The organism is Kribbella sp. NPDC004536, from assembly GCF_042873835.1.
Taxonomy (GTDB): Bacteria; Actinomycetota; Actinomycetes; order Propionibacteriales; family Kribbellaceae; genus Kribbella.
Genome location: NZ_JBIALY010000003.1, coordinates 1,121,204 through 1,177,910, shown reverse-complemented (window position 1 = coordinate 1,177,910; position 56,707 = coordinate 1,121,204). Strand labels below are relative to the sequence as shown.

The 56,707-nt window shown below is 67.4% G+C and carries 54 protein-coding genes and 1 tRNA gene (1 of these 55 only partly in view); 35 read left to right on the top strand and 20 right to left on the bottom strand.

Features of this window, described 5'->3' with window-relative positions; genetic code table 11:
* Positions 1-56: 56 nt before the first annotated feature.
* Together ACFYRU_RS30950 and ACFYRU_RS30945 are read left to right on the top strand one after the other, a co-directional pair.
* Positions 57-545 (top strand): SigE family RNA polymerase sigma factor, encoded by a 489-nt coding sequence (locus ACFYRU_RS30950; RefSeq protein ID WP_387664967.1) that lies wholly within the window; start codon positions 57-59, stop codon positions 543-545.
* Positions 546-560: 15 nt separating this feature from the next.
* A complete protein-coding gene (locus tag ACFYRU_RS30945; protein ID WP_387664964.1) occupies positions 561-1,352 on the top strand; it encodes a hypothetical protein in 792 nt (263 codons plus the stop codon).
* Between the two features lie 35 nt (positions 1,353-1,387).
* Here ACFYRU_RS30945 and ACFYRU_RS30940 read toward each other — a convergent pair whose 3' ends face one another.
* Positions 1,388-2,002 carry a MarC family protein gene (locus ACFYRU_RS30940; protein WP_387664962.1) on the bottom strand — a complete coding sequence of 205 codons (615 nt, stop codon included), beginning with the start codon at positions 2,000-2,002 and terminating at the stop codon, positions 1,388-1,390.
* Between the two features lie 38 nt (positions 2,003-2,040).
* On the opposite strand from ACFYRU_RS30940, the gene ACFYRU_RS30935 reads away from it, so the two are divergent.
* A complete protein-coding gene (locus tag ACFYRU_RS30935) occupies positions 2,041-2,391 on the top strand; it encodes a thioesterase family protein (RefSeq protein ID WP_387664960.1) in 351 nt (116 codons plus the stop codon).
* Between the two features lie 28 nt (positions 2,392-2,419).
* Here ACFYRU_RS30935 and ACFYRU_RS30930 read toward each other — a convergent pair whose 3' ends face one another.
* Genes ACFYRU_RS30930 through ACFYRU_RS30920 form a run of 3 tightly spaced genes read right to left on the bottom strand, consistent with a single transcriptional unit; the run spans position 2,420 to position 5,215 of the window.
* Complete coding sequence (locus ACFYRU_RS30930) at positions 2,420-3,412, bottom strand: cation diffusion facilitator family transporter (protein WP_387664957.1); 993 nt, start codon at positions 3,410-3,412, stop codon at positions 2,420-2,422.
* 13 nt (positions 3,413-3,425) lie between these two features.
* Entirely contained in the window at positions 3,426-4,046 is a 621-nt protein-coding gene (locus ACFYRU_RS30925) for a response regulator (RefSeq protein WP_387664954.1), read from the bottom strand.
* Positions 4,043-5,215, bottom strand: coding sequence for a sensor histidine kinase (locus tag ACFYRU_RS30920; protein WP_387664952.1), 1,173 nt, complete (start codon positions 5,213-5,215; stop codon positions 4,043-4,045). Before ACFYRU_RS30920 ends, ACFYRU_RS30925 begins: the two co-directional genes overlap by 4 nt.
* Positions 5,216-5,359: 144 nt before the next feature.
* On the opposite strand from ACFYRU_RS30920, the gene ACFYRU_RS30915 reads away from it, so the two are divergent.
* A complete protein-coding gene (locus ACFYRU_RS30915; protein ID WP_387664950.1) occupies positions 5,360-6,328 on the top strand; it encodes an SMP-30/gluconolactonase/LRE family protein in 969 nt (322 codons plus the stop codon).
* A gap of 122 nt (positions 6,329-6,450) precedes the next feature.
* Positions 6,451-7,539: an ankyrin repeat domain-containing protein gene (locus ACFYRU_RS30910; RefSeq protein WP_387664947.1), complete on the top strand. Its 1,089-nt coding sequence runs from the start codon at positions 6,451-6,453 to the stop codon at positions 7,537-7,539.
* Here ACFYRU_RS30910 and ACFYRU_RS30905 read toward each other — a convergent pair.
* Positions 7,536-9,248: an aminotransferase class V-fold PLP-dependent enzyme gene (locus ACFYRU_RS30905; RefSeq protein ID WP_387664945.1), complete on the bottom strand. Its 1,713-nt coding sequence runs from the start codon at positions 9,246-9,248 to the stop codon at positions 7,536-7,538. The genes ACFYRU_RS30910 and ACFYRU_RS30905 overlap by 4 nt on opposite strands.
* A 92-nt stretch (positions 9,249-9,340) precedes the next feature.
* Between ACFYRU_RS30905 and tenA the strand changes: the two genes are divergently transcribed.
* The 5 genes from tenA to ACFYRU_RS30880 all read left to right on the top strand — a co-directional run bounded on the left by tenA (position 9,341) and on the right by ACFYRU_RS30880 (position 13,351).
* A complete protein-coding gene (tenA, locus tag ACFYRU_RS30900; RefSeq protein WP_387664942.1) occupies positions 9,341-10,003 on the top strand; it encodes a thiaminase II in 663 nt (220 codons plus the stop codon).
* Positions 10,000-11,547 (top strand): phytoene desaturase family protein, encoded by a 1,548-nt coding sequence (locus tag ACFYRU_RS30895; RefSeq protein ID WP_387664940.1) that lies wholly within the window; start codon positions 10,000-10,002, stop codon positions 11,545-11,547. The genes tenA and ACFYRU_RS30895 overlap by 4 nt, the downstream gene beginning before the upstream one ends.
* Before the next feature lie 59 nt (positions 11,548-11,606).
* A tRNA-Lys gene (locus ACFYRU_RS30890) sits at positions 11,607-11,679 on the top strand.
* Positions 11,680-11,923: 244 nt separating this feature from the next.
* Positions 11,924-12,595, top strand: a complete 672-nt coding sequence (locus ACFYRU_RS30885) for a hypothetical protein (RefSeq protein WP_387664938.1) — start codon at positions 11,924-11,926, stop codon at positions 12,593-12,595.
* A 630-nt stretch (positions 12,596-13,225) separates the two neighbouring features.
* Entirely contained in the window at positions 13,226-13,351 is a 126-nt protein-coding gene (locus ACFYRU_RS30880) for a hypothetical protein (RefSeq protein ID WP_387664935.1), read from the top strand.
* Positions 13,352-13,381: 30 nt separating this feature from the next.
* On the opposite strand, the gene ACFYRU_RS30875 is transcribed toward ACFYRU_RS30880, so the two are convergent.
* Positions 13,382-14,320 carry a hypothetical protein gene (locus ACFYRU_RS30875; protein WP_387664933.1) on the bottom strand — a complete coding sequence of 313 codons (939 nt, stop codon included), beginning with the start codon at positions 14,318-14,320 and terminating at the stop codon, positions 13,382-13,384.
* 304 nt (positions 14,321-14,624) lie between these two features.
* Between ACFYRU_RS30875 and ACFYRU_RS30870 the strand changes: the two genes are divergently transcribed.
* The 3 genes from ACFYRU_RS30870 (at position 14,625) to ACFYRU_RS30860 (ending at position 16,637) form a co-directional block, all read left to right on the top strand.
* On the top strand, positions 14,625-14,876 hold the full coding sequence (locus ACFYRU_RS30870; RefSeq protein ID WP_387664931.1) for a hypothetical protein: 252 nt from the start codon (positions 14,625-14,627) through the stop codon (positions 14,874-14,876).
* A 221-nt stretch (positions 14,877-15,097) separates the two neighbouring features.
* Entirely contained in the window at positions 15,098-15,712 is a 615-nt protein-coding gene (locus ACFYRU_RS30865; RefSeq protein ID WP_387664929.1) for a hypothetical protein, read from the top strand.
* Between the two features lie 538 nt (positions 15,713-16,250).
* Positions 16,251-16,637 carry a hypothetical protein gene (locus ACFYRU_RS30860; RefSeq protein ID WP_387664928.1) on the top strand — a complete coding sequence of 129 codons (387 nt, stop codon included), beginning with the start codon at positions 16,251-16,253 and terminating at the stop codon, positions 16,635-16,637.
* Between the two features lie 342 nt (positions 16,638-16,979).
* Here ACFYRU_RS30860 and ACFYRU_RS30855 read toward each other — a convergent pair whose 3' ends face one another.
* Positions 16,980-17,285, bottom strand: coding sequence for a hypothetical protein (locus ACFYRU_RS30855; protein ID WP_387664925.1), 306 nt, complete (start codon positions 17,283-17,285; stop codon positions 16,980-16,982).
* Between the two features lie 30 nt (positions 17,286-17,315).
* Positions 17,316-17,600 carry a hypothetical protein gene (locus ACFYRU_RS30850; RefSeq protein ID WP_387664923.1) on the bottom strand — a complete coding sequence of 95 codons (285 nt, stop codon included), beginning with the start codon at positions 17,598-17,600 and terminating at the stop codon, positions 17,316-17,318.
* Positions 17,601-17,986: 386 nt separating this feature from the next.
* Between ACFYRU_RS30850 and ACFYRU_RS30845 the strand changes: the two genes are divergently transcribed.
* The gene (locus ACFYRU_RS30845) at positions 17,987-18,112 is read left to right on the top strand and encodes a hypothetical protein (protein WP_387664920.1); all 126 of its coding nucleotides are present in this window, start codon (positions 17,987-17,989) and stop codon (positions 18,110-18,112) included.
* Between the two features lie 534 nt (positions 18,113-18,646).
* Complete coding sequence (locus ACFYRU_RS30840; protein ID WP_387664918.1) at positions 18,647-19,699, top strand: hypothetical protein; 1,053 nt, start codon at positions 18,647-18,649, stop codon at positions 19,697-19,699.
* Between the two features lie 17 nt (positions 19,700-19,716).
* Here the strand turns inward: ACFYRU_RS30840 and ACFYRU_RS30835 are convergent, their stop codons facing one another.
* Together ACFYRU_RS30835 and ACFYRU_RS30830 are read right to left on the bottom strand one after the other, a co-directional pair.
* On the bottom strand, positions 19,717-20,220 hold the full coding sequence (locus ACFYRU_RS30835; RefSeq protein ID WP_387664915.1) for a tyrosine-type recombinase/integrase: 504 nt from the start codon (positions 20,218-20,220) through the stop codon (positions 19,717-19,719).
* The gene (locus ACFYRU_RS30830) at positions 20,217-20,468 is read right to left on the bottom strand and encodes a hypothetical protein (RefSeq protein ID WP_387666057.1); all 252 of its coding nucleotides are present in this window, start codon (positions 20,466-20,468) and stop codon (positions 20,217-20,219) included. Before ACFYRU_RS30830 ends, ACFYRU_RS30835 begins: the two co-directional genes overlap by 4 nt.
* Between ACFYRU_RS30830 and ACFYRU_RS30825 the strand changes: the two genes are divergently transcribed.
* Positions 20,457-20,675, top strand: coding sequence for a hypothetical protein (locus ACFYRU_RS30825; RefSeq protein WP_387664912.1), 219 nt, complete (start codon positions 20,457-20,459; stop codon positions 20,673-20,675). The genes ACFYRU_RS30830 and ACFYRU_RS30825 overlap by 12 nt on opposite strands.
* A gap of 202 nt (positions 20,676-20,877) precedes the next feature.
* Here the strand turns inward: ACFYRU_RS30825 and ACFYRU_RS30820 are convergent, their stop codons facing one another.
* A complete protein-coding gene (locus tag ACFYRU_RS30820) occupies positions 20,878-21,069 on the bottom strand; it encodes a hypothetical protein (RefSeq protein WP_387664910.1) in 192 nt (63 codons plus the stop codon).
* 154 nt (positions 21,070-21,223) lie between these two features.
* On the bottom strand, positions 21,224-21,616 hold the full coding sequence (locus tag ACFYRU_RS30815) for a hypothetical protein (RefSeq protein ID WP_387664907.1): 393 nt from the start codon (positions 21,614-21,616) through the stop codon (positions 21,224-21,226).
* 739 nt (positions 21,617-22,355) lie between these two features.
* Between ACFYRU_RS30815 and ACFYRU_RS30810 the strand changes: the two genes are divergently transcribed.
* From ACFYRU_RS30810 to ACFYRU_RS30795, 4 genes are read left to right on the top strand one after another with little or no spacing between them, the layout of a single operon-like run.
* Positions 22,356-23,864 (top strand): DUF3375 family protein, encoded by a 1,509-nt coding sequence (locus ACFYRU_RS30810; protein ID WP_387664905.1) that lies wholly within the window; start codon positions 22,356-22,358, stop codon positions 23,862-23,864.
* Positions 23,857-24,594: a DUF4194 domain-containing protein gene (locus ACFYRU_RS30805; RefSeq protein WP_387664903.1), complete on the top strand. Its 738-nt coding sequence runs from the start codon at positions 23,857-23,859 to the stop codon at positions 24,592-24,594. Before ACFYRU_RS30810 ends, ACFYRU_RS30805 begins: the two co-directional genes overlap by 8 nt.
* Positions 24,591-27,977, top strand: coding sequence for an ATP-binding protein (locus ACFYRU_RS30800; protein ID WP_387664897.1), 3,387 nt, complete (start codon positions 24,591-24,593; stop codon positions 27,975-27,977). The genes ACFYRU_RS30805 and ACFYRU_RS30800 overlap by 4 nt, the downstream gene beginning before the upstream one ends.
* Complete coding sequence (locus tag ACFYRU_RS30795) at positions 27,974-29,185, top strand: Wadjet anti-phage system protein JetD domain-containing protein (protein WP_387664894.1); 1,212 nt, start codon at positions 27,974-27,976, stop codon at positions 29,183-29,185. The genes ACFYRU_RS30800 and ACFYRU_RS30795 overlap by 4 nt, the downstream gene beginning before the upstream one ends.
* Before the next feature lie 55 nt (positions 29,186-29,240).
* Here the strand turns inward: ACFYRU_RS30795 and ACFYRU_RS30790 are convergent, their stop codons facing one another.
* Positions 29,241-29,777 carry a hypothetical protein gene (locus tag ACFYRU_RS30790; RefSeq protein WP_387664892.1) on the bottom strand — a complete coding sequence of 179 codons (537 nt, stop codon included), beginning with the start codon at positions 29,775-29,777 and terminating at the stop codon, positions 29,241-29,243.
* Between the two features lie 193 nt (positions 29,778-29,970).
* Here ACFYRU_RS30790 and ACFYRU_RS30785 point away from each other — a divergent pair, with 193 nt between their 5' ends.
* Complete coding sequence (locus ACFYRU_RS30785) at positions 29,971-30,627, top strand: type IV toxin-antitoxin system AbiEi family antitoxin domain-containing protein (RefSeq protein ID WP_387664889.1); 657 nt, start codon at positions 29,971-29,973, stop codon at positions 30,625-30,627.
* Between the two features lie 89 nt (positions 30,628-30,716).
* Positions 30,717-31,532 carry a nucleotidyl transferase AbiEii/AbiGii toxin family protein gene (locus ACFYRU_RS30780; protein WP_387664886.1) on the top strand — a complete coding sequence of 272 codons (816 nt, stop codon included), beginning with the start codon at positions 30,717-30,719 and terminating at the stop codon, positions 31,530-31,532.
* 355 nt (positions 31,533-31,887) lie between these two features.
* Here the strand turns inward: ACFYRU_RS30780 and ACFYRU_RS30775 are convergent, their stop codons facing one another.
* Complete coding sequence (locus ACFYRU_RS30775; RefSeq protein ID WP_387664884.1) at positions 31,888-34,389, bottom strand: ATP-binding protein; 2,502 nt, start codon at positions 34,387-34,389, stop codon at positions 31,888-31,890.
* 214 nt (positions 34,390-34,603) lie between these two features.
* Here ACFYRU_RS30775 and ACFYRU_RS30770 point away from each other — a divergent pair, with 214 nt between their 5' ends.
* The 6 genes from ACFYRU_RS30770 (at position 34,604) to ACFYRU_RS30745 (ending at position 45,816) form a co-directional block, all read left to right on the top strand.
* Complete coding sequence (locus tag ACFYRU_RS30770; RefSeq protein ID WP_387664882.1) at positions 34,604-35,014, top strand: hypothetical protein; 411 nt, start codon at positions 34,604-34,606, stop codon at positions 35,012-35,014.
* Between the two features lie 9 nt (positions 35,015-35,023).
* Entirely contained in the window at positions 35,024-38,080 is a 3,057-nt protein-coding gene (locus ACFYRU_RS30765; protein WP_387664879.1) for a hypothetical protein, read from the top strand.
* A gap of 14 nt (positions 38,081-38,094) precedes the next feature.
* Positions 38,095-43,281 (top strand): RHS repeat-associated core domain-containing protein, encoded by a 5,187-nt coding sequence (locus ACFYRU_RS30760; RefSeq protein WP_387664878.1) that lies wholly within the window; start codon positions 38,095-38,097, stop codon positions 43,279-43,281.
* 113 nt (positions 43,282-43,394) lie between these two features.
* Positions 43,395-44,444 (top strand): expansin EXLX1 family cellulose-binding protein, encoded by a 1,050-nt coding sequence (locus ACFYRU_RS30755; RefSeq protein WP_387664876.1) that lies wholly within the window; start codon positions 43,395-43,397, stop codon positions 44,442-44,444.
* Positions 44,445-44,503: 59 nt separating this feature from the next.
* On the top strand, positions 44,504-45,034 hold the full coding sequence (locus ACFYRU_RS30750; protein WP_387664873.1) for a SigE family RNA polymerase sigma factor: 531 nt from the start codon (positions 44,504-44,506) through the stop codon (positions 45,032-45,034).
* Positions 45,031-45,816, top strand: a complete 786-nt coding sequence (locus ACFYRU_RS30745; protein ID WP_387664871.1) for a hypothetical protein — start codon at positions 45,031-45,033, stop codon at positions 45,814-45,816. Before ACFYRU_RS30750 ends, ACFYRU_RS30745 begins: the two co-directional genes overlap by 4 nt.
* Positions 45,817-45,852: 36 nt before the next feature.
* On the opposite strand, the gene ACFYRU_RS30740 is transcribed toward ACFYRU_RS30745, so the two are convergent.
* Positions 45,853-46,437: a TetR/AcrR family transcriptional regulator gene (locus ACFYRU_RS30740; protein ID WP_387664868.1), complete on the bottom strand. Its 585-nt coding sequence runs from the start codon at positions 46,435-46,437 to the stop codon at positions 45,853-45,855.
* A 101-nt stretch (positions 46,438-46,538) separates the two neighbouring features.
* Between ACFYRU_RS30740 and ACFYRU_RS30735 the strand changes: the two genes are divergently transcribed.
* Positions 46,539-47,588 carry an aldo/keto reductase gene (locus tag ACFYRU_RS30735; protein ID WP_387664865.1) on the top strand — a complete coding sequence of 350 codons (1,050 nt, stop codon included), beginning with the start codon at positions 46,539-46,541 and terminating at the stop codon, positions 47,586-47,588.
* A gap of 238 nt (positions 47,589-47,826) precedes the next feature.
* Positions 47,827-48,468 carry a nitroreductase family protein gene (locus tag ACFYRU_RS30730; RefSeq protein ID WP_387664863.1) on the top strand — a complete coding sequence of 214 codons (642 nt, stop codon included), beginning with the start codon at positions 47,827-47,829 and terminating at the stop codon, positions 48,466-48,468.
* A gap of 90 nt (positions 48,469-48,558) precedes the next feature.
* Here ACFYRU_RS30730 and ACFYRU_RS30725 read toward each other — a convergent pair whose 3' ends face one another.
* Entirely contained in the window at positions 48,559-49,863 is a 1,305-nt protein-coding gene (locus ACFYRU_RS30725) for a sensor histidine kinase (RefSeq protein WP_387664860.1), read from the bottom strand.
* 9 nt (positions 49,864-49,872) lie between these two features.
* On the bottom strand, positions 49,873-50,526 hold the full coding sequence (locus tag ACFYRU_RS30720) for a response regulator transcription factor (RefSeq protein WP_387664858.1): 654 nt from the start codon (positions 50,524-50,526) through the stop codon (positions 49,873-49,875).
* A 196-nt stretch (positions 50,527-50,722) separates the two neighbouring features.
* Here ACFYRU_RS30720 and ACFYRU_RS30715 point away from each other — a divergent pair, with 196 nt between their 5' ends.
* From ACFYRU_RS30715 to merB, 5 genes are all read left to right on the top strand, one after another.
* Entirely contained in the window at positions 50,723-51,295 is a 573-nt protein-coding gene (locus ACFYRU_RS30715) for a hypothetical protein (RefSeq protein ID WP_387664856.1), read from the top strand.
* Positions 51,292-52,410 (top strand): efflux RND transporter periplasmic adaptor subunit, encoded by a 1,119-nt coding sequence (locus ACFYRU_RS30710; protein WP_387664854.1) that lies wholly within the window; start codon positions 51,292-51,294, stop codon positions 52,408-52,410. Before ACFYRU_RS30715 ends, ACFYRU_RS30710 begins: the two co-directional genes overlap by 4 nt.
* Positions 52,407-53,105, top strand: coding sequence for an ABC transporter ATP-binding protein (locus tag ACFYRU_RS30705; protein ID WP_387664851.1), 699 nt, complete (start codon positions 52,407-52,409; stop codon positions 53,103-53,105). Before ACFYRU_RS30710 ends, ACFYRU_RS30705 begins: the two co-directional genes overlap by 4 nt.
* Positions 53,102-54,304, top strand: a complete 1,203-nt coding sequence (locus ACFYRU_RS30700) for an ABC transporter permease (protein WP_387664850.1) — start codon at positions 53,102-53,104, stop codon at positions 54,302-54,304. The genes ACFYRU_RS30705 and ACFYRU_RS30700 overlap by 4 nt, the downstream gene beginning before the upstream one ends.
* Before the next feature lie 136 nt (positions 54,305-54,440).
* Positions 54,441-55,142, top strand: a complete 702-nt coding sequence (gene merB / locus ACFYRU_RS30695; protein WP_387664847.1) for an organomercurial lyase — start codon at positions 54,441-54,443, stop codon at positions 55,140-55,142.
* Between the two features lie 30 nt (positions 55,143-55,172).
* On the opposite strand, the gene ACFYRU_RS30690 is transcribed toward merB, so the two are convergent.
* The 3 genes in view from ACFYRU_RS30690 to ACFYRU_RS30680 are tightly spaced (at most 18 nt apart) and all read right to left on the bottom strand, a layout consistent with a single transcriptional unit that may run on beyond the window.
* The gene (locus tag ACFYRU_RS30690; protein ID WP_387664845.1) at positions 55,173-55,496 is read right to left on the bottom strand and encodes a hypothetical protein; all 324 of its coding nucleotides are present in this window, start codon (positions 55,494-55,496) and stop codon (positions 55,173-55,175) included.
* A 13-nt stretch (positions 55,497-55,509) separates the two neighbouring features.
* Complete coding sequence (locus tag ACFYRU_RS30685; protein ID WP_387664843.1) at positions 55,510-56,304, bottom strand: alpha/beta fold hydrolase; 795 nt, start codon at positions 56,302-56,304, stop codon at positions 55,510-55,512.
* A gap of 18 nt (positions 56,305-56,322) precedes the next feature.
* Positions 56,323-56,707, bottom strand: partial view of an RBBP9/YdeN family alpha/beta hydrolase gene (locus ACFYRU_RS30680; protein ID WP_387664841.1) — the 3' portion only. It continues 194 nt past the right edge of the window; only the last 385 of its 579 coding nucleotides appear in the window; its start codon lies beyond the right edge, outside the window; its stop codon occupies positions 56,323-56,325.

Sequence of the window (56,707 nt, the reverse complement as noted above, 5' to 3'; positions counted from 1 at the left end):
ATCTGACGCGCCTGTGGATGCGTCTCTTGGGGCAGAGGCAGCTACAGGAGGTGTGGATGGGTACGACCGAGGACTTCGAGGAGTTCGCGCGGGCGCAGATACCGCGGCTGTACCGGACTGCTTGGTTGCTGTGTGGAGACCGGCATCACGCAGAGGACCTGGTACAGGACACGCTCGCGAACCTGATGAAGGCGTGGGGGCGGATCGACACCCCTGGCGCTTATGCACGGACGGCTCTGGTACGCACGTTCATCTCTCAGCGGCGACGTAAGAGTTGGGGGGAGCGGCCTACTGAAACCTTGCCTGAGGTGGTGGAGCGCGCCGGGGACGTGGAGTTGCGGCTGGCTCTGCAGAGTGCGTTGGGGGAGCTCGCGCCGTTGGATCGGGCTGTGCTGGTGCTGCGGTTCTTCGAAGATCGCAGCGTCGAGCAGGTGGCGCTCGATCTTGGCAAGAAGACCAGTGCGATCACTACTCGCACCTCCCGAGCCTTGGAGCGCCTGCGGGCGGTTCTTGGTGACGGTGCCGACCAGCTGATCGCGCTCTGAGCTCAGGAGAACCACATGAACGACCAACTCACCAACCTCATGCAGCGGGCCACCGAGAACCTCGAGCCCGTCTCCCCCGACCTCCTGGAGCGTACTGTCGCGCAGGGCACCCGCCTGCGTCGCCGCCGTACGACCCTGCTCGCCGTGAGCGGCGGAGGCGCCGTACTGGCTACCGCAGGCCTGATCGCGGGCGGCATCCACGTACTCGGCTCCCCCGCCGACACCGCCGCCGCCGGCACGCCGATCGCCAAGCCATCCGCGAAATCGCCGGGTGAGGTGTGGGCGACACAGGTAAAGCCGACCCCGACGTCGACGAAGCCGCATATGGCCGAGTACAAGAAGACGCTCAGCACGCTGAAGACACTCGTCTCGGCACCGGGCCGGACCTTCTCCAGCCCGGACGCGTGGGGCGGCGATGGCTTCAGCGCCGCGGCGTACGTCGTCGACGACGGCCACGGTGCTTCACGGGTCGAGGTGGGACTGTCCGGTGCCCCCGAGCAGAACCCTTGCGTCCCAGTACGGCAAGGCTGCAGCACCTTGCCCGACGGCTCGGTCCTGTTCACTCTGAAGGAGTCACCGGAGTACACCGACAGCCGCCAGTCGCAGTACGGCGTCGTCAGCAACTACGTACTGCTGATCCGCCGTGACGGCCGCAGCATCAACCTCACCAGCTACAACGGTCCGGCCGAGAAGGACAAGCCGCACACCCGGCCCGCACCCCTGCTGTCCGTGAAGGAGCTCACGGCGATCGCCAAGAGCAAGGCATGGAAGCTACCGCCGGTCTCGACGACCAAGTTCGGTAAGTAGCCGAGCAGGCCCGGCGCTCAGGTGGGCGCCGGGCCCTACTTCGCCGCCGCAAGCGCTCCGTGTGTCACGAGCTCGACGCCGATGGCCAGCGTGAGGAAGCCGATGATCCGGCTCAACGCCCCGAGCCCGGTCGGGCCCAGCTTGTCGACCAGCGGCGTACCGAACCGGAGCAGCACCGCCACCAGCGCGGCGATCACGGCCACGCCGACGATCACCGCGAGCCTGTTGGTGATGCCAGGATGCCGTGCGGTCAGCGCGATCACGACGCCGATCGCGCCCGGGCCGGCGACCAGCGGCAACGCCATCGGCGAGAACGAAACGTCCGGCTTCACCACACCGTGTGTCTTCTCGTCGTCGGTCAGCGTCTGCCGGGCGACAATCATCCCGAAGCCCGAGTGGCCGACCACCAGACCGCCCGCGATCTGCAGCGCGGGCAAGCCGATCCCCAGACCCTCCAGCACCAGCGTGCCGAGCAGTGCGAACACCGTCAGGATGCCGAGCACGTAGACGCCCGTCAGCACCGCCTGGCGTTTCATCGCGGCCCGCTCGACGCCAGTCGTCAGACCAGCGAACGTGGCCAACGCGCCGACCGGGTTCGTGATCGGCAACAATGCAGCCAAAGCCGAAACCGCCACGTGTACGGGCTCCACGGTCGGGAAGCGTACACCTCGTGTGAAGGACAGCTGCCGTGCGACATGAAGTGACACCCGCGGACACCGCACTCGCCGTGGGCAGTGGCGACGTGGAGGTCCTCGCCACGCCTCGCCTGATCACCTGGTTCGAGTACGAGACCGCCCAGCTTGCCCTGGCATCCCTCGGCCCCGGCCAGACCTCTGTCGGTACGTCGGTACGCATCGCCCACCGCCTACCGACCCGCGTCGGCGACACCGTGGACATCGCGGCGGACGGTCCCGAGATCGACGGCCGGCACCTGCGCTTCCGCGTCCGCGCCACCAACTCCGCCGGCCAACTGATCGCCGACGGCGAACTGGAACGCGTCGCCGTCGACCGCGAACGTTTCCTCGCAAACGTCCCCTAGTCCCCCGCCGCAACGTCTCAGGCGGGACTTACGATTGGGGCTCGACGTACCAGCGGGGCAGTTCGCCCGGCTGCAGGCTGGTCGCGTCCCCGGGCCGGGACAGGGTGAGGATCGCCTGCTGAATCTCCGGGCGGGCGTTCAGCGCGTCCTCGATCGCGTACAGCCGCGCCGCGACCTCGGACTCGACATCGTTGCCGGTGACATCGACCGCAGCGACCAGAAAGATCCGATCCGCACCGACCCACTCCATGTGCAGGAACGTGATCCGCTCGATGTCCTTGTGCTCGAGCAACGCCCGCAGCACCCGGTTGCGAGCCAGCGGGGTGACCGCCTCGCCGGTCAGGAAGTCCATGTTCCGGCTGATCAGGAACAGGGCCACCACGCCGAGCAGTACACCGACCACGATCGACCCGACGGCGTCCCACGCGGCGTTGCCGGTGAGCTGGTGCATCAGGATTGCCAGCGTCGCGATCACGATGCCGATCAGCGCGGACAGGTCCTCAACGAACACGGCCCGCAGCACCGGATTGGACGTGATCCGGACGTACCGCCACGGGCGAAGCATCCGCTCCAGTGCGCCGGCCTTGGTCTGCCGCAGTGCCTGCATGAACGAGATCCCCTCGAGTACGAACGAGACCCCGAGCACGGCGTACGCCCAGCCGTACGACGTGGCTTCCGCCTCGCCGTGCTGCAGGGACTGGATGCCGTGCCACACCGACACCGCGGCACCGACCGTGAACAGCCCGAAAGCGGCGAACATCGACCAGATGTACCCGACCCGCCCGTAGCCGAGCGGATGCGTCTGGTCGGCCGGCTTCCGTGCCCGCCGCTCCCCGACCAGCAGGAACACCTCGTTGCCGGTGTCGGCCCACGAGTGCGCCGCTTCGGCCGTCATCGAGGCGGATCCGGTGATCACCGCGACGACCGTCTTGGCGGCCGCGATCAGCAGGTTCGCGGTGAGCGCGACCAGCACTGTCAGGAGGCTCTCGCCCCCGCCGTCGTCCTCCTCCGAGCTGCTCACACTCAGACCTTACTCAGCTGACCGCTCGGATGATGCGCTGCTCGATCGCGCGCGTTACGGCGGCCGCCCGGGTCTCCACCTCCAGCTTCGTGTAGATGTGCTGCAGGTGGGACTTGATCGTCGCCTCGCTGACGTACAGCGACTTGGCGAGCTCCCGGTTCGACTTGCCGGTGGCGAGCAGGCCGAGGATCTCCACCTCGCGCTCGGTCAGCGTCGGACCGGACCGGCGCATCAGCCTGGCCGCGACCGCCGGCGCGAGCACGGTCTCGCCGCGCGCGGTGCCGCGGATCGCCCGGAACAGGTCCTCCGGCGGCGCGTCCTTCAACAGGTACCCCGAGGCGCCGGCATCGATCGCCTTCATGATGTCGGCCTCGGTGTCGTACGTCGTCAGGATCAGCACGTACGGCGGCTCGGGCAGCGCACGCAAGCGCGCCGTCACCTCGGCCCCGTCCGGTCCCGCGCCCAGGTTGAGGTCCATCAGGACGACGTCCGGGTGCAGGGCCGCGACGACGTCCGCCGCGCTCTGGGCGTCCGCCGCCTCGCCGACGACGGACAGATCTTCCTGGGCCTCGAGCAGCGCGCGCACTCCGGCGCGCACGACGGGGTGGTCGTCGACCAGCGCCACCCGGATCATGTCTTGTCCGGCGGCGACTGCAGCGGGATCGACGCGGCCAGCGCCGTCCCGTCCCCCGGTTCACTTTCCAGCACCAGCGTTCCTCCCAGTTGTCTCAGCCGTTCTCTGATTCCGGCCAGCCCGTGGCCGCGGTCGGAATCGATCTTGGCATGAGATCGCGGAAGTCCCCGGCCGTTATCCACAACGTCGAGAACCACCGCATCCGGTTGGTACGTGAGCGTCACGACGGCGCCGTCCGCGTGCGCGTGTTCGAGCACATTCGCCAGTGCGCCACGGGCCGTGCGCAGCAGTGCGGTCTCCACCTCCGAGTCCAGGGTCACCGGCGTACCGTGCACCTGAACGCGTACGTCGACGTCGCTGTGGGCGGACAAACGTTCACAGGTCTTCCGTAGCGCGTCCGGTAGCCCGACAGCGAGCTCAGCCGGTGCCAGGTCGCGTACTACCCGTCTGACTTCGTCCAGCCCGTCGCGGGCCGTGGCTGCCGCTTGAGCGGCGTGATCGCGTGCTACAGCAGGCTTTTCGTCCCACTCGCGCTCGGCAGCCTGGAGCAACAGATTGATACTGGACAGGCCCTGCGCCACGCTGTCGTGGATCTCGCGCGACAACCGGGCTCGCTCCGCTACGACGCCGGCCTGGTGTTGTGCGTCGGCCAGATCGCCTTGCGCCGCGTGCAGTTCGTCCAGCAGCGCCTGCCTTGCCAGCGCGTCTCGCTCCAGCGCCCGATAGGCGCCGACGGCAAGCACTGCGATGCAGACCGGGCCCAGCACGATCGTCGGGTCCAGGCGGTCAGTCATCCGGGTCCACTGCACCACGGTGATCACGACCATCCCCGCAACGACCAGACAGGCCGGGCGGAACGAGAGGATGCGCAGCGCAACAAAGGACAACGGCACCGCACACCAGGCGAATGACGGCGCCAGCAACACCAGCACGCACCACTCCAGCACCAGCAGCGCCAGCCAGACCCGACTGGGCAACAGCCGGTACGCACCGTATGTCGCCAGCAACACCACGGCCGCCAGCAGGATCCACGGTCCTCTCTCGGTGAACCCATGTCCGGTCAGGTACCGCACCACAGATGCCATCACGAGCACGACCAGCGCCGCGTGCAGTGCGGTCACCAGCCGGGTCGCGTGGCTCAGGATCGACGGTGTGTGCGCAGTAGACATGTTCAGCCGATCGTAGGCGGCGCGGAGCCGGTTCCGAATCATCCGTTCGGCTATCCGTTGGTAGCCGAACACCCGTCGTGCACAGCCCGCCCGCGGCGGAGGCTGGAGGCAGTTCGCAACTCACCGACCGTTTGAGAGGTTCAGATGTCCGTCCGTTCGCTGTCCGCCACCCTCGCGCTGTCCGCCACCCTGCTCGGCGCCGGTGTCTCGACGGCCGTTGCCTCGACGACGTTCGCGGCCCGCCCCAACACCTACGAACTGCCCGGCGACCCCGGCGGCTCCAAGTTCGAAGGCATCGGGTACGACACCCGCACCAGGAACTACTACGTCTCCGAGACCACCGGCGGCGAGATCCACCGCGGCCAGGTCAACTCCCCCGACGCGATCGAGTGGCTGAAGGGTGACGGCACCGACGGCCGCTGGACCGCCCGTGGCGTGAACGTCGACGCCCAGGGCCGGGTGTACGTGGCCGGCGGCCCGAACGGGATCGACCACCCCGGCGCGCCGGACCTGTGGGTCTACGACCGCGACGGCAAACTGCTCGCCGCCCTCCGCACCGGCGTACCGAACGCGTTCCTCAACGACCTCGTGATCGGCCCGGACGGCGCCGCCTACTTCACGAACTCCAACGCCCCGCAGCTCTTCCGGGTCGCCGAGCAGCACGGCCGATGGACGGTCAGCACCTGGGCCGACGCGACCGGCACGATCGCGACCGCCACCGGCTTCAACCTCGGCGGGATCGTGCTGTCACCGGACCGCAAGGCGCTGGTCGTGGCCCAGGGCAACGTCGGCAAGTTGTGGCGGTTCGACCTGCGCACTGCCACAGCCACCGCGGTCGACATCGCCGGCGCCGACCTGGTGAACGCCGACGGTCTGGTGCAGAAGGGCAACACCCTGTGGGTCGTGCGCAACTTCTCCAAGATGCTGAGCACGCTGCGGCTGTCTGTCGACGGCAGCACGGCCCGCTTGCTGTCCGCGACCCCGACCGACCCCGACCGGGTGCTGACCACTGCGAAGCTCGCCCAGGGCCGGCTGCTGGTGGTGGACAGCAAGTTCGACGAGGCCACTGCAGTCCCGCCGTACCAGGTCATCGCCCTCACCCCGCTCCGATGAAGCACCGTCCGATCGCCGTGGTCGCCGTCCTGATGGCGGCGGGCACCGCGTGTTCAACTCAGACCGGCAGCGCCCCCGCTGCCTCGCCCAGCTCATCCCCCGCACCCTCCAGGAGCGCCATTGTGCCGTCCACCCTCGACAGCCAGCTCATCGCCGCCGCCTGGAGGAACGACATAGCCACAGCCAAGCGCCTGATCGATGCCGGGGCGAACGTGAACGCGCTCGACGACACCGTGCAAAGCGCGTTCCTGATCGCCGCGAGCGAGGGCTACCTCGACCTGCTCGACCTGACGCTCGCGCACGGCGCAGACGTCCGCAGCCTCGACAGCTACCACGGCACAGCGCTGATCCGGGCCGCGGAACGTGGTCACGCCGCCGTGGTCGGCCGTCTCCTCCAGGCCGGTGTGGCGGTCAACCACGTCAACAACCTCGGCTGGACCGCGCTGCACGAGGCCGTCATCCTCGGCAAGGGCACCCTGGAGTACGTCGACACCGTCCGACTGCTGATCGCCGGCGGCGCCGAGCGCAACAAGTCCGCGGTGAACGACGGCGTCACCCCGGTGCAGGCTGCGAAAGACCGCGACCAGACGGCCGTCAGCGCTGCCCTGGACGCCAAAGCCGATGCTGGTGCGCTACTGGACGCAGTGACCGCGGGTGATGCCGACAAGGTCGCCGCCTCGCTCGCAGCAGGCGCCAAGATCGAGACCCGCGACGACCACCGCCGTACGGCCCTGCTCCTGGCCTCGCAGGAAGACCGGGTGGACGTCGCCCGCCTGCTCGTGCAACTCGGCGCCGACCCGGACGCACAGGACGACCGGAAGGACTCAGCCTGGCTTGTCACCGGCGTCACCGGGAGCGTCGCGATGCTGGAGACCCTCCTGCCCGCGAACCCCGACCTGACCCTCCGGAACCGCTTCGGCGGAGTCTCCGTCATCCCGGCCAGCGAACGCGGCCACGTCGACTACGTACGGCGCGTCGTGAAGACCAGGATCAACGTCAACCACGTCAACGACCTCGGCTGGACGGCCCTGCTCGAGGCGATCATCCTCGGAAAGGGCACCAAACCATGGCAGGAGATCGTGCAGATCCTCGTCGACGCCGGCGCCGACCCCAGCTTGGCCGACAAGGACGGGGGCACCCCGCTCGCGCATGCCGAGTCCAGTGGGTACGACGAGATCGCGAAGATCCTCCGCGCCGCCGGGGCGCGCTAGTCGCGGATCAGGCAGCGCGACGGAAGCTCGAACCAGCGGAGGTGATCGAAGTCTGTGTTGACATGCCCTTCGGGGTCGGTGCGGTCCTGCGGACAGGTCGACAGCAGGTCGCGGGCCTCGGCGAGGTAGTCGTCCAGCGCGGATTCGGGGGCCGTGTGGTCGTGGCGCGGATACCTGAGCTTGCCGTCGGCGTCGTACCCGACCTGGGAGAGTCGCAGCGGCGGCTCGACCGGGCCTCGGTGGTGCCGCCAGAGACCGTTCGCCGGGTCGAACCGGTAGTCGCTGAGCAGTCGCCAACCGTCCCGGGCGACGAGCTTCACGGCCTCGACGACGTACGAGAACACCGCCTCGGAGATGAAGTAGTTGAAGTTCACCCGCACCCAGCCCGGCTTGATCCCCTCGCAGCCGTGCAGGATCTCTTCCTCGAACTCGTGCGACCGGTCGAGATCGATCCCGAGCAGAGTGTGACCGTACGGTCCCGCGCACGAACAGCCGCCGCGGGACTGGATGCCGAACAGGTCGTTCAGCAGTGCGACGACGAAGTTGTGGTGCAGGTACCGGCCGGACGGCGCCTTCACCACGAACGACACGATCGACAGCCGCTCGGCGTCCAGGTTGCCGAGGATCTGCAGGTTCGGCTCGTCCTTCCACGCCTCGACGGCCCGGCGCAGGTAGGCGTCCTCGTGCGCCCGGATCACGTCGATCCCGACGGCCTGCTTCAGCTGGAACGCCAGCCCGGCCCGGATCGACCCGATGATCGCCGGCGTCCCGCCCTCTTCGCGGTGCACCGGGTCGTCCAGGTAGCGGTGCTCCAGCGGGTTCACGTACGCGACCGTGCCTCCACCCGGTACGTCCGGCACCCGGTTGCGGAGCAGTTCGCGCCGCGCGACCAGCACCCCGGGCGTGCCCGGCCCGCCGATCAGCTTGTGCGGGCTGAGGAAGATCGCGTCCTTGTACGAGAGCGGGTCTTCGTCGCGTCCCCCGTACATGTCGATCTCAACGTACGGCGCGGCCGCGGCACAGTCCCAGAACGACAACGCCCCGTACCGGTGGAGCAGCGCGGAAACCCGTCGGGTGTTGCTGACGATCCCGGTGACGTTGCTCGCCGCGGAGAACGAGCCGATCTTCAGCGGGCGGTCGACGTACTGCTGCAGTCGCTCCTCGAGCTGGTCGATGTCGATGTGCCCGTCGGCATCCTGACTGATCAGCACGACGTCCGCGATCGACTCGCGCCAGGGCAGCTCGTTCGAGTGGTGCTCGTACGGACCGATGAAGACGACCGGGCGCTGCTCGGGCGGGATCTGGTCGGTCAGGTGGTAGGTGTCGTCGAGTTCGGCCGGGATCCGCAGGCCCATGATCCCGATCAGCTTGTCGATCGCCCCGGTCGCGCCGGAGCCGCAGAAGATCACCGCGGTCTCGTCGTCGCCGCCGACGCTGTTGTGGATGATCCGGCGGGCGTCCTCGCGCAGCCGCGTGGTCTGCAGACCGGTGCCGCTCGACTCCGTGTGCGTGTTCGCGTACCGCGGCAGCACCTCCTCGCGGATGAAGTCCTCCAGGAACGTCAGCGCCCGCCCGGAAGCGGTGTAGTCGGCGTACGTGACTCGTCGCGGACCGTACGGCCCGGGCATCACCTGGTCGTCACCGATCACCGACGCACGGATCTGCCGCAGCAACGGCGTCTCCGGCGGCATCCCCGCTTGTGCAGCCATGTCTCAGAGTATGGCCAGGAGGTGATCCACGTCTCGTGATTGCTGCGCGCCACCTGGATAGGGTCGGTCCCAGTCGACGGCGAGGAGTGGGGATGACGTTTTCCAGCGAGCTGTGGGACCGCGGTGCGGCGCCGGTGTACGACGAGATCGTCCGGCACCCGTTCATCACCGGGCTGACCGACGGGACGCTCGACCACGACGCGTTCCGGTACTTCGTCATCCAGGACAGCCACTACCTGCGCGCGTACTCGCGGGCGCTCAGCCTGGTCGCCGGCCGGGCCACGGACGACGACGCGGTCAGCATGTTCGCGCTGCACGCCGCCAACGCGATCGCGGTCGAGCGGGACCTGCACACGTCGTTGCTGGAGTCGCTCGGGCTGTCTGCGGCCGACGTGGACGCGGCGGGTTCCGGTCCGACCACTACGGCGTACATGTCCTACCTGACGGCCGTGTGCGCCACAGGCACGTACGCCGAGGCCGTGGCGTCCGTACTGCCCTGCTACTGGATCTACCGGGACGTGGGGCGGGAGCTCCTGAAGCAGTCCTCACCGGACCCGGTGTACGCCAAGTGGATCGCGACGTACGGCTCCGAGGAGTTCGACGCGGTCGTCGAGGCGGTGCTTGCGGTGACAGACACACTGGACGTCGGCACCTCCGAGCGGGAACGCTGTCACCAGCACTTCGCCACGACGTGCCGCTACGAATGGATGTTCTGGGACGCCGCTTATCACAAGCTCGATTGGCCGGTGGGATGAAGGACTTCTACGACGTCGTCATAGTGGGTGGTGGGCACAACGGTCTCGTGGCCGCCACCTATCTGGCCCAGTCCGGGCTCTCGACGCTCATCTTGGAGCAGCAGGCACACACCGGCGGCGCCGCGGTCAGCGAACGCGTCTTCCCGGGCGTCGACGCGCGCCTGTCGCGTTACTCGTACCTGGTCAGCCTGCTGCCCGACAAGATCGTCGCCGACCTGGGCCTCGGCCTGGACCTCCGCTCGCGCGCCGTGGCGTCGTACACGCCAGTGCGCCGTGGTGGACGCGACGTCGGCCTGCTGGTGGAGCGCCCGGAAGGCCCTGGCACCAGGGACTCGTTCCGTGCGCTCACGGGCAGCGACACGGAGTACGAGGCCTGGACGGACTTCTACGGAGCTGTTGGCTCACTGGCCGCCGCCGTAGCACCCACACTGCTCGAGCCGCTCCAGCCGGCCGCAGAGCTCCGCCGCCGCGTCGACAGTGCGCTGTGGGACGAGCTGGTCGAGCGACCCCTGGGTGAGGCCATCGAACGCCGCTTCACCGACGACACCGTGCGGGGCGTGGTCGCGACGGACTCCGTGATCGGAACGTTCGCGGGCCTTCACGACGAGTCACTGATCCAGAACAGGTGCTTCCTGTACCACCTGATCGGGAACGGCACCGGCGAGTGGCGGGTACCGGTCGGCGGCATGGGCGCTGTCACTGATGCGCTGGCGGCAGCTGCGCGACGTGCCGGTGCCGTACTAGTCACCAACGCCGAGGTGACTTCCGTAGAGGTCGACGGGACGCGCGGCTCGGTCACCTGGCTCGGCGGCGACGGAGAGCGGTCGGTCGACTGCTCCTGGGTGCTGTCGAACGTCGCACCGTCGACCCTGGCCACTCTCCGCGGCCAGAGCGGTGCCGAGAAGCCGGAGGGGTCGCAGCTCAAGGTCAACTTGCTGCTACGTCACCTGCCGGCACTGAAGTCCGGCGACGATCCGGCACGGGCCTTCGCCGGTACGTTCCACATCGACGAGGACTACAGCCAACTGGAGTCGGCGTACCGCTCCGCCGCCGACGGCACGCTGCCCGCCGTACCGCCGTCCGAGGTGTACTGCCACTCGTTGACCGACCCGTCGATCCTCTCCCCCGAGCTGGTTGCCGCGGGCTACCACACGCTGACCGTCTTCGGCGTCCACTTCCCCGCCCGATTGTTTGCCTCCGACAACGATTCGGCGCGCGCCGAGGCGACCCGCCGGGTACTGGCCGGCCTCGAGTCGTACCTGGCCGAACCGCTCGACGACTGCATCGCCCGGGACGCCGACGGCAACCTGTGCATCGAGGCCAAGACGCCGTACGACATCGAGGAATCCGTCGGCATGCCAGGCGGCCACATCTTCCACGGCGACCTCCAATGGCCCTGGGCCACCACGCCCGCCGACGCCGGCCGCTGGGGCACCGAAACCGACGCCCGCAACCTCCTGATCTGCGGCTCCGGCGCCCGCCGCGGCGGCGCCGTCTCCGGCCTCGGCGGCCACAACGCCGCCATGACCGTCCTCACCACCTAACCGATTTCGCATCTCCCCGATCCCCCTGCTACGATCCTCTTCGTTCGAAGGCAAGACCGGCGCCGCTAGCTCAATTGGCAGAGCAGCTGACTCTTAATCAGCGGGTTCGGGGTTCGAGTCCCTGGCGGCGCACAAAAGCCCAGGTCACCAAGGTGCCCTGGGCTTCGTCATGTCTGCCGCGGGCCCTTTACGTGCCCTTTTGCCAGAACCTCACCTCACAGCGACCGCCCGTCGTCTGACGTGGGCAGGCTTGGGGCCCGCGGGTTGATCGTGACTGTGTGTCACATCACAGCGGTTCGCATCGCTACCGACTTCTCGCATTCTCGGCCACGCCCAGCGTTGAGCTGCCAACCATCACCCCGGTTGGAGGCCTGAGATGGCGAGACCGCCACTGCCCATCGGAAGCTGGGGAAGCATCTCGACCAGCGTCGAGAGAACCGACGACAAGGGCAGACCCGTCGCGTACCGCGCCAAGACGAAGTTCCGCGACCACGACGGCCATGTCCGCGTCGTATCCGCATTCGGCAGGACCAAGAGCGCAGCCGAGCGCGCGGTCCTGAAGAAGCTGCAAGACCGTGCGAAGACAGGTCGCCATGCCGGCGAACTGACCGCGATGCACAAGATGAACGACCTGATCGACCTGTTCGAGAAGAAGTTCAAGGAGGGGGTCGAGGACGGCAAGTTCTCGCCCACCACCCTCGACAACTATCAGGGCGCCATCAAGAAGCACATCCGACCGGCGGTCGGCGAACTCCGCATCGGCGAAACCACCACCCCACGCATCGACACCGTCATCGCGCAGATCAAGAACCGCGCCGGCGCCCCACGAGCAAAGACCTGCCGAGCCATCTTGTCCGGAATGATGAAACTCGCCGTCCGCTACGGCGCCATCACCGTCAACCCCGTCCGCGAGATCGACACCATCGAAGCCCAACCGAAGAACCCGCCGCGAGCCCTGACCAATGACGAGGTCATCCTCCTCCACCGAAGCCTCGCCGCAGACCAACGAGCCGTCGAACACGCCTTCAACGATCTAGATCTCCCCTGACGACCAAGACAGCGTTGGCGCCACGACCACGAACGGCCGGCGCGGATGGACGTGCCGCTCACCCTCGAAGATGTCGAGGATCTCTCCGGTGCTCAACGGCATGAGCGGCCAGAGTGCGCCAATATGGCGCCTGATGCGATGAAGGAGCGGGGCCTCCGCTCCTCGCGGCTCCCGGCGGATGCTGGGTGCTGAGGTCATTCACGACGAAGGAGGCCCCTTGATGTCAGGGTACGCAGGTCGACAGTTTGTGGGCATAGACCTGCACCGTCGCAGGAGAGTGATTGTCCGGACCGACGAGTGGAGAGTCCTCAGCGGAGACCGCTTCTACGCGTGCCCCGTGTGTCGTCGGTTCGTCGACGCCGGCGATTGGAAATGCCCGCGGGCCCGGATCGGCCCGGGGCGGGCTCGGGCATCGCATGCTGCTCGTCGCGTTCCGCCACCACCGCAAAGGACCGGCGGTCGAGATCCTCCCGGCACCAATCCGGAAGCGGGCTGCTGAGCGCACTGATGCGCGAGTACATCGAGCGCCACCGCTGCGGATCTTCTCGTCTGGCTCGTACTACGCACGTGACAATGTCCTGGCCGCGAGCGACGCGCTGAGGTCGCGATCGCCGAGGCAGGAACTATGAAGTGTCAGTCACCGGTACGGCGTCCGGACCGCTGATCGTCTCCGTCGACTTCGACCTCGAACGAGCCGTCGTATGTCTGCAGCCTCAGTGCCAGGAAGCCGACGACTGGAACAGCCGGAGCGGCTGAATCCGACGTAGCCGGAGCTGCCCGCCGCGGTCAGGAGGTGATGGCTTTGGCCGCGACCTCGCCGGCGGCGATCAGGACGGTCTTGACGGCAGTCGGTGCGGCAGCGTTCACACCGGCCCGCAGGCGGTCGACCAACTGACGAAGCCGGCCGCGCTCGGGGGCCGCCGTGGTGGCCTCGGTCTTCAGAGCGTCAGCGGCCTCGCCGAGCTGGTCCTTTGTTGCCTGATCGACTCCCTTGAGCGCGTCGAGGGTCTCCCGCACGAGTTCGGCGAAGTGGACGAGGTCCTCGGTCTTCAGGCCGGCCGTGTAGTTCTGCGTGCAGTTCTCGCTGCCGACGACAAAGTTGCCCTTGTTGTCGCCGCCGATGTGAATCGAGTTGTGGTGGGTGGGCGATCCGCCGCGGCGCTCCCGAAGATACTCGGCTACGTCGCCGCCATGGTCGGTGAGGTACGCACGGCCTTCAGGCGTCAGACGGGGTCCGTTCCACCCTTCCGACGGTTCCTCCTCGACGTGCACCGCCGTAATCAGGCCGTTGCTGTGCAGGTACTCCGCAGCGGCTCGAAACTCGCGGAGGCTGAACTTCTCGTCCTCCTCGGTGAGGGAATCGACGAACTCCTGGAAGCTGTTCGGGTACGCATCGGCCTCCTCCTGTTCGTCGAGCCACCTAAGCATTGCAGAGCGCAGCAACGCGTCGCGCGCCTTCGGGTCCCGGCGTTTGTTACGCAGTTCCTGAACGGCGTTGATGCCAGTCGGGGTGATCATCCCGCCAGGTGTCCCGGACGCGTGGTGAGTCCTGACCAGGTCGCCGTTCGCGAGGAAGTCGACAATCTCGAACCCCTCCTGGGCAGGATCGACGTCGGCCTTCTTGAAGTAGTCAGCGATCGCCACGTCCTGGTCCGTGTCAGCTCGGTAGGCCTCGTACATCGCCTCAAGCACGTTGGTGGCGTGAAGTTGGATCTCGGTGACCATTTGGAGGTTCCCTTTGTTCGATGCGGTCCCCAGGCGTACCCAGTGTGGACTTCGCCTTGGACAAGATCAGTCCTGGCACGAGCGGACAGCTCGATGGCGTCGACGAGGCTGGCGACTTAGGTATCCGGGTTCGCCAGTGACCAGCCTCGGTCCGGATTCGTTCGTGAGGTATGGGTGGATCACGTCAGGTACGGCGAGCCCGGGGAGCGAGCGGACGCCAAGGCAGCACGGCGGGGGCCGGAGCAACGGTGGAACGAATTCTTGAGGTGGAGCTGAACCGGTACGTCGAACCTGTTGACGATACATGGATCAGGACGAGCTCGCCGGCGAGTACGTGAGCTGGTCTGCGGATTGGTGGCTCAAGGGCTCGTCAGCCAGCGCCATGCACAGCGAGGCGGACCTGCAGGCGTTGGTCGACATCCTCACTGACGACCTGGTGGGCCGTGGCGCCAACTACGTGTTCCACCTCGAGTGCCCCTGCGCGGCGATCTGCCAGCCGACGGGACCGTGCACGACGCGGTTGATCGGATCGGTGTTGCGCTGCCCACCCGAGTAGGAGCTCCAGTCCTCGACTGGCGATCGTCGACGGTACCGGTGGACGCCACACTGCGCCGCGGTGTATGTCGGGGCGAAGGAAGCCGTACGCAGCCCACGCACACAGCTCGACAAGCGGCGCGCAACTGGGGCGATGTAGCGTCCACGGCCGACCACACGATAGAGGACTCGAACGACATGTCGGACTGAGATTCTGCTGAAGTAGCAGGTGGAGGGGGAGTTATGGACTGGGCGACCGTTGGGGTGATCGCTGCCGTGGTAGGGCTTCCACTGGCGGCCTTGGCAACCTGGGCGACGATCCGGACCATTCCGCCGAAGCGACGCCTCGGCATAGAGATGACATCGACGCGTCTGTTCACGCGCGACAAGGCCTCAGGCGCAGCAGATCGGCTGTGGATTTCCCATGCCACGTTCGGCGTCCTCGCCGACCCAACTGTCGTACGGCTATCGATCCGAAACACCGGCCGAGCAGCGATCTCGTCGGCGCTGTACGACAGGGATACCCCAATCAAACTCCACCTCGGCGTGAAGATTCTGGAGTTGCTCGAGGCCTCGAACGCACTCACCACTCAGGTTGGTCCGCCAGCTGAGATCCTCGACGAGATCCTCTTGGTCGGGCCAGGACTAATCGGCCAGCAGGAATGGCTGACCTATGAGTTGCTCGTGGACGGCGACCCGCACCTCACGATCGAGCATGCCTTGATCGACGTTGAGGTTGTGGAGATCGACCCGGCCCAAGAGCGACTGGCGGTGACCATCGGCCGCCTCACGTTGAAGGCAGTCCTGAACTCTGCACTGGAAGTTGTCACACCAGGACCACTTCGGTTCCTAAGGTAAGGCGTAACAGCCAATTTGCATCTGGCCATTAGCACCCTCATCGGCGAGCTGCGGCATCGGACGCGGAGCGAGGTTCTGCGCACCGAACTCGGGCTGACTGACCCCACCATCGTGAACGATAAAACGCCGCTGATCCGATCGTTCTTTGAACAGATCCTCCCGAACCGAGCCCTGGCCACCGCCGATCGGTGGAAGGCCACCGCTCCCGCACGCCGAACAGCTCCGGGTCGAAGGCCCGGACTCAACCCAGCGGGCGCACTTGATCCGGGAGCTACGGCAAGAAGCCGAGTGGGTCCTCGGCAGCGCCAGCTTCAACAAACAACCTCGGCTGGTCCCTATCCATCTGGAGGAAGAATGAGCGCCCTGCACCAGTGGGACGGCCTAATCGGCGTCGGGGTCGGCGCGCTTCTCGCTGCGGTGACAGCCCTGGCTCAACGATCGCCAGCAGTCGAAGCGCACCGACTGCAAACACCGGCATCAGCAACGGCTCGCCGCGTACACGACCGCGTGGACCCAACTCAGCGACGTGGCCTTGGCGATGCGGGAGATCGTCTCGAAGTACGGCAAGCCGCGGCGGCTTGCTCCCTTGGCGCCGTTCCGGGTGCTGCAACAGGCGGTCCCGATCCAGACCAGGCTACGGGAGGCCGGCGAGGCTCTGACCGTGATCCGGTTCGTCGGCGGCAAGGAGGTCGTCGACGCCGCCGACCGGTGTGCCGACGTGATCGTCGAGATGGGCGCGGCGATCGATGACAGCGACACGACGCCTGACAAGCTCAAGGATCTCGTGCAGAAGACGAACGACCGACGCCACCATCTGGTCGACGTCGCCCGCATCGAGCTCGACGTCGACCCGCGGCCCTCGCGCCGCCCGGCGCGCGGGAAAGTGTCACCACTAAGCACCCCAGAACTGTTACCGATGTCCTGACACAGAACCGTCACCGATGTCCTGCGCCATGACGCGCAGACCGAGAAGGGTGTCCGTTTGCGCGGCAGCCCCCACGGGGGTCTGCCTGCTCCTGCCGCTCAAGCGCCCCGAAAGGGGCTCGGCGTCCAATTGGCGACCCGCGACCCGCCAGAGCGTCGGTTCGCTGTTCGAAGCGGCCCGACGCGGGCGGCCGACCGCAGGGAGAGACGACCGACAGGCCGCGGTGCGCAGCTGGACGCCGAGACCCGGGGTGCCAGGCAGGATACCCGGCGGACTATCAGATCGTCCGCGTCCAGGCAGGTCCGGCGACCAACTGCGTCGTTGGCGCGCACCGCGCGATCTCTACCAGGCACCGCTCAGAAGGAACAAGTTCGCGACGATCGCGACTCCCCCGCCAACCCACAGCGCAGGGACGGCGTAGATGAAGCCAACGACGATCGTGACCACAGACGCCAGGTACAGGATCATCGACAGACGGCGGTAGAACGATTGGTGCTTCCCCACGTACTCTTGGAGGGCCTCCATCGCCGCCTCTAGCAGCGCGTAGGCGAGCACGAGCGCGGCAAGACCCAGGAGAACCAACACCACGACGAGGACGACATGGGCTCGTTGACCCGGCGTGCTGGTAGCGACCTGGAGAGCCTGCATATTCGTCCATCGCGCGCGCGGGCCGACGTGTTACACAGCCGCCTCGTGCGCGGTCACAACTAGACCGTGCTCCAGGTCGACGTCCTCGGCCGAGCCGCGCCGGCTGTAGGTCGGAAGCCGCTGGGCGGCGGTGGGTACGCCGCGGCGCCCGGGCCGATCAGATGCTTCGGGTACGTGCAGTCCGATGCACGGCTGACCTGGCGCGGCATGGCTGCGGCGGGAGCGATCGGGCGCGCCCGGGCAGCGCGCCGAGAGCTGAGCTCCGGCCTGACCGCGACCGCGTCCTGCGGTTTCACCCCGGCTCGCGTCCAGCATCGGCGACACCTCGCCCGCACAGATCTTCGCCCGACTGCACTACCTGCGATAGGCGACCGGGAGCCGCAACGACAGATAACTTTCCGTTACTATGCGCTTCGAATTGACATTCCAGCTGCTTCGGAAACCTCATTCCGGACTTCGCACTGGTCACCGGCCGTAGCAGCCAGCAGGCGGAATTCCGCGACACGCCCGGGGCATCTCGGAAAATCTCTGCAAAGACAGCTAACCCGGGTGTCGACGGGTGTACAGTTTTTACCTGGACATCACTCCAGCTCCGGTGTACTGCCGGAGCTGGACGCGAGTCAGAGGGAATTGTTTCCTTCGCTGCACTTGGCCCACGGCGTCGCCCGTGGGCGCGGGTGGGACGAAGGAGGTGAAGAGAGATGACTCGCAAGAAGTCCCGCCCCAAACGGGCGCGCAGGATCGACCAGCCTTGGTACCGGAATCCACAGCTCCACACTGTGGCGGCAACACTGCTGGCGACCCTGCTGATCCACTACCTCAAGTGATGAGACTCAACAACCAGTAAGGAGGTGGTCTTCATCAGCCAGTCGAGAGGGGTTCCCATGCCCGGGAACTTCTCTCGACTGTCTACCTTGACAGGCTCTACTGTACACGTGCTTAGCGTTTTTCTATAGAGAACACTCTAGAAATTTCATAGTTGCTAGCGGCGCAGAGTACTCCGAAAGCTAGCAAGATCTCCACACGAAAGCTAAGAGATCAAGTTAGCCGTGCCGCTTAATGACTGCAACGCCAATGCTAGTTCGCGTGGCGGATAGCCATACGCGCCAAGATTGACGCCGTAGCTACGACAGACAAGCAGCTAGAAATCAGAATCTCGCAAGGTCCATACATGGCCGTTGCGCTTGAGAGCATGCCGCACGCCGCCCACCGGATGCTCTGAGACTGCGGTGCACGAGGCGCTGCTAGCCCGTTTAAACGGGTTCGGCAGGGCACCGATACCTATATCTGGAGAGCTGGCGTAGTGAAACCGCAGGACGGTGGCGACTCGTAGCGAGTGGGCAGCTCGCGGTCGCCAGGCCGTGGTTGAGCTGCTGGACCTCGAGCTGGCCGCGCCCGTCGTCGAGATCGAGGCCCGGATCGCCGACCGGGTCTGGGGCGACAACCCCCGGACCATCGACCCGCACCTGCTCACTCAGGCGCGCAACGATCTCGAGAGCGCCGGCCAGGTGCTCCGGGTCGAGTCAGCAACTCGCGGCGGGAGCTCGGTGACGCTGCTCCTCCCCAACCCGACACCGCGTGGAAAGACCCGGGCTACCGAGGATGCCGCCGCCCGCAAGCGTCTCCTCTTCGCCCGCTGGCGCAGCTGGTCTCGCGGAACAGAGCACATGCCGAATCTCATCGGCGCCGGCGGCGAGAGCGTCATCCACCAGTCATTGCTCGGCGCCGCCCCGTACGGCTATCGGCTCGTCCAGCCGCGCCGCGGCGAGGTCAGCACACTGTACGGACAGCCGGTTCCGGGCGGCGCGCTCGACAACGCTGCCTGGCTGACCCCGATGAACCAGGAGACCCAGACGCCGACCCGCACGACGTACCTTGTCCCGATCGAGGTCAAGAACGTACGGCACTGGCTGTACCCGAACCACTGGGAGATCTACCAGCTCCTCCACAAGTCGGCCGGCCTCGCCAACGCGCACCCTGAGTTCCCCGTGCTGCCGATGCTGATCTGCCGCAAGGCCCACTACCGGACGCTGCAGCTGGCCAAGGACCTGGGCTTCCTCGTCTTCCAGACGCACAACCAGTACGTGCAGCCGAGCGAACGGATCCGAGCTGACCACTTTGAGGAGGTCCGGCTGGAGCTCGGTCTCGAGGACCTGCTGATGACCGATCAGGCCAACCCTGCCCTCGTCGAATGGCTGTCGGGCGCGCCCCACCGTGAGGCCGGGACTTACTCGGGCCGTTGGATGGAGTTCAGTCGGCATGAGGTGGCTACCTTCGCTCAGCTGCGCGACAAGCGGCTCCGCTGGCGGCCGCGGGTCGCGTACCTCGAAGGTCTCCACGCTGCCGTCGTCGAGGCCTACGGAGAGGCCGGCAGCTGGGCCGTCTCCGATGATCTGTCCATCCTTGACGACTAGGCGCCGCTACCTCGCCGTCATTGCCGTGCGCGGAGCTCGGCGTCGGCGAGCTCGTCGCTGTGGTCGACGTAGACGATCGTCGGCTGCAGCTTGCGGTGGCCGAGCCGCTTCTGGATCGTACGGGCGCTGACGCCGTCCTTGTTCAGCTGTGTCGCGTGGGTGTGCCGGAGCTGGTGGAGCTCAAGGTCCGGCTCGCCGGCCAGGTCGCGATACCGCGCCCACATCTCCTGCACCGTCGAGTAAGTCAGCGGGCGGCCGGTCCAGTTGCGGGTCGCCCGGAACAGCGGGCCGTGGGTCCAGCCGGTCTCGCGCAGGAACCTGCGCAGCAGGTTGACCAGCTTCTGATCGTCCAGCAGGACGATCCGGATCCGGCCGCCCTTGCCGTGGACCAGGACGTGCTCTTCCCGGGCGTCAGGTCCAGGTCCTCGAGGTACACGCCGAGGGCCTCGCTCGCCCGGCCGCCCAAGGCCTTGAGGAACTCGAACAGGAAGCCGATCGCGCAGTTTCGCCTTCGGGATCACGCCGATGACGCGATCGTCCGCTTCGGGTCGACCGGCCTCGGCAGGCCTTCCGGTACGGCGACCCGGTTGAAGCGATCGATCGGGTTCGCGTCGATCAGCTCGTGGCGGACCGCCCAGCGCAGGAACGCGGCGATTGCGGCCTGCATGCGCGCACGAGTCGACTGCTTCAGGTCGGCGATCGAGGCCGACCAGGACCGGAGTACGGCGGCGTCGACGCCGGTCACGTCCTGGTCTGTGTGCGCGGCCAGCTGGACCAGGTCCCCGCGGTACGCGCGGATGGTGTGGGCCGCCTTCCCGGCGAACTCCTGATCGGCGAGGAAGTCGCGGACCTAGCCGGCCAGCGGGTGCTCGGCCGAGAGCTCGAAGACGGGCGCGCTCATCGCGGCCGCCAGCTGGCCGACGTGCTCGACCTGGTCGACGTCGACGGCATACGCGGATCCATGCCAGCACGGTAGGACCGAGCACCGAGGCTCGATCGGCAGACCACGTCCGCCACCCGTGATAACGGGCAATTCGTGGTCCGGATCCGCGCAGGCGTGTCGGATCTCCCGGGAGCGTGGATCCGCGCCGCCGATCGGCCGGTTCCGGTGATACAGGCCGTTATCGACGGGAAGGCCCCGAGCCGGGTGCGAATCCGGACCGGGGCCGTCCTGCTTGTCAAGACCGGCGGTGCCCACTTCCACGAACCAGATCCCGGACGAACCGGCCGAGCAGCCGGATCAGCTTGAGGACGTGGTCTTGTTCGGAAGCGGGCAGGGTGAGCGATCGCCACGCGAGCGCACAACAGGTACCAACGATGATCGTGATCGGGACTGCAACCACGATCGCCAGCTCTACCGCGGTGCCCATCGGACACCACCCTCACTCCGTGCAAATACATCGCTCATTGCTGAAACCTCTGATCTTTCTAGAGGTGCAGCACATGACTTGACATCTACAACGGCGGGCACAGCGTATCCGCCGACCTCGGCCGGTGCCAACTGACGCCGCCGGATCCAATCCGCTAGGGACGTGGCGCCACCAGGTCCGCCGTACCCCAGCGTGGCCAATCGCAGGGATCACCACCAAGGACGAGATCCGGCGCATGTCCTCGTTCTTCACCGTCGTCGCCTCGGCGATCCGCACGGAGACGCAGGTGGGTGGCCGGAGACTCCCGCGGGCCGCGTTGTACCAGGATCTTGAACCTCGGCTCGGTCTCCCCCTGGGTCCCGTAGTAGTCCTCGTGGCGCCCACGATGCCGGGCTTCCTTCTGGCAGCGGTACACCTCGTCCCGGCCGTACATCTTGTTCCTGCCGCCCGCCCGCGACGTCGCACGGCACTGGTTCCGGACACCCTCATCGCGCCCGGCCCGCTGCGCGAGCGCCCGCAATCGTTCGCGCAGCCGGTCATCAGACATTTCGCGAGCCCTCCACAGGTCGGCGTCCACGTGCATAGTGCACCTGGCTTAGGTACGCCGCAGGCGGTCCAGATCTCGCCGTTCCTGTCCAGATCTCAGCGTTCCTAGCGATGCGAGGCGCTGGTCGCCGCGAGGACAGCCAACTGGTCGGATCAGCCCCAGACGCCTGTGGCCCGTCGGCCACCGCCCATGCACACCCCCCAAGTCCGGGATTGTCACTACACGCCCCGTCGGTGAACGCCTCGATCGTGCCGCCTGGGGTGGGTGTCGGCGGCCTCTGGCGGCGCGACGGTGCGCGGGTAGTCGACCGCTTCGCCATCGCGCGTTTCGGTCTGGTCGCCGGGGCCGGCTCTGCCAAGGTCCTGGCCACTACCTCGAGGTCAGGGTGGCAGACAGCGTGGACCCACCGGTCACTGCCCGGCTCGCCGAGTCTCGCGATGGCGTCGCCACGTTGGATCCGCTCGGACAGGTGGCGCACTTCGTCGCAAAGCGTGCGTGCATCAACATCCTCCCGGGGGTGATCGCGTGGCGGTTGGCTCAAGCTAGCCCTCCGCTGGAGGCCCTGCTGGACTCGGGCGCGGTCGCTAATTCGCCCGGCGCCAGCCGAATCAGGGGGCCGCGCTGGGCGGATCAGCTCCACGAACATCTCTGTCTCCACTGTCGCGACCCTCCGTTCGGGTCGAAACTGTCGGTGGTGGCTGCTTACTCTCTGAGACATCTGCTGGGGAGGAGCGGACAGATGAGCCAGATACTCGGAGAGTTGGTTCGTGCGGAGGACGCGTTGGGTCGTCCGACATTGAATCTTCTGCGTGGAAAGTGGGCCGCATTTCAGATTGCCGCCTTCCGGTGCTCGTTCTCACGGGAGCGGAAGTCTGTCGCGGCCGACCTGCTGCACGCTCAAGTGGATGCGTACATCACGGAGCTACGCCGGCAGGGCGCCGAAGTGCCACCCAGTACGAACGGGCGCGCGATCTGCAACAAGTGGGTGAACGACGAGTGGTTGTACCGCGACAACGTCGACGGCACGCTCGTCTACTCGCTCACCTCGCCTGCACTGGAGGGTCTCGAATTCGTCCAGAACCTGTCCCGCGAGCGAGTCGGCGTGTCGGAATCCCGCCTGCAGATGATCATCGACGAGGTCCGCAGATGGGCCCTCGAGGCGTCCGTCGACACACAGACACGGATCCACCGCCTGAACGCGCGAATCCACGAGCTCGAGCGCGAGCGCGACCGGATCGAGGCCGGTGGCGAGGTCACCGCCGCGACCGACGACCGGATGCTCGACGGGTACACCAACCTCATCGACCTGATCAGCCAACTGCCGTCGGACTTCAAACGCGTCGAAGAGTCGATGCAGGAGATGCACCGCAAGATCATCGCCGACTTCCGCAACGACGACCGCCCACCGGTCGGAGCGATCCTGGACGAGTACCTGGACCGCTACGACGAGCTGATCAAGGACACCCGGGAGGGCCGGGCGTTCGACGGCGCCTTCGTACTGCTGCGCAACGACGATCTCTTGCTCGAGCTTCAGGAGAACCTGCGCGCAATCCTGGCCCACCCCGCCGCGTCCGTCCTGGAGGCGGAGGACCTCAGTGAGATCCGCGGTGCGGAGCCTGCTCTTCGGCGCGGCACGATCGACGTGATGGCGCAACGCCGGCGGCTCACCGCGACGCTGACTGAGCACATCGTCAACCACGATGCCCTACAGGAACGCGAACTCGATCGAGTACTTCGCGGCGTCGAACGCGAGCTCGCCACCTGGATGGAGACCACTGGACCTCGTACGACGGTGCCGGTCGAGCTCCTCCCCCCGGCTCTGAGCATCGGGACTCTACGGCAGCGATTCTGGGACCCGTCGGCGGCGGCACTACCCCCACCGTTGACGCCAACCGACGACGAACACGATGAGCCACCGACAATCGAGCAGCTCCGGCTGCACGGAGGCCCCGCCTTGGACGACCTGAAGGCTGCGCTCGTCGAACGATTCAGCCACGGTCACGCGGGCACGGTGGGCGCGCTCTTCAACGATCTCCCGCCGCTCCTGCGGCGTCCTGTGGAGATCCTGGGCTTACTGCAACTTGCCTCGCGCGTCGAGGCACTCGATCCTGCGGCCCGTCGAGAGCTCTACGAGGCGATCCGGCCGGGCGGAGACTATCGCAGCTTCCTGGTCCCAGCGATCTCCCCCACGCCACCTCAGGCCCGCGAGCTCGTTGACGATGCGTCAGGACGTGACGACGATGACTGATACCCACGACGACTCAGGAACGTTCGAACCTGTTCTCGGGCCGGCCGAGAACGAGTCGGACGACGAGGACTTCGGCACCGATGAGGACCCGTTCGGCGAAGCCGATGATGAGGCGGCGTCGACGCTGGCACTGTTCGAGGGCGACACCGGTGGACTCTCGCTGGCTCAGCGCCGCGCGCTGGTGGTCCTGTTGAAGAACCGCTTCGTCTCAGCGGACCAGCGGCCTGCCGAATGGCGGGTGATTCGAGAGGATCCTGCCCCGATCAAGTCGCGACTCAACGACTTGTTCCTGGAGTTGCACATCGACGAGCGGTACGAAGTGGCGTTCAAACGGCAGGCGTGGACCGACAGCGGCGCCCGGGAGTTCCCGACTCTCCTGCACGACACGGCCTACACCCGCGAGGAGACAATCCTCCTCGTCTTCCTCCGGCACCGGTTCCAGAGCGAACAGAACGCCGGTCACGACGATGTCACCGTCGAGTACGACGACCTGGTCACCCATGTGGCGGCATTCCGGCCAGCGAGTGACACGAATCGCTCGGGTGGCGAGACCGCGGCACGGAACGCGGTCGAGCGGCTCATCAAGTCCGACGTACTCGCCAGGACGAACGACACCGCGCGCCTGCGGATCTCTCCCGTGATCGCCGTGCTCCTTCCGCTCCCGAGACTGCGAGAACTCTGGGACTGGCTGGTGAACGAGAACGTCTCAGACCAGGAGATCGCGACATGAAACACCAAGCGAGCGAGGGAGAATCGACCCGGAACCAGTGGCGGGTCGAGACGCTCCAACTAGTGAATTGGGGCGGATTCGCCGGCCATCACAGCATCGGCTTCGCACCCGGCACGACGCTGCTCTCCGGCGCATCCGGGACCGGCAAGTCGACGCTGCTCGACGCCTACATCGCGATCATGATGGACTCCACGGTCCCGTTCAACGGCGCATCGAACAACGCCACCATCGGACGCGCCAGGGGCACGGACCAACGGAGTCTGATCTCCTACCTCCGAGGCAAGGTCGACACGACGCGGGACGCATCCGGCGAACTTTCGGATCAGGTCCTTCGTGGCGCTGACACAGCGACCTGGGGTGCACTGGCCGTCACGTTCATTGACGACGAGCATCATCGCTACACCGTCGCACGGCTGTACTACGTTCCGCGCTCGGCGACGAAGGACGGCGAGATCACCCGCAAGCCGTGCACCGTCGAAGGAGTCCTGGACCTTCGCGAGATCGAGCCGTTCGTCCCGGGCAAGTTCGACAAGCGCGCCGTCAAGGCCCGCTTCGCGAATCTGGAGATGCACGACAGCTACACGGTCTTCGCGCAGACCATCTTCACGCGACTAGGTATCGGCGCCTCGGGAGACGGCTCGAAAGCCCTACGACTGCTGGCCCGTATCCAGGGAGGTCACAAGGTTTCCACCGTTGACGACCTCTACAAGTCCATGGTCATCGAGGACCCCCCGACGTACGCCGCGGCCGATCACGCGACGGCGCACTTCGAAGATCTCGAGGACGCCTACAAGGCCATGGAAACCGAGGAGAAGAAGGTTGCCGTTCTCGGTCAGATCCCAGAGCTCCACCAGCAACGCGACGCAGCACTCGAGAACGAGCGCCTGATCGACACGTTCGGCCTGAGCAGCCCCGGCGACAGTTCCTTCCTGCTGTGGCGACTGACCACAGAGGACACCTTGCTCGAAGCCGTTGAGGAGAAAAACCGGCTCGGCCGAGCCGACGCAGCGGCTGCGATCACAGAAGCCAAGCAGCAGAGCCAGAGTCTGACCGCTCGTCTGCAGAAGGTTCAGCAGGATCTCGCCCGCAACGAATCACACGGGCTTATCCAGCAGATCGACGACGAGATCGGCCGCCTCGAGACCGACTTGGATCAGGCTGCGGCGCAGCGCAGTACGTTCGAAGAGCGAACCGCTCGGCTGGGCCTCGCCATCGACAACGCCGAGGACTTCGCCGCGGCTCAGGTTGCAAGTGAGCGGTTTCTCGCCGGTTTCGAAGCGCGGGCGACTGAGATCGCGGGCAGGAAGACTGACCTCCTGCGCAGGCAGTTCGCTCCGTCCGAGGAGAAGAAGAGCCTGAAGGAGGAACAGGCCGATCTCGAGGGTGGTCGTGAAGGTCGTATGGATCCGCGACTGCATCGTTCCCGGATGGAGATCGCTCAGGCGACTGGTATCGACCCGGATGAACTGCCGTTCGTCGGAGAGCTCATCGACGTACTCCCGGACCACAAGGAGTGGCGAAAGGCGATCGAGACCACGCTGTTCGGTCTGTCGCGTGTTCTGCTGATCGACAACGACGAACTGGATCGCGTGTCGCGCATCATCGACCCTCTTCGTTTGCAGCATCGGGTCAACTACGAGGGTGTCGTACGGCGGCCATTCGCGCCTCGGCCCAAAGACGTGCACTACGTCTCAGGGAAGCTCGACTACAGGGACACGCCGTTCACCGCGTGGGTCCAGGATCGCATCACCGCGAAGAACACCGACGCCCTGTGCGTCGACCGTGCAGAGGATCTCGGCGGGACCGGCCGGCGTGTGACCATCAACGGTCAGACCCGGCAGGACCGATCCGGGGCTCACGGCGAGCTCCGAGCGCCGAACGTGATCGGATTCTCCAGCAAGGAACGCCTGGAGGAGATCGAACACCGCCTGGGCGAGCTGGAAGCTGAGCTCAAGAGCGTCGACCCACAGCTCAACGCCGTCGACCGCGAGTACAGCGACCTGTATGCCGACAAGTACGCGTACGACATCATCCGGACCACGGACTGGCGCACCATCGATCACGACGGCATCGCGGCGCGAGTCTCCCAGTTGCGGATCCAGCGACAAGACATCCTCGACGCGGACGACACGCTGCGCACCCTCCAGGCGACGAGTGACGATCTCGAAGCCGAACTCGAAGAGCAGCGCGTGCTGCAGTACGGCGCCGAGGAGAAACTTCGCCGACTCGAGGCCGATCGCCAGCGAACAATCAAGCGGAAGGACCACGTGCTCGGCCAGATCGAGCGGATCGAGCGCGATCAGTCGGTCGTACTGAGCGATCACCAGGCCGACTACTTGAGCCGCGAGTATGCGCAAGTGGCCACGGTCGGCGATCTGGCCGCGCTCGAAGACGGGATCAAGCGCCTCCGCGCACATCTTCTCCGACAAGGAGCCGAGGCACACGACCGTGTCACTTCGCTTGCGCGTCAGCTCGAGAACACGTTCCGTCAGTACCTCGAGCAATGGCCGGATCCGAACCTCTCGGCCACGGTGGACGACTACTCGTCGTTCAGCCAGATTCTGGCCGCGATCAGATCGACCGGACTCCATGAGCGTCGCACTGAATGGACCAAGCGTCTGACGGACTGGTCCGGGCAGGACCTGGTTCCGCTCGCCGGCGCCTTCAGCATGGCCATCGGCGAGATCCAGGCCCGCCTCGATCCGGTCAACGACATCCTCAGGCACCTTCCGTTCGGTGCTCGCCGGTACCGGCTGCGGATCGATCTGCGCGAACTCCACCGCGACGACCTCACGAAGTTCAAACGGGAACTGGCCAAGCTGTCGCGCGCCGACATCGGCGAGTTCACCGACGAGCAGATCCAGCGCTGGTTCAACCGGCTGAGCAGGTTCATACACCTCATCCGCAAGGACAGTGCGGGAAACCGCAGCCGGGACGGCGAGTACTTCCTCGACGTACGACGCCACATCGAGATCAGCGCCGTCGCGTACGACGAACAAGGCATCGGCGCACCCGTCACATACACCTCGCTCGGCGGGAAGTCCGGCGGCGAATCCCAAGAACTCGTCGCCTTCATCGTCGGAGCGGCCCTCCGCTTCCAACTCGGAAACGCGGCGGAGACCGTGCCGCGCTTCGCTCCGGTCTTCCTGGACGAAGGCTTCGTCAAGGCTGACAGCGACTTCACCGGCCGCTCGGTCGACGCCTGGAAGGGGCTTGGCTTCCAACTCGTCATCGGCGCACCCTTCGGGCAGTTCACAGCCCTGGAACCACACGCCGATCTGGTGCTCTACATGTCGAAGAACCCCAAGACCGAACGGTCCACGGTGATTCCACTACCGCCCGCCGCAGAAGATGCACACCTCATGCCGGGACGAACGGTATGAAGGCCCCGGACCAGGTACGCCGAAGCATCGAGAACCGGCTGGACCAGAAGTGGGCAAGTGACCTCGCGGGTGCAACGGTGTCATGGCCGTACCAGTTCGCTCTGGGACTTGGCGATGTCAAGAAGGCGGAACTCGAGGCCGGATGGACAGCTCGGTACCAGCCGTTCACGCGGCGATGGCGAGACTGGGCCGCCGAGCGACCCGTCCGTCTGATCAGCCCGCCGAGGCGCGTGTACACGACACTCCAGGACATCCCCCGCCACATCGAGGTTGCCGACATCGATGCCGCGGCGACAATCGCTGGAGGCGAGTGGCCCACCCGCCTCGCCCGCGGCCGCGATCGTTTGGCGCGGCTGCGACTCCGGTTCCCACTCCTCCACGGACCAGACCAACTCATTCGGCGCGCTGACAGCTGCTCGAACGGCGATTTCGAACTCTTACTGACGGTCGCCGAGTGGTTCCTCACCCATCGCACCCAACTGTCGGAAGGGCTGACACCACGCCAGGTCCCGATCCCAGGTGTGCACGCCAAGTGGCTGCAACGGCACACGTCGCTGGTCTTGTCGCTCACAGGCTTCGAGAGTCTCGGTCTGCTCCCCCGACATCCGGCCCGCATCCATTTCACGTACCTCGACCCGGCCTATCGACGAACCGGAAAACGGCTGCACGACTCCGCCTCGGTCGGCGACAACTACAGTCCTGCGTATCAGCCGACCGTGGTGATCATCAGCGAGAATAAGGACACAGCTATCAACTTCCCAGAAGTTGCTGGCGGCATCAGCATCGAGGGCAACGGCTTCGGCGGCAAGACGGTCGCATCGTTCCCGTGGATCCTCGACGCGTCGACGATCGTCTACTGGGGAGACATCGACGCCTACGGCTTCGAGATCCTCAACGGCTACCGGTCAGACGGCATACCAGCGATCAGCATGCTGATGGACGCCGACACCTACGCCACCTACGAGCCCTTCGGCACCAACACTGATGCCAAAGGCAATCCGATCGAACCGTCCGACCCCAAACCATTGCCCGAGCTCACCGACGCCGAACGCACCCTGTACACCCGCGTCGTCGCTGCGGATCATCAAGGTCACCGCCGGATCGAGCAAGAACGCATCCCGCTCGCGATCGCGGCAGCGGCCGTCCCGGCCGAGAACCGCGGACGCCGGCACCAGCCCGGTGAGGCTGCACAAGGTCTGACACCCTAGAGGCGCCCCCCGTGAAGAACACATGGAGGCGCCTCGATCCGACAGAGCCTGCAGTTCAGGCGGCCTTGACGTACGCTAGGGCGTCGAGCATCGCGGTCTTGCCGTCGAAGTCGGCAGCCAGCCACCAGCAGGTGTTGTCTGGGAGCATCGGGTACAGGCCGATGAACAGGTCCTGCCGCGACCTCGCGCCCAGGTGCGCGGCGACGACATCCGGCGTCAGCGGGAGCAGGCGGGCGGTCGCGCGAGTTATGCCCTTGCGCCACCCACCCGCCACCACGGGCATCCATCCGTTCTTGCCCGTCCGCGGGTCCTCCCAGCGCCTGGCGTAGGTATCGGTCCTGGCACGAAACAGATCCAGGTAGAGAGCGAGCTTCTGCTTCGGCGTCGAGCCCGCCATCGACACCAGCCCGCCAGGACCCACGGGCGCCGCGAGCTGCTCAGCCGCAGGCGTGGTGTCCTCGCCCCGCAGCTCCAGCAGACGGGACAGACGCGCATTCTCGGCCCGCAACCGATCCCGCTCGGCCCGCAACTCGGACAACTCACGGCGCAGATCCAGGCTGCCGCGGCCGTTGCGATCGTCACGAAGACTCACGCGACCATCCTGCCAGGACGCAAGACGCCCTGTCCGTCAATGCCGGCGTTGAGCTGCGGGATGGCATCTTCCGGCGCTCGACCTCCCGTCAATCTGATCCATTGACCCAGCCCCACTCGGGCGCGACGCCGGCGCTCCAAAGGTCGCACGGGCATGACAACGTTTGTGCCCAGAACTGGGTACAAACGTTGCTGTGGCTGATTCGACGCTGGTACGGCTCGGCTCCATCGCGGAACGTCGGTGGGGCCTGGTCACCACTGCGCAGGCCGAGGAGGCCGGTGTCTCCCGCAAGCAGCTGTCCCGGATGGCGTCGGCGGGTGCGATCGAGCGTGTGGCACAGGGGGTGTACCGCATGGCCGGGGCGCCACCACAGGATCACGAGGCGATCTATGCGACCTGGCTGGCCCTTGGTGGAGCGACCGCGCCCCGCACCAGCGCGGGTGTCGCATCGGTCGTGGCAGCCGGCATCACGGCAGCGAACGTTCACGAAATCGGCGACTATTTCCTCGACGGGTTCGACTTCATCGTGCCTGCACGCAAAGGAACCCGGCTTCCCGGCGTACGTCTGCGCATCCGGCAACTGACCCGCGACGAGGTGGTCCCCGTCGATGGACTCCCCACCCTGACCGTCGAGCGCACGATCGCGGATCTGATCGAGCTCGGAACCGACCTGTCTCTGGTCGCCGGCGCCGTATGTGACGCCGTCCGCGCCGACAAGCTCGTCGCCCCCGACCGGCTCACGTCCTACCTCGGCCCCATCGCAGCGAGACACGGGAACGACGGCAACTCCCTGGCGAACGACTTGTTCGCGCTGGCGGGCGTGAGTCCGCAAGGATGGGGCCATGACTGAGCAGGGCGGCTACGCCGACTGGCGATCCCTGGAGCTTGCGATCAAGGACGCCGCGAAAAAGGCCGCCCAGCAAGCAGGCCCTGGTATCGATGCCGCCAGCGTCGATGCCCAGATCCGGCAGGCACGCTTCGACCGGTTCCTCACCCGAGTCTTCGCCCCGGGGCGAGCAGTCCGAGTGGCTACTGAAGGGCGGGATGAGCATGCTAGCGCGCGTGCCCCGTTCACGTACCACCAAGGACATGGACCTCGCAGCGCAGCACGCGACCAATCTCACCGAGGCTGAGAAAGCACTGACTGAACTGGTCGATATCGATCTCGGCGACCATCTCACCTTCCGGCTCATCCGCTCCACACCCACCGGCCTCGGCGACAACCAGCCCGGAGTAGCGACCCGGCGCTACGTCTTCGCCTGCCTCGATTTCGACCACGACACCCAGATCGACACAGTCGTGGTCGACGTCGTCGTCGGGCCCCCGCCGATCGGACAACCCGAAGTGATCGAGCCCGCCAACCGGCTCCATCTGCGTCGACCACTCGTCACTCACCCGTACCGGCTTTACCCGGTCGCCGACCAGATCGCCGACAAAGTCTGCGCGACCATGGACACCAACTATCCCGGCGGCAAGCGCAGCGGCCGTGTCAAGGACCTGGGCGACCTCGTCGTGCTAGCCCACACCCAGAAAGTGGACCTGCACGAGCTACATATCGCGATCGCCGCCAAACAGAACCTCAGCAACATCGATCCGTTCGGCCACTTCAATATCCCTGCCGACTTGACACGTACCTACCCCAACACCGCGAAAGGGGTGCCAGCAGCCGAATCCTTCACCGCCAGGACTGCAGCGCAACTCGTTGCTACCTTCATCGACCCAGCACTCGAGATGCACGCGAACACCGCGACATAGAATCCACAGAACCTGACCTGGGTGACCGCCCCCCGCGACTCCGATTCGGCCCCAGATATCAAGTAGCACGACTCGCAACCAGGCAGAACCCGACTTCTTGGTCCTGCTGACGGCTCCTACGCACCTCTTTACGCACCTCAATCAATGCGAGAGATGGTTGCCGATGAGAACTTATGCGCAACACGACACCACGAACCCTCTTGTCTATAAGAGGTTTCGCGCATCGTCAGCGGGTTCGGGGTTCGAGTCCCTGGCGGCGCGCGAAAGCCCAGGTCGCGTGAGTGGCCTGGGATTCTTTATGTGTGGCGTGGGGGGTGGTCCTCGACTACGTCCCTGCTGGACGTCGCCAGGGGGTCTATGGGTGGGGTGGGTGTAGGGCTTGGTCGATGGTTTGGTTGGGGTGGTTGCGGCCTGTTGTCAGGGCTTTGGATCGGGCGTCGGTGGGGAGCGGGGCGAGGGCGGGGGCAAGGAACTGGTTGAGGATCGCCTGTTCGACGGGTGGGAGTGGGGCGCCGGTGCGCTCGCGCAGGGTTTGGGCGGCGCCGAGCAGCGTGAGTGCCAGCAGGCCGTTGTCGTCGAGCGCGGCGATCGCCGCCAGGCCTTCCAGGTCGTACGCCATTCCCCGGGCGTGCCGGAGTCTGCGGTGCCGCTGCAGGGCGGTGCGATACAGGTAGCGGGCGCGGTCAGCTCGGTCGTCGTCGCGGGCGGCCTCGCCGAGGCTGTTCAGGAACATCGCCACTCCGTCGGGGTCACCTGCTTGCCAGGACAGATGCAACGCGCGACGCAGCAGCGCGGTGGCCTCGGTGTAGTTGCCTCGGTGGCGCTGGACCTGACCGAGCATGTTGTAGGCCGAGGCGCGGTTGCCCTGGTCGCCGGCCTGAGTGGCCTCCTCGAGTTGACGCTGGAAGTAGGTTTCCGCCTCGGCGTCGGCACCGACGTCCAGGGCTGCCTCGCCGAGGAAGCGGTAGGCGTACGCCAGGGTCGCGCGGTCTCCGATCCGTTGTGACACCGTGCGAGCCTCCTGGGCGAGCTCCGCGGCGCGTGCGTAGTCACCGAGGAAGCACACCAGCGCGCTGAGCGCCGTGAGTGCGACAGCGCTCGTCCGCGGCTGGGTCGCGCTGCTCTCCCGGTCCAGCGCGAGCAGCCGGTCGAGCTGGAGTACGCCCTCGGCGACGGGGCCGCGGCGCTGCCAGAACTGCACCAGGTCCTTGGCCAGGCGCAGGCCGGCATCCAGGAGTTCGTCGTCGCCCTGTTGAGCGCGGATTCGGGCGAAGTCGAGTGCGGCGCGGATGTTCTGGTACGCGTCGCTCACTTGGTCGAGCCACTCGAGGTCAGGCGCGTGGAAGCTGCCGCGCGCGCCCGTGGTCACGACCGTCAGGTAATGATCGAAGTGCCGCCTTCGTACCGGCGCTTGCTGCCCGGACTCGGCCAGCCGTGCCAAGGCGTACTCGCGAACCGTCTCCAGCAGGTGGAACCGTGGCGTCGGCCCCGCGGTGAGCTCGAGCAGGCTGTGGTCGCTGAGCTCGACCAGCCGGGACAGCATCAGCGGATCGCCGGTGCCGTCGACAGCCGCGGCCGCCGTGGCATCGAACGGGCCCGTGAACACGCCGAGGCACTTGAACAGGTTCTGTGCGCCCGGGTCGAGCAGGGCATAGCCCCAGTCCAGTGCCGCGCGCAGCGTCTGCTGCCGCTGCGGCAGGTCCCGTGGGCCACCGGTGAGCACGGCGAGCCGGGACTCCAGCATCGGCAGCAGCGTCTGCGGTGGGTACAGCTTCACGGCCGCGGCGGCCAGCTCGATCGCGAGTGGCAGTCCGTCGACCACTCGGCAGATGGCAGCGACAGCGGCCAGCTCCGCAGCGTCAGGAGCGAAGTCCGGACGTACGGCGCCGGCCCGCTGCACGAACAGCTGCATCGCGTCGCTGCCGGCCGGCGGGCCCCCGGGCTCCTCGAGGCCGAGCGGCGGCACGCGGAGGACCTGCTCGCCGTACAGGTGTAACGCGATCCTGCTGGTGGCGAGGATGGTGAGCCGGGGCAGCGCCGCCAGCAGCTGAGCGAGCAGCGGCGTCTGTTCCAGCAGGTGTTCGAGGTTGTCGATCACCAGTAGCAGTTCGTACGGACGCAACGCCGCGGCCAGCTCGTCCTCGGCGGCCGCGGCCGACGCGGGTGAGAGCCCCACCGCGCGAGCGATCGTCACCGCGAGCAGGGCCGGGTCGCGGACGGGGGCGAGATCGACGAACCCGACTCCGTCCGGGAAGCGAGCTGCGACCTCGTGCGCGACCTGGACGGCCAGCCGGGTCTTGCCGGTGCCACCAGGCCCGGTCAGTGTCACCAGCCGCGATGCCGTCAACGCCGCGGCGGTCGCCTCTCGCTCCACGGACCGCCCGACGATCCGTGTCACCGGTACCGGGACCCGGGCAAGGGTCAGCTGCCGCGGACCGGTTTCGGCCGATCCACGAGCGGGCCCGGCCACTGACTCGGCCGCTGACTCGGCCGCTGACTCGGCCGCTGACTCGGCCACTGACTCGGCCACTGACTCGGCCACTGACTCGGCCGGGGTGGTCCGCCGGGCGGCCGGTGCCTCGTCGGTGATCAGTTTCGCCAGCGGCGGCGCGGCCCACGCCGAGTCCGGGATCACGTGCGCCGGCAGCCCCATCAGGTCCAGCAACGCCTGGGCGTCCGACCTGCGCACCAGGGCGCCCCAGTCGGCGAGCGCGGTGATGATGCTGGTGACGTCGAGTGCGGTCAGGATCGCGTTGTCACGGGCGTTGATCTTGTGGCTGAGTACGTTCGGATGCAGCCCCATCGCCCGGGCCAGCTGCTGCTGGGTACGGCCGACCGCCCGCCGGTGCTCGCGCACGGCGGAGCGAAACCCTGCCAAGTCCCCCATCGCGTGCCTTTCGCGCGGCACCCCCGCAATGACCCGTCCTCCCCGGGCCGCCGCATCTTTGCCGCATCTCTCCAGGGATAACAGCCTGTTAGCGCGCTGGGCAGAAGCCTAGGTTCTTCGTGGCCGTCCGTACAAGGCATGCCACGGCCCGCTCTCAGCCAGTGCGACAGAAGGACACGCAACCATGGATCACTACGCCACCCTGCCCGGCTCCGTCGAGTCGGTGTTCGCGCACGTGGCGACGCCGGGCCGGCTGGGCGACTGGCTGTGCAACGTGACCTACATCGATACCGGCCCGGACGCGCCGACCGGATTCGGCACGACGTTCACGCTGACGCTGGACCGCGTCGGCGGCGAGCTCGTGGAGGCCGAGGTGATCGCGTACGAGCCGCCGTGGCTGATCGCGTACCGCCTGGTCGCCTGCGAGCCGTGGGTCCTGCGCCTGACCTGTACGGCGTACGGCGACCAGACCCGGCTGCACCTGCACCAGACCGACCGCCCGGACGCGCTCACGATCGACCTCGCCGGCCTGGCCCGGGCGTTCTCTGCCACCGGCCCGGCAACCCCGCAAAGCCCGCTCGAGAAGGACTTCTAGGAGAATCTGATGACAACAACTCTGCGCCGCCGAACCTGGGGCGTGCTGGCGACGGCGATGGCGGCGACCCTGCTGCTGCCCGCCGTGGCCGCGCAGGCAGCGGGGACGAGCGCCGGTCACAAGCCGGCCACCGGCTCGACGCACCAGCCCAAGCCGAAGCACCCGACACCGAAGCCGCACCCCAAGCCGCACCCGCATCCCAAGCCACACCCGAACCCGCCACCGCTCGGTGGCTCGGAAGCGTCGGCCGACGTCTCCGCGACATTGCCGCTCACCACCCGCGACGAGATCGTCGGCGACTTCCTCGGCAAGGGCTACGACCAGCGGATGCGCGTCGAGGACACCAACCTGCTGACCTTCGACTCGCCCGCGAAGGGCGGCTCGCCGGTGCGGACCACGCCGACCGACCTGCGGCCGATCCCCGACGGCGGAATCCTGCGTCAGCTGCTCAACACCGTCTCGACCATCTACCCGTGGGCCGACGATGCGGCCAAGAACCAGTTCCTCACCTTCCACCTGAACTCGGTCTACCTGGCCAAGAACAAGCAGAACGTGTTCATCGCCGGCACCAAGGGTTCGATCGCCGGAAGTTCCGGTGGCAACGCCTACCACAACTATCTGTACCAGGTAGCGCCCGACGGGTCGTGCGCTACGTCCAGCTGCGCGCAGGGAGTCGTCGACCTGCCGTCGGCGTACCAGGTGAACGACCCCTACAACGCCCGCGCGATCACCACGACGTCGCTGGCGGCCGGCTACGTCGGGACGCACCCGTACCTTGCGGTCGGGTTGAGCGACGGCGGCGTGCAGATCTACGACGTGAGCGGGCCGCAGCCGCGGCTGACCGCGATCTACCAGGGGATGGCGACCGGGGACGGGGCTCAGACCCTGCCGACGGCGATGGCCTGGGATCCGGCCGGGTCCGGCCTGCTCGCCATCGGCGTGATGGAGAAGGGCTCGATCGGGTACTTCGTCAACGTCAACGCCGACGGCACCGTGCAGCCCGTCGACCACAGGTGGACCGCGACCGGTGGCGCAGGCCTCGAGCCGACCCCGCTGTCGGCAGCCTTCGTGCAGGGTCCGAACGGTCCGGTGGTGGCCTTCGGAATGACCGATGGGACGGTCAAGCTCGCCAACCCGGCGGTGACCAGCGCTGCCGCCGTGTCCACCGGGAGCACCGTGAACGGCGTCATCGCGATCAACCCTGTGCCACGGATCGACGGCACCTCCGGACCCGACGACCTCGCGGTGGCCTTGCAGTCGGCATCCGGCGACCCGAACACCGGCGGCGGGCAGCTGCTCCGCTGGGACGGTACGTCGAACCCGATGACCGCGCTGCCACTCACCGTCGACGCGAGCAGCGGCGACCCGGACACCCTGCTGCCGGACCACAACTCCTTCCGCGGGTGGTTCCCGGGGTTCAAGGAGGGCCGGTTCAGCATCCGGAACATGTCCGGCGAACCGGTGACCGTGAGCCTGCACGCCCGGTCGCAAGCGGGTTACGGCTGCTGGTACGCACCCTCGTGGGCCGATGCGCCCGCCTTCCCCGCGCAGGCGGTGACCGTCGCCGCCGGGCAGTCGTCGCCGACGTACACCTTCGGCGCCTACACGGCCGGTACGGACGGCGGATGCGCATCGACCGACTCGACCGGCGTCTGGCGGGGCTACCTGACCGTGACTCCGGTCAATCATCCGTCGGACGCGCGGCTGGTCGAGCTGCTCCTCGACCGGAAGTTGACCCTCGACACCGGGAGCCAGGCCGGCGGTGCGGTGACCGTCTTCGCGGAGCCGTCGAGCAACGCCGCCGGAGCTCCGTCGACTTCGTTCGGGACCTGGAGCCTGAATGTCGGCACCGGTGACACGACCAGGTTCGCCATTCCGCCGACGGTCGTCGGAACGCGCTTGACCGCGCCGTCGGTGGATCCGACGATCCCGGACAGCGGACAGGCCGACGACCCACACCGGCCGGTGTACCGGTTCGACGTCTCCGGTGCGCGGTCGATCGGCAGCATCGCAGCCGGGCAGGCAGAGACCCGGATTCCGGCGATGACAGCCCAGGGCAGTACGGACAACGGGGGCCATTGGCAGGATCTCGGGCAGCTGATGCCCGTGACCCAGCCGACGGTGAGCGGGGGGATCGTGACGTTGGGTCAGTCGAGCTTCTTCTGGCAGAGCGACTTCGGGCAGCCGGTGCTGACCGACGTGCGGGTGTCCTTCGGCGGCACGACCTCCAGCCCGGTGCATCTGGCCGGCCTGGCGGCTCCGCCGACCAACGGCGGCCCCAACGCCGTCGACGTGGACGCGATGAACCTCACGCCGGCGCTCGGCGGCGTGGCCGCCACCCCGCGGGCCAACGGCGTGGACCAGGCGCCGCTCAACCTGCTGCTGCAACCGACAGACAACAACGGTGGGGTGATCCGGAACGACGATCCGCGGTACCAGTTGGTGTACTACCGCAGCTCGCCGAGCAACGAGCTGATCACCGGCCTGTACACACCTGGCGACTACCAGGACTACGTTTCGGTGGGCCCGTGGGCCGGTGCCTACCCGAACGACGGGCTCGAGGCAGCCGCCACCACGGGTCCCGTACACCGTTACCTGGTCACGACCAGCGGTCTGAGTCAGACGGTGGTGGCCGTCCTGAACAACTCCGGTACGCCGTCCGGCATCTACGCCACGGAACTGAAGGTCCAGGGAAGCACCGCGACGATCACCGCAAGCGGAACAGCCAGTGGAGGGCTGACGCTGAACGGCTGCCCGGCAGGGTCCTGCAGTCTGACCGCGCCGACGCCGACGTCGCCCAGCCTCTTCCAGGCCGGCGATCGTACTGCGGGGCCGGTCAGCGGGTTGCTGTTCGAGGCGAACGCGGTGACCTCCAGCAGCATCCTGCCGCTGGAGTTCAAGCCCACCATCTCGCACGTACTCGCGTCGTCGCCGCTGGACATCGCCAACGACCAGGCCCGGTTGTCCCAGACCGCGCTCTTCTGGCCGACCGACAAGATCGACGCCGCCCTGGCCACCTCCGGACAACTCGTCCGGGTCACCGACATCGCCGTCGAGAACCAGTAGCAGGAGCCTGACGGATGCGTAAGCACTTCTATCGACGTACCATCGCCGCTGCCCTGGCGGTCGTTCTGACGACCGTCAGCGCGCACGTGCCCGTCGCCGATGCGTCCCGTGCGCACGGCGGCGGGAAGACCGCCACACCGGCGCAGGTCTCGAACGCCTTCGCCATGGGCGGCGGGATCGGCGGCCAGATCGACCAGCGGACCGGGGCTTTCCAGGCCTCGGTGCCGCTGCTGAACCTCGCGGGCCGGGGCGGCTCGGACCTCAGTATGAGCCTGAGCTACGACCAGAACCTGGCCACGCAAGGTGCGGCCGGCAACCGGTTCGGGTTCGGTTCGGGCTGGGCGCTCGGGCTGCCCTGGGTGAACACCGTCGGCCAGGTGCGGGTGTTCGCGGCCTCCGGTGGGTCGTACACCTACGACACCGGCTCGCCGACCGGGTTGCACCACTACGCCCAGCGCGACCTGCTCTTCGCGCGGACCTCGGGCTCGTTGCCCGACCGGACCGGCGTACCGCAGGGACGAACCTACGCGTACACGCTCAAGCACTACGACGGTACGACGGACTACTTCGACGCGTCGGGCAACCTGATCGAGCAGGCCGACCGCTTCGGTAACCTGATCGACCTGACCTGGAAGCAGTCCGGCCAGATGTGGCAGCCCACGGCCGCGATCGACAACTACGGCAACGTCACGACGTTCGACTACAGCACGCCGGGCTCGGTGAAGGTGACCGCACCGGTGAACGCCGAAGGCATCGCCGCGAGCACGACCCTGAAGGTCGGCGGCGGGGTGCTGCAGAACGTCACCGACGCCGCGGGGGCGGTCACCTCGTTCCAGTACCAGCCCGTACCGGGAACGAGCAGCCAGTTGCTGCACGGGGTCGTGACTCCGAGCGGAGCCCACACCACCGTCAGCTACGCGGCCCTCACCGCCCAGCCCAACGTCGTGATGGTGACGAACGTGCAGGTGACCGACGGCGTCGACGCGGTACAGACGACGCGTACCTTCACCGCGAACCCGGCGGGCAACGGTGGTCACAACTACACCGGCTACCCGAACTACGACCAGGCCGGCCCCGACGGGCTCTTCGACTCCAACGATCAGAACTACCTCTACCAGACCGTGCTGTCGGACGGCCGCAGCTCAGTCACAGAGACCTACAACAGCCTGGATCTGCTCAAGTCCCGGGTGATCAGGGTCAAGGATCCCGCCCGGGGCATGGTCGTCGCGCGCACCCAGAACTACACCTACCCGGCCGTGTCGAACGTGCAGAACCTGCCGGCCAACTTCGCCAAGCCCACGACCGTCAGTGTGGTCTACGGCGACCGGACGTGGGGCCCGACGCGGACCAGCGCCTCCAGCTCGAGCTTCAACGACCGGGGCGAGCTGACGAGTCAGATCGACGAGACCGGCGCGGTCACCACGACGACGTACGACCCCGCCTTCGGCGTACCGACGCTCGAGACCACGACCGGTACGGATGGCACGAAGAGCGTCACCACCAACACGCTCACGCCGGACGGCAAGGCGGTGCGGACGTCGACGACTGCGGTGGGCTCGACCGGGCAGACACCGACCGCGCGAACGGTGACCAGCTACTCGTACAACCCGCTCGGTGAGATCAACGGCCGGTCGGTGACCTGGGCCCCGGGCGCGAAACCGTCCGGTCCGAGCGGCGGCCCGGACCAGGTCGACACCAGCCGCACCATCGCGGTCGACGTCGCCGCCCACACCCGGACCGTGGTGGAGACCACGGCGGCCGGAACGGCCGCGGCCGCCGCGACCACCACGGTGACCGACCTGATCACCGGCAACGTGCTCACCACCACCGACCCGGACCAGCTGACGACCAAGTACACCCATGACGCGCTCGGCCGCGTCACGTCCAGCACCGCTCCCGGCAACCGGACGACGGCCACCAGTTACCCGTCACCGCTGATCACCGTCGTGACCGATCCGGCCGGTCACATCACCCGGACCACCACCGACGTACTCGGCCGGACCGTCAAGGTGACCGACAACGTCTCCGGGCAGAAACTCGTGGCCGACCCGACGGCCCGGACCGTCACCGTCAACACCTACAGCGTGGACGGGGCGACCGCGACCAGCACGCCGACCACAGGTGCCACCACGACCACCAGCTACGACCAACTGCAGCGCCCGGTCAAGGTCGTCAAACCCGACGGGCTCACCCAGGTCATCAGCTACGACGACGTCGCACACACCAAGACCACCTCGGTCCTTCCGATCGGCGCGCAGAGCGCGTCCTCGGTCACGGTGGAACGCTTCGACGACCTCGACCGCACCGTTGCCTCGGGCACCACCTACACCGACAACACCCCGCAGACCACGATCGCCCGGTCGTACGACGGGCTGGGACGGGTCGTGTCCACCGCGGGCAACGACGTCGCCGCGGCCCTGAGCTACAACGGCGCCGGCGGGCTGCAGGACAACGTCACCCTTACCCCGACGAACCCGACCGCGTTTCCGGGCGGGACCGAGGTGGGCAGCACCGGCAACACGCTGACCGGTGCGGTGAGCACCAAGACCCTGACCGACAAAGCGGCCACAGGCCCGACCACCACGACCGGCGCCACCCTGACGTACGACGCGGCCGGCCGGGTGGTGACCGCCACCGACTTGGGCGGTGGCACGATCTCGTACACCTACACCCCGGGTGGCAAGGTCAAGACTGTCACCTCGCCGACCGGAACGGTCACCACCAACACCTACAGTCCGACGACCGGCGAGCTGGTCGAGAAGGTTCTGCAGGGCGCGGACGGCACGACCCAGAAGATTGGTTACACCTACGATCCGGTCAGCGGCCGGCTGACCTCCGTCCTGGATGCCGACCATCCCGCCGACGTGGTCAGTTACTCCTACGACGCGGACGGCCACACCACCGCGGTCCGGTACCCGGACGGCACCAGTTCGCTCGCGAGCTACCAGGACGACGGCAAGCTGGCGACGACCACGGACGTCACCGGAACGGTGACCACCTACCGGTACACACCGGCCGGACTCACCACCGGGGCGACTCAGGTCCGCAACGGCGCGCAGGTCGCAACGGTCGACTACGGCTACGACTCGCACGACCGGATCGAGACGATCGATCGCGGCAACGGCGTGGTCACCACAATCGGCTACAACGACGCCAGCCGGATCACCAGCCAGACCACCAAGGACGGCGCCACCGTCCTGCGAGACGACGACTACTCCTACGACGCGCACGGCAACACCACCGCGCACACGACCACGACCGGGACGACGACGAGCACGAGCAGTTACTCGTACGACGCGTACGACCGGCTGATCTCGTCTGCCGTCTACCCGAACGCGAGCGGCAGCGGTACGCCCAGCTCGACGTCGAAGTACGTCCTCGATGCCGGAGGCAACGTCACACAACTGACCACGACCGCGAACGGCGTCACCTCGACGACTGCCAACACCATCACGTCCGGCGACCGGTTGACCGCACGGACCGTCGACGGCACGACGGTCAACCAGACCTTCCAGCCCGACGGCGCGGTGCACCAGGACCTCGACGGCGCCACCTACCAGTACAACCTGTCGGGCAAGCCCGTCTCGGCCACCGCCCCTGACGGTACGACGACCGGCTACACCTACTGGCCCGACGGGACCAGGCGAAGCGCGACCACCACGGTCGACGGCGTCACGCACACGACGACACTGCACTACGACACCACCGGCCAGGTGGCCAACGACACCTACACCGACAGCACCGCCGGATCGACCGCGCAGACCGCGTCGTACCTGTTCGGCGTCGACCGCGAGGCACGGAGCCTGACCGCGGGTTCGGTGGTGGGTGCTCCGCCACCGAGCTGCCCGAAGGCGCACCGGGCCTGCCCCAAGCCGCCGAAGCCGTGTCACCCGCAGAAGAAGTGCCCGACGCCTGGCCCGGGGCCGGTCGGTGCCGATGCACCCGGCACGCAGTACTACCTGGCCGACGCGCACGGGTCGATGGTCGGGATGACCGACGGCACCGGCGCGGTGGCAGCGACATACCGGTACGGCGACTACGGTCAGCCGGTCGGTGCGAATCCCGCCGCGCTCGCCAAGCCGGCGGCCACCGCGGCCGGGAACGCCGCCGTGAACCCTTTCACCTACAACAGCGTCTACACCGATCCGAGCACCGGTACGCAGGTCCTGCCGGCGCGCACCTACGATCCCGCTCAGGGCCGGTTCCTGAGCCTGGACAGCGCGGACATGCTGAACCGGTACCAGGCCTTCGACACCAATCCGGTCAACAACACCGACCCCAGTGGGCACGTGACGGTTCCGGACGTCGCCACGGACTCGCTGGCCGCCGGTCTGTTCCTGTTGTTCGGGATTCTCAGCCTGATTCCGTTCGTCGACGTGATCACCGGTCCGTTGGCGATCGGCGAGCTCGGCGCCGCAGCGGCTATCGGGTTCGTCGCGAACGGGGTGACGGCGGCAACGAACCTGGGCGCCTTCGCCTTGTCGACGACGCTCGCCGCTGACGACGGCTACAAGATGACCAAGGGCGAGGGATTCCTCAGCAAGCAGCAGCGCGAGGATGTCAGCTTCGCCAACACCGTCCTCGGCACGACGGCCGGCATCTTCGGCGGCGTGGCCGGGGGTGCCGGTATCGCAGCCGGCAAGGAGGTCGAGGAAGAGCTGGCCACCGCGTCGAAGAGCCTCGAGGACACGCAGACAAACCTGGCTGCGAGCGAAGCCGACCGGACCGCCGCGCAGAGAGCGTTGCAGACGGAAACCAGCGACAAGGTTGAGGCGATACGCCAGCGGGACCTTGCTCTCAATGGAGTGGCCGCCAAACAGAACGAGCTGGAAGACATCCAGGGAGAACGTGACATCGTGACGGCAAGGCTCGCCGCGACGGAAGGCGCACTGGACACCGCATTCGAGCGCTTGGGCACGGCGAACGGGCGCCTCGACGCAGTCACCGCTGAGCGGGACGCCGCGCAGACCCAGCTGACCCAGGCTCAGAAGGAGATCACGGACCTGAAGGAGACCGCGCTGCAGGTCGCGAACGCCGCGGCCAGGCTCGCTCTGCCGGCGGAGAACATCGAGAAGGTGGTGACCGCCCCCGACCCGAACGCCGGCCTCAACCAGGTGTCTCCGCTCCAACCACTCGTCAAGAGCCCGATCCGCGCCTTCCGCGGCTTCAACGGCAGTACCAGCTGGGAGGCCCCCTGGTAGAACGAACCAAGGGACTGGCGCGCACCACCTCCCGGTTCGGTGGCGATGGCGGCAACCTTTTCGGTTTCGGCGGCAACTGCGCGGTGGAACGTCGATCTACCGAACGGATGGATATGAGGACAACGAAGCACGGCGCGGCGGAGCCGCCGCGCAGGGGCCGGCGGGCCGTCGGCCTTCCGGTGGCTCTGCCGGCGGTCGGCGTTGTGGTCTGCTTGGCCGCCGCGCTGCTCATCGGGGGTGGCCCTGATACCCGGCGTACCGCCGATGAGCCGGTTACATCTGCCCCGGCGAGCGTCCCGGCCGATTCCGGCTCACCGACCGCGGCGGATGACGCCACGACGGCACCGACCCACGCGCAGATCACGACTCCGCCGCGAGGTACGCCAACGCCGTCGGCCGCCGGCAGGCCACCCGTCGCTTCTCGCAGCCCGCGTACACCTACCACCGGCCCGCGTACACCTCCCATCAGCCCGCGTACGCCTGCCACGAGCCCGCATACGTCTTCCACCACCCCGCACCCGGATTCCGCGGCGTCGACAGCGCCGCTGGCCGGGCGCATCAAGCCCGCCGTCCGCTACCGGGGCGTCGCGACCGCCTACGAGGCGGGTGACGGGAACGGCGCCTGCCTCTTCGGCCCGTCCGGCGATCTCATGATCGCGGCGATGAACTACACCGACTACGAGTCGGCCAAGGCGTGCGGAGCGTACGTACGGGTCCGCGCTGCCAACGGGCGTTCCGTCACGGTGCGGATAGTCAACGAGTGCCCGCTGCCCTGTGCGCCCGGGCAACTCGACCTCAGCCAGCAGGCGTTCGCCAAACTCGCGAATCTCTCCGTCGGCCGGGTCCCGATCACCTGGACGCTGCTCAGCCCCGCCGCGTCCGACACGGTCTCGATCCGGTACAAGACCGGGTCCAGTCAGTACTGGTGCGGCATCCAGGTGATCGGCCATCGCAACCCGGTGGCCGCGCTCGAGGTCCGTACCGCCAAAGGCTGGCGAAAGCTGCATCGCACCGACTACAACTATTTCCTCGCCCCCGACGGCAACGGCTGCGGCAGAGCGATCAGGGTCACAGACATCTACGGTGAGCGGCTGACCATCGACGGGATCGCCTTGAAACCGGACGTCGCGCAGCCGACCCGGGTCCAGTTCGCCCGGCATTGAGCGTTACGCTCGGCCGGATTGTTAACGCGAACATCGCAGGGAGAGGGCAACCGCGGGACATGCTGGCCGACGACGCGTCCGCGGAGTTCGAGGACTTCTTCGAACGCCACTACGCCGAACTGGCGCGTCTTGCCCACCTCCTGACCGGCGAGAAGGACGCAGCTGACGACCTCGCCGCCGACGCGCTGGTCGCCCTGTGGCAGCGCTGGGACCGGCTGCGGGCCGCGCAACACCCGGTCGCTTACGCCCGCGGCGTGGTGGCCAATCTGGCCCGGGAGCGGATCCGGAGCAGCGTCCGCGAGCGACGGCGGGTAGCGCTGTTCTGGTCCCGCGGTACGGAGCCGGTGGACGGGCCGAACGTTGCGGTCGTGATGGACGTGCGTACCGCGCTCGCCCGGCTGCCGTTCCGCAAGCGGGCGTGCGTGGTCCTGCGCCACGCGTTCGACCTGTCGGAGAAGGACACCGCCGCCGCGCTGGGCATCTCGGTCGGTACGGTGAAAAGTCAGACCTCGAAGGGGATGGCCGAGCTCGAATCGTTACTCGGCGCGGAAGCGGCCGGCGAACTGGCGGCAGGAAGGAGGAATCGGTGAACGACGAGATCAGGCGACAGTTGCGCGCGGCCGCCGAGGCTCACGAGCCCAACCGCGCAAGGATCCTGGCGCGCGTGGAGCGCGGCGCGGCCGGCCCCAACCTCCGGCACCGTACGCCTTCGATCACGAGGTCGTGGCCCCGGGCGGCGATCGTCGGTGTGATCACCGCCGCCACCCTGGCGACCGGTGGTCTGGCCGTCGCCGTCGCCGCCATGGGCGGAGCTCCGACGCCGCCCGCCACCGCACCCACTCACACGGTCCCGTCGCGGACAGTCCCTCCCCCGACCGTCACGTCCACTCCGACGCCGTCAACCCACACCACCACTACCGGTCCGGCTCCCTCCACCTCGGGCAGCGCGCGCCCAACTCCGCCAGCCGGCAGCCGGGTCGAGGACGGACCGTTGTGGTCCGAAGGCTCGCTGGACGAGCACAGCACCGTCTACTGGGCCCAGAACAACCTGACCCTCAAGACCATCGACCCGCTCACCTCACTCACTGTGGAACTGCGCATCGCCCGGACCGGCGACGTACGGAGCACCGGCAACTGGCAGACCCTGCCGGGCGACGACTTCACCGTCACCGTTCAGGAGTCCGGCGATGCGCTGCTCTACCGCTGGGCCCTCAAGCCGGGCCGTACGGTGCCCGCCGGACAGCACGTGTTCGCCGCCCAGTACAACCACGCCGCCGGCCTCCGCAAGGTCGAGCGCGACAGCTACCACGTCCACGCACATAGCTCAGTCCGTTCCGTCGCTGTCTGGGGAGGGTTCGGCCCGCCCCGGTAAAACCTCCTGGCAACCTCATCTGCCGTAAGGGTGCGGTCAGATCGGCTGGGGTGCGTTCTTCAGACCCGCGAACACGGCGGCGATCAGGCGTCGTCCCTGCGCGACGCCGTCGTCGTTGTTCGCGACGCGCCACAGGAAGCTCATCAGCATGATGATGTCGGCGGGGTCGTGCCCGGGGGCAATGGTGCCCTCGGCAACGCAGGCATCGACCAGCTTCGCCACCGCGGCGGTGGTCGGCACCCAGGACGCGCTGATCACCTCCTGGGTCGCGGCGCTGTGCAATGCGTCACCGAGTCCGTGCTTGATGCGGATGTAGGCCGACAAGGTCTCGAACCACTCGATGAACGCGGCCTTGGCCGATGAGTGACGTGCCAGCACCTCGTCGGCGGCGATGGTCAGACGCTCGATGTCGTGCTGGTACGCCGCCAGGATCAGGTCCTCGCGGGTGGGGAAATGCCGGTACAACGTTCCGGCGCCCACGCCCGCGTGCTTGGCGACCTCGCTCAGCGGCACGAGCGGGTTGTCCGCGAACAGCTCATGAGCGGCCTCGATGATCGCGACCCGGTTGCGCGCGGCGGCCTTGCGCTGCGTGCCGTACGTACTCGGGATCTGGTCGGTCATGCCCCGATGATGCCGCACCTTTGACTTGCGGACAATCCTCCGCTAGTTTGGCGAGTACTTGCGGAGGATGCTCCGCATGTTCATCTTCGCAGGAGAACCCCATGCGTTATGTGAAGCTCGGCAGCACCGGCCTGGACGTCTCGCCGATCGCGATCGGTGCGATGACCTACGGCGAACCCGACCGCGGCCACCCCGTCTGGTCCCTCGGCGAGGACCAGGCCCGCCCACTGATCAGGCACGCCCTCGACGTCGGCATCAACTTCTTCGACACCGCGAACATGTACTCCAACGGCTCCAGCGAGGAGATCCTCGGCCGTGCCCTGAAGGACTTCGCCGACCGCGACGACGTGGTGATCGCCACCAAGCTGCGGCACCCGATGCGCGTCGGTCCCAACGGCCGGGGCCTGTCCCGCAAGGCGATCATGACCGAGGTCGAGCACTCGCTGCGCCGGCTGGGCACCGACTACATCGACCTCTACCAGGTGCACCGCAACGACCACGCGACACCGCTGGAGGAGACGCTCGAGGCCCTCAGCGACCTGGTCAAGGCGGGCAAGGTCCGCTACCTCGGCGCGTCCTCGATGCCGGCGTGGGAGTTCGCCAAGGCCTTGCACCTGCAGAAGCAGCACGGCTGGGCCCGGTTCGTGTCCATGCAGAACCACTACAACCTCCTGCATCGCGAGGAGGAGCGCGAGATGATCCCGCTGTGTCTGGACGAGGGTGTCGGCACGATCATCTGGAGCCCGCTGGCGCGCGGCCGGCTGGCCCGCGCTTGGGACGACGCGAAGTCCACCGCACGGGCCGCGACCGACGGCGCGTACGCCGACCAGCTCTACTCGCACAGCGAGGAGGCGTCCAATCACGCGATCGTGGACGCGGTCGGGCGGGTCGCCGACGTGCACGGTGTGAGCCGGGCTCAGATCGCGCTGGCATGGCTGCGTCGCCAGCCGGTGGTCGTCGCGCCATTGGTCGGCGCAGGTTCGGTTCGGCAGATCGACGACGCCGTGGCGTCGCTGGACGTGGAACTCAGCGATGACGAGGTGCGCGAGCTGATCACCCCGTACACGCCGCGCTACGACTGGCAGGGCATCTCCGACGAGGCCGAGCTGGACGCGATCCGCGCCCGCGTACCGGGAATGGCCCTGAAGTGAACCCGATCGTCCACAACGGCGCGGACGGGAGGCCGACGGTCAGCCCGAAGACCGGAGAGATGTGCGGCGGCAGGCCGAGCTCGGTGGTCACGTGCCGCGCCCGCGCGAGGTCGGCCGGCCAGACCAGGAACAGCGGTGCCGGCGCGACGAAGTCCTGCTCGCCGGCCAGTTTCAGCAACCGAGTACGACGATCCGCATTGCGGACCGCGACCACTCTCGACTCGCAAAGGCTTTCTGCATGAACTCGAAGCTCGACCTGTCGCCCGATCAGTTGCTCACGACAACGAGGACCGTTCGCAAGCGGCTGGATCTGGAAAAACCTGTCGCCCGTGAGCTGATCCGGGAGCTGATCGACATCGCCGTACAGGCTCCGTCAGGCAGCAACGGCCAGACGTGGCACTGGCTGGTGATCACGGATCCGGACAAGCGCAAGGTCATCGGCGAGTACTACCGCCGATCGCTGCAGAAGTACTTCGACGACAGAGATGCCACCCAGGCGCCTCTCGATCCGGACCGAGCAGCGGTCCAGCAGAGGGTCCGCAGCAGTTCGGCCTACCTCGGCGAGCACATGGGCGACGTACCGGCTCTAGTGATCCCGTGTATCCAGGCCGCCGACCTGCCCGCGGGCAACCAGGCAGGATTGTGGGGATCGATCCTGCCGGCCGCCTGGAGCTACATGCTGGCGGCGCGCTCGCGTGGACTCGGTACGGCGTGGACAACGCTGCACCTCAAGTACGAGCGTGAGATCAGCGAGCTGCTCGGCCTGCCCGGCGATCTACGGCAGGCCGTCCTGATCCCGACCGCGTACTCGATCGGCACCGACTTCAAACCCGCCGGCCGGAAGCCGCTCGACGAAATCCTGCACTTCGACGCGTGGTGAGACCTCAGCCCCGGGCCCGCAGCTGTCGCGAGCCTGCACCGCCCGGCGCCGCGTTGCGGGAGTTGGAGTGGTCCAGAGGATGGTTGCTGGTCAGCGTAGGGCGAGCCTCGTGCGCCGTGCACCGGCGGGCGGGCTGTCTGGTGGCGCGGCGTCCCCGGCGGGGAAGCTCACCTCGATTTCCAGGCCGCCGTCAGGGGGTGTCTTGGTGGTGATGGTGGCGTTGTGGGTGTCGGCGATGGCTTGGACGATCGAGAGGCCGAGGCCGTGGCCTTCGGTGTGATGGGTGCGGTCGGTGCCTAGGCGCTGGAACGGTTCGAAGAGCCGGTCGATCTCCTCGGGTGGGATGACCGGTCCGCTGTTCGTGACGGACAGGACTGCGGCTCCCGCCCGGGTGTCAGTGGTCACCACTATCGAGCCTGCCGGCGTGTTGTGACGGATGGCGTTGTCGATGAGGTTGGTGATCAGCCGCTCGACCAGTTGCCGGTCGCCGCTGGCGGTGGCCGGGCGGAGCCGGGTGTCGAGCGAGAGCTGGCGGGCCTCGGCGGCGGGGCGGCGTACGGACAAGGCGTCGTACGTGAGGTCCGCGAGGTCGAAGGGCTGGTAGTCGCCGGGGCCGACCTGCCCGCGGGCCAGGGTGAGCAGTGAGTCGATGAGTCGTTCCTGCTGCGCTCCGGAGGTCAGGATCCGTTCGTGTGCGGTACGCAGCGAGGTGACGGTCGGGTCGGGGTCGGCCAGTGCGACCTGGGCGAGGGCACGTTGCCGGGTCAGCGGGGTACGTAGTTCGTGGGAGGCGTTGGCGACGAACCGCCGCTGGGCCTGGAAGGAGGCCTCGAGGCGGGCCAGCAGCCCGTCGAACGTGTCGCCGAGTTCCTTGATCTCGTCGTTGGGACCGCTCAGAACGAGCCGGTCGTGCAGGTTGGTCGCGGAGATCTCCCGTACGGCTGTAGTGATGGTACGCAGCTTCCGGAGCATGCGGCCGGCGATGATCCAGCCGAGCGCGATCGACACGACCGCCATGATCGCGAGGGCGATACCGGACTGGGTGACCAGCTGGTGCAGCTGCGCCTCCCGTTGCTGGGCGGCCTGAGCCTGCAGTTGCTCGACACTGGCCCGGGCTTGCTCCGGCGTGAGACCTGGCAAGGTTCCGTTCTGGGTCAGGTTGGTGGGCTCCTGGGCTCGTGGCGCAGCAGATTTGCCCGGCGAACTCACACTGGCGACGGAGCCGTTCTGGCCCGTGAAGGTGAACCCGCTGGTGGCGTGGACGACCAGCACATAGGTGATCGCCAGCAGCGCGGCGCCGGAGGCGAGAAAGAGCCCGCCGTACGTCAGCGTGAGACGCAACCGCACCGTGCGGCGTGGCAGTCGGGCGACGAAGGCTGCGAGCTTCAGGCGCATGGTTCGTCCCTAGATCCGGTAGCCGGACTTGGCCACGGTCTGGATGATCGGGGGTGCGCCGAGCTTGGCGCGGAGCCGGCTGACGGTGATCTTGACCGCCTTGGTGAACGGGTCGGTAGCCTCGTCCCAGACCCGCTCCAGGAGTTCCTCGGCGGAGACGGCTCGGCCCTGGGCAGCCAGCAGGAGCTCGAGTACGCCGAACTCCTTGGGGGTGAGGTCGAGCCGCTGGCCGGATCGCCAGGCACGACGTTGCGCGGTGTCCACGGTTACGTCGTGACGGCGCAGTACCGGCGGAATGGCGGGCTGGGCCCGCCGGAACAAGGCGCCGATCCGGGCGATGAGTACGGGGAAGTCGAACGGCTTGGGCAGGTAGTCGTCCGCGCCGAGGCCGAGCCCGTCCACCAGCTCGTCCATGGACGCCGCGGCGGTGAGCATCAGAATCCTGCTCCGGCAACCGGCGGCGATCAGCTTGGCGCAGATCTCGTCGCCGTGCAGGCCGGGGAGGTCCCGGTCGAGCACGATCACGTCGTAGTCGTTGAGCAGGGCCCGGTCGAGCCCGGTCGGGCCGTCGAGGGCGATGTCAACGGCCATCTGCGCCTGGCGCAGTCCGACGGCGATGGTGTCGGCCAGTACGTCGTCGTCCTCGATCACCAGTATCCGCACCGTTTCCGCCCTTCCTGACCGACCAGGTAGCAGGTCAGTTCCAGTATCCACGGCAGGGGTTTCGGCATGGTTTCGCTCGGCAGGCGGTCGGATCGCGCCGATCTCGCCGATCTCACCGATACCGTCCCGAAACCGCCGGATCCCTAGAACTGGACGCAGACAGGTTTCATCCACTGGCTGCGAAAGGACATTCATCATGAACGACACCACTCGGCGGGCAGGTCTCCTGGCCGCCATGATGCTGGCGGCCGGTCTGCTGGCGACAGGCTGCGGCAGCGACGGATCGGCGTCCCCCGGGGTGGCAGACATCACGCCGTCGGCCGGTTCGTCGCCGACGGCGAGCGCGAGCTCGACGCCCGATGCGTTGGGCTACTCGGCGTGTATGCGCTCGCACGGTGTGAAGAACTTCCCGGATCCCAACGCCAACGGCGAGATCGTGATGAACGCCGAACCCGGGAACGGGCTGGACATGAACGATCCGACGTTCAAGGCCGCCGAGGAGGCCTGCAAGGCGCTACGGCCGGGCCTCGGGACGGAGGAGAAGAAGAAGGTCCGGGCGGAGGGTCTGCAGTACGCCAAGTGCATCCGCGCCCATGGAGTGAAGTCCTTCCCCGACCCGCCCGCCGGCGACGGCCCCCAGGTCCAGAGCTCTCAGAACCCTGAGCTCAACCCCGACAACCCGAAGTTCAAGGCCGCGCAGGAAGCCTGCAAGGCGCTGCTCCCGTCGGGTGGGGACGGGCCGAGCATGTCTGAAGGGGACGGGAAGTGAGACGGCGGCTGGTGGCCGGGGTCGGGGTGATCGTGCTGGCCGGTGCCGTGTTCGCGGTGGATCGTACGCAGCCGTTCGGCTTCGACCTGGCTCATCCGTTCGGTACCCCGACCCCGGTCAGCAGCACGGACGGCATCAGCTCCGGTACGGCGCTGGCGAAGGTGACTCGTAGATCGCTGTCGGCGCAGACCACCATGGACGGCACGTTGGGATATGCCGGCAGCTACAACGTGGTGAATCAGGCCAGGGGCGTGGTGACTTCGCTGCCGACGGTGGGCCAGCTGGTTCGGCGTGGCGAGATCCTGTACCGCGTCGACGGGGCGCCTGTGGTGTTGCTGTACGGATCGTCGCCGGTCTATCGGGCCCTGGCCGCAGGCGCCGATGCCTCCGACGTGAGCGGCCAGGACGTACGGCAACTCAACGCCAACTTGGTTGCCCTCGGCTACGCGACCGCCGCCCAACTCGACCCGGACTCGGACGAGTTCGGCTGGCGCACGACGCGAGCTGTCAAGAAGCTCCAGGCCGACCTGGGGGTGGAGGAGACCGGCAAGCTCGAACTGGGTCAGGTGATCTTCGTACCGGGCGCTCTGCGGGTCACCGCCACCTCCGCCATGCAAGGCGCACCGATCGGACCGGGCGGCCCGGTGCTGCAGGCCAGCTCCACCGCCCGGGTGGTCACGGTCAAGCTCGCCACCACCCAACGCTCACAGCTGAAAGTAGGTGACAGCGTGACCATCACGCTGCCGGACGGCAAGACCACACCCGGCCGGGTGACCTCGGTGGGCAAGGTCGCGACTGCCCCGGCCTCAGGGTCGGGCTCGCCGACCGTCGATGTCAGCATCACCCCGACCAACCAGGCAGCTACCGGCAGCTTGGACAAGGCGCCGGTCAAGATCGGAATCACCACAGCCAAGATCAAGGACGCCCTGGTCGTACCCGTGGAGGCCCTGCTGGCCCTGGCCGGTGGCGGCTACGCCCTCGAACTCGTCTCGGCAGAAGGAACGCATCGGCTGCTGCCTGTGAAGATGGGGTTGTTCGATGACGACGCAGGCGTGGTCCAGGTCATCGGAGCCGGCCTGGCCGCCGGTCAGCAAGTGGTGGTGCCGTCCTCATGACTGTCCTCGAACTAGCGGCAGTGACGAAGGTGTATCCGAGCCAACCACCGGTCACGGCCCTGCGTAACGTGAACCTCACAATCGAGTCGGGCGAACTCGTGGCGATCGTCGGGCCGTCCGGATCCGGCAAAACGACCCTGCTGCACCTGATGGGGACGTTGGATCGGCCAACGACCGGCACTGTCCGGGTCACCGGGCTGGACGCCTCGGCAATGACGGATCGAGACGTTGCCCGGCTGCGCGCCACCCGGATCGGTTTCGTGTTCCAGCAGTTCTTCCTCGCCGAACACGCCACCGTCCTCGACAACGTCGCCGACGGACTCCTGTACGCCGGAACCCCGCACCGCGAGCGCCGCGAACTGGCTGCCGAGGCACTCGCAGCGGTCGACCTCCCTGATCGGATGGACGCCCGCCCGACGCAACTGTCGGGCGGCCAGCGGCAACGGGTCGCCATCGCCCGGGCCTTGATCGGCAGACCCGCGATCGTGCTGGCCGACGAACCCACCGGCAATCTCGACCGTGCCACCGGCCAGTCGATCCTCGCTCTCCTGGACGCCCTGCACCGGGGCGGAACGACCATCTTGGTGATCACCCACGACCGGGACGTCGCCGCCCGGATGAACCGCCAGGTCGAGATGCTCGACGGCGTCATCGTCGCCGACACCGCCGATCAGAAAGGTAGGGCGCAGTCATGACCAGCACCCACACCGCGGCCCGGCGGCTCCGGTTGTCCGATCTGGCCCGGGTCGCCAGTGTCGGCTTGCGAACCAGGAAGGTACGCGCCGCGCTCTCCGCCCTGGGCATCGCCATCGGGGTGGCCGCCATCGTCGCCGTGCTCGGCCTGTCAGCCTCTTCCCAGGCTGGCCTGCTCGCCGAGATCGACCGGCTCGGTACGAACCTGCTGACCGTCACCAACGGCCAGACGATGTTCGGCAAGACCGCCAAACTCCCCGAACAGGCACCCGGAATGATCGCCAGGATCGGCCCGGTGACCGAGGTCGAGGCCATCGGCAGTACCGCTGCCAAGGCCTATCGCAGCAAGCTCATTCCCGCTGTCAACACGAACGGGTTGTCTGTTCAGGCCGCGAGCCTCGACCTGCCGCGCACCGTCGGCACCACCGTGGCCCAGGGCCGGTACCTCAACGCCGGCACCGCCCGCGAACCAGTTGCGGTACTCGGTACCGACGCAGCCAAGCGCCTCGGAATCACCCGGATCCACCCGGGCCAGCGGATCTGGGTCGGCGGCCAATGGTTCTACCTCGCCGGCATCCTGAACCCCGCAGTACTGACGCCTGAGATCGACACAGCCGTTCTGGTCGGGTTCCCGGCGGCGCAGAAGTACCTCGGGTTCGACGGCCACCCCACCACCATCTACCTGCGCGCCGACACCAGCCAAGTCGACGCCGTGCACTCCGTACTGGCCGCGACCGCCAACCCCCAAGCTCCCAACGAGGTCAACGTCAGCCAGCCTTCCGACGCCCTGGTTGCGCGAGCCGCGGCTCAGTCCGCCTTCAACTCGCTCTTCCTCGGTCTGGGGGCCGTGGCGCTGCTGGTCGGTGCGGTCGGCGTAGCCAACACGATGGTCATCTCGGTCCTCGAACGCCGGCCCGAGATCGGACTCCGCCGAGCCCTCGGCGCCACCAAAGGACACATCCGCACCCAGTTCCTCGCCGAGGCCATCCTGCTGTCCGTTCTCGGCGGCGTCATCGGGGTCGCGCTCGGCATCACCGCAACCACCGTCTACGCGATCAGCAAGAACTGGACCATCGTCGTGCCCACCATCGCCTGGACCGGCGGCCTCGCCGCCACCATCCTGATCGGCGCGATCGCCGGACTACTCCCCGCACTGCGCGCCGCCCGCATGTCCCCCACCCAAGCGCTGTGGACCCTCTAGCACCGCGTGCGCGGTCCGCGCCAGACCGGTGCAATGGGCCTCCACCGCCGCACGGTCGGTGGAACCCAGGAATCTTTCGGCTCGATGAGGCGCACACTGAAAGCCAGCGCCTCAACCAGCGAAGGAAAACACGGGAATGACCGAGAGCGTCGCAGACATACCGACGAGCCTTGACGGGACGGAGAGGGTTCGTCTGGCCGTCTACCAGGGATTCGCGCGCACCGGACGGGCGCCGGGCGTGCCTGAACTCGCCGCACTCACGGCATTAGCCCCTGACCAGGTACGTCAAGAACTCCGCGGCCTTCATGAACGCCGTGATCTGGTCCTGCAGGACAACGACTTGGTTGTGATGGCCCACCCGTTCGCGTCCGTGCCGCTCGGTTTCTCCGTCATGGGAGCACACACGCTGTGGTGGGGCGGCTGCGCGTGGGACTCGTTCGCCGTGCCCCACCTGCTCAAGGACGAGTCCGATGTCCTGGTTGCCACCCGCTGCCCCGCCTGCGACACCCCGCACGCCTGGGTGGTAGGACGACAGGCTCCCCCGAACGGTGACCAGGTCGCGCACTTCCTCACCCCGATGAACCGGGTTTGGGACGACGTCGTGTACGCCTGCGGCAACCAGCGCCTGTTCTGCTCCCCCGACTGCGTCGACGCCTGGCTGCAGAAAACGGGTCATGAACGTGGCTACGTCATGGATCTGCGTACGCTGTGGCGCTTGGCCGGCGACTGGTACACCGGGCGCCTGGAGCCGGGCTACACCCGCCGCGACCCCTCCTCGGCCACCGCCTACTTCGCCAAAGTCGGCCTGCACGGTTCCTTCTGGGGGCTACCCGACTGATCCTGGCGGTCAGCCCGCGTCACCCCCGACTCAAGCCGTCTCGCTGCGGGTGCCGGTCGACCAGGAGTGGTCGACCGGCATCAGTTCTATCGTCTGCGGCGGCCGCAGAAAGCCCGCGGCGAGGATTGCGGCAGTGGTCTCCTGATAGTCGTCCGAGGTGTCGAGCGCCGACACCGCCGCAGCATCAGCCCAGACCGTCACGACAGCCCGCTCTTCTTCTCCAGTGCTAGTGAAGTACACGGTCGCCAACCCCGGCTGACGCCGAAACATCGGCAGCGACCGCTCCACCACGAAACGGTCGTACTCCCCAGCGCGCTCCTCGTCGATCCGCGTACGCCATATCCGAACAATCACGACGACCCTCCCGCTAGCCCCGGCTCATCGGCACGCGTGGTTCGGGTGGCGCGTGGGTTTCGAGGAATGTGCGTAGGGCGTGGTTGAACTCGTGTTCAGCTTCCAGGTTAGGCAGATGGCCGACGTCGTCGATCACGAGCAGTGTGGGGTCCTTGAGACACGCGGCGATCTCAGCGGTCACCTGCTGGTTGGACCAAGGATCTGCCGATCCCGCGCAGACAAACGCCGGAACGTCGAGCGCAGCGAGCAGAGGCCGATAGTCCGGCCGTTCGGCTCGGCCGCGCAGTGCTGCCGCCGCGCCGGCGGGTGAGGCCGCAGCCATCATCGCGTCGATGCGGGCGCGGATGGCGGGCGTAGACCTCGGCCCGTACAGTCCGGTGTGCATGTAGTCCACCAGTACGCCCATGCCATCCCGCTCGACCGCTTCGGCCCGCTGCCGCCGGATGGACCGCTCTTGTGCCGTGACGGGTTCGGCCGTGGTGGCCACGAGGCCGATGGCCCAATAGCGCTCAGGCCGCGACACGGCCAGATCCATGGTCACCAGTCCACCCATGCTCAGTCCGACGATGGCCGCGCGCGTGATCCCGAGGTCATCCAGCAGGTGCTCGATGTCGTCGGCGTACTCGCGCATCGTCACCGAGCCAGGTACAACAGGGCTTTCGCCGAACCCTCTCAGGTCGGGAACGAGCACCCGAAAGCCGTCACGCATGGCGACCAACTGCGGTCCCCAGAGCCGGCGATCGAACGGGTGCCCGTGAATCAGGACGACGCACTCACCGCGGCCCTCATCGTCGTAGGCAAGCTGCACGCGTTTCTCCTGGCATCGTCAGGCGAGTAGGTCGGTGACGAGCCGCACGATCTCGGGGACCTCGACGTGGTCGTCCGGGGTGGCGCCGAAGTGGGCGCCGGTCGGCGTTACGACGGCGGTCGCGCCGAGTCCCTCGACGAACAGGCGGACGTGCTCGATCGGGTCAGGCTGGTTGACCGGGTCGTCCATGGCCTGGAGGACCCGAAACTGGCGGGCCGAGCGGCGGATGCGCTCCCAGTCGAAGCCACCCTCGAAGAACTCGGCGAGCTCGTCGTAGCCGACCTCGTGGGCGGAGGCCGCCACCAGCAGAACCCCCGCGAACACCCCGTGGGTGGAGGGGTCATGCTGCTCCAGGAAGCGCAGTACGTTGACAGCGCCGATGCTGTGCCCGACGAGCGCGGTG

Excerpts from the sequence above, each read along its gene's own strand:
- tenA (WP_387664942.1), top strand. The coding sequence starts at position 9,341 with ATGACGTTTTCCAGCGAGCTGTGGGACCGCGGTGCGGCGCCGGTGTAC.
- ACFYRU_RS30795 (WP_387664894.1), top strand. The coding sequence starts at position 27,974 with ATGAAGGCCCCGGACCAGGTACGCCGAAGCATCGAGAACCGGCTGGAC.
- ACFYRU_RS30870 (WP_387664931.1), top strand. The coding sequence starts at position 14,625 with ATGGATCAGGACGAGCTCGCCGGCGAGTACGTGAGCTGGTCTGCGGAT.
- ACFYRU_RS30875 (WP_387664933.1), bottom strand. The coding sequence starts at position 14,320 with ATGGTCACCGAGATCCAACTTCACGCCACCAACGTGCTTGAGGCGATG.
- ACFYRU_RS30920 (WP_387664952.1), bottom strand. The coding sequence starts at position 5,215 with ATGTCTACTGCGCACACACCGTCGATCCTGAGCCACGCGACCCGGCTG.
- ACFYRU_RS30765 (WP_387664879.1), top strand. The coding sequence starts at position 35,024 with ATGACAACAACTCTGCGCCGCCGAACCTGGGGCGTGCTGGCGACGGCG.
- ACFYRU_RS30730 (WP_387664863.1), top strand. The coding sequence starts at position 47,827 with ATGAACTCGAAGCTCGACCTGTCGCCCGATCAGTTGCTCACGACAACG.
- ACFYRU_RS30915 (WP_387664950.1), top strand. The coding sequence starts at position 5,360 with ATGTCCGTCCGTTCGCTGTCCGCCACCCTCGCGCTGTCCGCCACCCTG.
- ACFYRU_RS30905 (WP_387664945.1), bottom strand. The coding sequence starts at position 9,248 with ATGGCTGCACAAGCGGGGATGCCGCCGGAGACGCCGTTGCTGCGGCAG.
- ACFYRU_RS30950 (WP_387664967.1), top strand. The coding sequence starts at position 57 with ATGGGTACGACCGAGGACTTCGAGGAGTTCGCGCGGGCGCAGATACCG.
- ACFYRU_RS30735 (WP_387664865.1), top strand. The coding sequence starts at position 46,539 with ATGCGTTATGTGAAGCTCGGCAGCACCGGCCTGGACGTCTCGCCGATC.
- ACFYRU_RS30705 (WP_387664851.1), top strand. The coding sequence starts at position 52,407 with ATGACTGTCCTCGAACTAGCGGCAGTGACGAAGGTGTATCCGAGCCAA.
- ACFYRU_RS30865 (WP_387664929.1), top strand. The coding sequence starts at position 15,098 with ATGGACTGGGCGACCGTTGGGGTGATCGCTGCCGTGGTAGGGCTTCCA.
- ACFYRU_RS30725 (WP_387664860.1), bottom strand. The coding sequence starts at position 49,863 with ATGCGCCTGAAGCTCGCAGCCTTCGTCGCCCGACTGCCACGCCGCACG.
- ACFYRU_RS30740 (WP_387664868.1), bottom strand. The coding sequence starts at position 46,437 with ATGACCGACCAGATCCCGAGTACGTACGGCACGCAGCGCAAGGCCGCC.
- merB (WP_387664847.1), top strand. The coding sequence starts at position 54,441 with ATGACCGAGAGCGTCGCAGACATACCGACGAGCCTTGACGGGACGGAG.
- ACFYRU_RS30815 (WP_387664907.1), bottom strand. The coding sequence starts at position 21,616 with ATGTCTGATGACCGGCTGCGCGAACGATTGCGGGCGCTCGCGCAGCGG.
- ACFYRU_RS30810 (WP_387664905.1), top strand. The coding sequence starts at position 22,356 with ATGAGCCAGATACTCGGAGAGTTGGTTCGTGCGGAGGACGCGTTGGGT.
- ACFYRU_RS30845 (WP_387664920.1), top strand. The coding sequence starts at position 17,987 with ATGACTCGCAAGAAGTCCCGCCCCAAACGGGCGCGCAGGATCGACCAG.
- ACFYRU_RS30750 (WP_387664873.1), top strand. The coding sequence starts at position 44,504 with ATGCTGGCCGACGACGCGTCCGCGGAGTTCGAGGACTTCTTCGAACGC.
- ACFYRU_RS30885 (WP_387664938.1), top strand. The coding sequence starts at position 11,924 with ATGGCGAGACCGCCACTGCCCATCGGAAGCTGGGGAAGCATCTCGACC.
- ACFYRU_RS30700 (WP_387664850.1), top strand. The coding sequence starts at position 53,102 with ATGACCAGCACCCACACCGCGGCCCGGCGGCTCCGGTTGTCCGATCTG.
- ACFYRU_RS30755 (WP_387664876.1), top strand. The coding sequence starts at position 43,395 with ATGAGGACAACGAAGCACGGCGCGGCGGAGCCGCCGCGCAGGGGCCGG.
- ACFYRU_RS30780 (WP_387664886.1), top strand. The coding sequence starts at position 30,717 with ATGCCGCCAGCGTCGATGCCCAGATCCGGCAGGCACGCTTCGACCGGT.
- ACFYRU_RS30925 (WP_387664954.1), bottom strand. The coding sequence starts at position 4,046 with ATGATCCGGGTGGCGCTGGTCGACGACCACCCCGTCGTGCGCGCCGGA.
- ACFYRU_RS30760 (WP_387664878.1), top strand. The coding sequence starts at position 38,095 with ATGCGTAAGCACTTCTATCGACGTACCATCGCCGCTGCCCTGGCGGTC.
- ACFYRU_RS30860 (WP_387664928.1), top strand. The coding sequence starts at position 16,251 with ATGCGGGAGATCGTCTCGAAGTACGGCAAGCCGCGGCGGCTTGCTCCC.
- ACFYRU_RS30820 (WP_387664910.1), bottom strand. The coding sequence starts at position 21,069 with ATGGGCACCGCGGTAGAGCTGGCGATCGTGGTTGCAGTCCCGATCACG.
- ACFYRU_RS30895 (WP_387664940.1), top strand. The coding sequence starts at position 10,000 with ATGAAGGACTTCTACGACGTCGTCATAGTGGGTGGTGGGCACAACGGT.
- ACFYRU_RS30805 (WP_387664903.1), top strand. The coding sequence starts at position 23,857 with ATGACTGATACCCACGACGACTCAGGAACGTTCGAACCTGTTCTCGGG.
- ACFYRU_RS30850 (WP_387664923.1), bottom strand. The coding sequence starts at position 17,600 with ATGCTGGACGCGAGCCGGGGTGAAACCGCAGGACGCGGTCGCGGTCAG.
- ACFYRU_RS30800 (WP_387664897.1), top strand. The coding sequence starts at position 24,591 with ATGAAACACCAAGCGAGCGAGGGAGAATCGACCCGGAACCAGTGGCGG.
- ACFYRU_RS30715 (WP_387664856.1), top strand. The coding sequence starts at position 50,723 with ATGAACGACACCACTCGGCGGGCAGGTCTCCTGGCCGCCATGATGCTG.
- ACFYRU_RS30770 (WP_387664882.1), top strand. The coding sequence starts at position 34,604 with ATGGATCACTACGCCACCCTGCCCGGCTCCGTCGAGTCGGTGTTCGCG.
- ACFYRU_RS30855 (WP_387664925.1), bottom strand. The coding sequence starts at position 17,285 with ATGCAGGCTCTCCAGGTCGCTACCAGCACGCCGGGTCAACGAGCCCAT.
- ACFYRU_RS30945 (WP_387664964.1), top strand. The coding sequence starts at position 561 with ATGAACGACCAACTCACCAACCTCATGCAGCGGGCCACCGAGAACCTC.